This is a genomic window from Acidocella aminolytica 101 = DSM 11237, assembly GCF_900129125.1.
Classification (GTDB): domain Bacteria; phylum Pseudomonadota; class Alphaproteobacteria; order Acetobacterales; family Acetobacteraceae; genus Acidocella; species Acidocella aminolytica.
In genome coordinates, this window is record NZ_FQVJ01000032.1 from 1 (window position 1) to 41,712 (window position 41,712).

Here is a 41,712-nt window from a genome sequence, read left to right on the forward strand (position 1 = left end):
TGGCTCAGCGGGGCAAAGACTGGATCGCCCCCATGCTGTTCGACACAAGCTGCACCCACCTGACCGTGACCGCATGGATCAAGGAAATGTTGCTGCCGGCACTCAGGCCGGAAAGCTTGGTGATCATGGATAATGCGCCTTTCCATAACAAGCCCAAAATAGCCGAAATTCTCGACCAACACGGGCACAAGCTATTGCCGTTGCCCAGATACTCACCAGACTTCAATCCAATCGAGCAGGCTTTCGCGATCCTCAAACGGCAACGGAGCTTCTCAGGAAAATCCCTCGATGAATTAATAACGTCACACTCTTAATGGGAATTACTATAGCCGACGCCCCGCTCATCCTTGCCTTTTGTCCGCGCCCGGTAGGGCGCACAGGCGCGCGGGGTAAAGCCCCAATAGCGCGCAAAGGCATGCAACCGGTCGTTGAAGCGCACCTCGCGCGTCGCCGCGTCATGGCGATCGACCAGCGCCCGTGCGTTATCAAACAGAAGTTCTGCTGGTACCCCGCCGAACCGCAGGAAGGCGCCTTCCATCCCGGCAAACCAGTCAGCCTGACACTGCCGCAGCGACGGACGGATGTGCAACCGCCGAGAATAGCCCAATGTCGCCACGAACAGATACACCCGCACCCGTTCGTCGCCGATCCATACCCTGGTATCGCCAAAGTCGATCTGCAACTGCCGGCCAGGCGCGGTCTCAAACCGTACCGTCGCCCGCCTCTGCGCCTTCAACTCGCGCCGCCATTGCCGGACCCGCAACTCGACCGAGCGCAGGCCAATGATAATGTCATGCTCACTCACCAGCTCCTGGCGGATCACATCCGCGTTGCCGTCGTGGCGGAAAAACCGTTCCCGTAGCCAATCCTCCAACCCGTCAAGGCTCCGCCGTCGTTCAGGTTTGCGGTAGGCGACAGGCCCACCCGCCCGCAGATAACGGCGTACCGTATTCCGTGAGCAGCCAAATTCCTTCGATAAACGCTTGGCACCCCAGCCAAGCCCATGCAGCTGCACCATCGCAGCCACCTCCTCAGGCTGAAGCATCTTGTTCCCCTGCATCGTCATCGACAATGCAGAATTCTCTGAACCGACACTCGTCATCTGTCCCTCCTCTCAAAAAATGAGGGGGGTCAGTTCTACGATTCGTCAGGGGGTCAATTTCTCACTTCGCCCGACAGGCCAGGAAAATCAGCTTTGTCGCGGCATCCTCTGTTGGGAATGCCCCCTTGGTTTTGAGCGTTTTGCGCAATACCCGGTTCAGGGATTCCACGGCATTTGTCGTATAGATGATTTTTCTGATCGCCGCGCTGAAGGCAAAAAACGGGATCACTTCCGCCCATGCCCGGCGCCAGGCTGGGGCGATGGACGGGTATTTCGTGCCCCAGATTGTCTCGAAGGCATCGAGCTGGCGGGCAGCCTCCTCGGCGGAGGGGGCTTCGTAGATCGGGCGCAAATCGGCAGCCACAGCCTTTCGATCTTTCCAGCTGCAGAAATTCATCGAATGGCGGATCAGATGCACCACGCAGGTTTGAACCGTGGTCTGCGGGAACGCCGCGGTGATGGCTTCGGGGAACCCCTTCAATCCGTCCACCACCGCGATCAGAATGTCTTGGACGCCCCGATTACGCAATTCATTCATCACCGAGAGCCAAAATTTGGCCCCCTCGTTGTCGGCGATCCAGAGGCCGAGAACCTCGCGATCCCCCTCCCGGGTAACGCCCAGGGCGATGTAGACAGCCTTGTTCTTGACCATCCGGCTGTCGGCGTCACGGATCTTCACCCGTAGTGCGTCGAAAATGACAATGGGATACATCCGCTCCAACGCCCGGTGCTGCCACTCACGAACCTCATCCAGCACCGCATCGGTGACACGGCTGATCAGGTCCGGGGAGACCCGCAGCCCGTAAAGCTCTTCCAAATGCGCCTGAATATCGCGCACAGACAGGCCAGCGGCGTAAAGCCCGATGATCTTGTCATCCACCCCGTCTATCCGGGTTTGACCCTTCTTCACTAACTCAGGTTCAAAACTGCCATCACGATCCCGGGGGACGGCAAGCGGCACCTCGCCATCAGAGCCCTTCACCCGCTTCGTCGAAACGCCGTTGCGCCGGTTGGGCTGATCAGCCGGCGGTTCCGTACCAACCTCATAACCCAGATGCGCCGTCAATTCCGCGCCCAGCATCCGCTCCATCAAGCGGATCTTCAGCTCCTTCATCAACTCGGCATCACCAAGTAGGTCCTCAGGACGCTTGCAGCCTTTCAGCAACTCGTCCAGCAACTCGTTCGAAATCGTCATCTTCCATGCCCCTCTCAGGAAGCATGGACCAATTCAGCCATACACAGAAGGGCGGACACTCTCGCACGAGGGAGAGCAAGAGCCGACTGAACTTCCTCGACCTGCTGCGCGCCGGCTATGCCGACTATGTCGTCAACGACGCGGCGCTCGCCTATATGCGCGGACGCGCGCTCGCCGGCCCGGTGATCCGCACCCTCGCCGACGCCACGGCGAAAGAGTTCGCCGATCATGGAGCCTGGCAGGCGCATCTGGACCAGCTCGGCATCAGCGCGCTCAAGGTCCATCCCGACCCGGTCTGGATTGCCACCGAAGGTGCGCTCTGGGGTGCCGTCCGGGCCCATGGGTTCCTCAACGACACCGTCATCGTCAGCGACGATGCCGGCCAGTTCGTGGTCGGCAGCCACGCCCTGTGCTGGGTGCACGCCGAACGGCTGGTGCACAGGCTCGATACCTTCACCGACCGGCATCGGGTCGCGCAGGCGCATATCCGCAATCTGATCTGGTGGTTTTACGCCGATCTCAAGGCCTACCGCGCCGATCCCAGTCCGCGGCGACGAAGCGAGCTGCGCGTCCGCTTCGATCGCATCTTCCGAAGACGCACCGGCTTTGCCACTCGCGACCGCCTGCTTGCACGCCTGCACGTCACCAGGCGAAAGATCAGCGGCGGCACCCAGGTGACCCGCGGCCGCGACTGCCGCGACGCTTTCCTCGGCCTCATGCGCACCGCCACCAGGCTCGGCTTCTCATTCTGGGACTATCTCGGCGATCGCCTCCACATCCCTGACCACGCCGCCGTCCCCTATCTCCCGGATCTGCTCAGGGCCCGCGCCCAACAGGCTTGAACAAAATCGCCCGGGATTCTGCCCCGGTTACCAGTCGCGATTGTTACGGGCCAACCGCGACGCGTCCAGGCTGATTACCAGTCCCGCTTTGTTCAAACCTACTTCTGCGATCAACCGCTGGAAAAAAGCGCTCATCACTCGAAGCGCCGGACTTGCCAAGGTCATCATCGATAACCTGCACGCGTTCTCGCGGCCAGCCAAGCAGGATGACCCGCTCGACAAGACGATACTGCAACTCAGTGCATCTCCTGATGCTGCCGGACCTGCCCCGGGGACGATTGCCGTACATATATATAGGCCAGCTTGGCCCGGTGCGCGGTCGTGATCCGTTCTTCAATCGCCAGTGAGGTGCTTAACATCACGCCCCTCCTCGCACGGGCCGGCAGATAACCGCAGGCGCTGGATCAGTTGCGCCATCTGCTGCGCCAACTGTTGTTGTATCGCCGCTGGAAGTTGGCACCACAACCGTGGCACCAGTTCCGGCGGCAGAATCGGTTCCGCTGCATGCTGAGGGTGCAGGCCATCGACCTGGCAGCGCTTCACCACCACAGTCTTCATCCTGACACCGAAGCATAGCTCGGATGCGATTCGCCAACGGCAAAAGGCTCCGCATGGAAATTCGAGCTTGCGGACATATTCTTGAATGTAGAATCGGAGGATCTGCTAAGTCTGTTGCAGCGCGCGGAACAGATCGCTCCCGCCCATCGGTCAGAATGAGCACAACCATAGACGAGCCACGGCGAAAATGGCGCTCAGCCAGCCGTAAACGGGTCCCAAAAAGAGGGTGATGGGGGTCAACAACCGAGGCATGAGTGACTCGCCTATCGAGATCAAAGGCATCATGAGGTATTCGGGGAGCCCACCTACGCAGACGCCATCCTCGACCGCCTCGTCCACAACGCCCACCGCCTCAATCTCACCGGCGACAGCCTGCGCAAAACCCGATCAAAAGCCACCGATAAAAGTTGACGCAGACACAGAGCCAATGCCAGAAAAAAATCCAGCCAGCGAGGCGTCAAACCATGGGCGAGTAAATCTCGGAATCGCTGGGCGACTTCGTCGGAATCCGCACGCATGCAGTAGCTGCCCCCCTGATCTGGATGACGGCGTGGTGAAGCGGGCGATCCAGCTGGGATGTCGCGACCACGGAATCACTAAAAACGGCGCATATTCAACACAGAACCAGGGGGAGCGGTGACCCTAACCTCAGCCAGCGAGGATGGCATCACCCACTCCCATCCGAGCAAGTATGCCCCGAAATCAGAGGGACGAGGATTTATCAGAAGCAATGGACACCTTGCTCGGAATCGGCACCAGTATCCTCTTCGGGGGGGGGACGGTCTTGTAAAGCCGGGGCAATTCAGTCTGACAATGTTGGTTTTATTTATGCGCTAATGTTGCAAACGTTCTGGCGACGCTTGGCTAAGCCCATTATGCCGAGAAAGATACACGGACCTGTTACGGAGGAAGGAGCCACACAAGGAACGCTGATTAACCCCCGACTTGAATGTTTACGCCGCAACCGCGCACCTTTTCTTCGCCCGCCACATACGCAATCATGATACCTTAATGTCGCTATCCTGATGCGTTTGTTGGGATAAATTATTAGAATGGATTGAGTTTTTGAAATGATTTTTAGTGAAAGAGCAAAAGCGCTTAAAATTGGACTTAAGCTAGAACCGTCAAATCTACTATCTCTAATTATTTATGCTATTTTATCATTATATTTTTTTGGATGGCATAGGGGGTGGACAAGCCACTGGCTTGGAAAAAGCCAAGACCCTGTTCAGTTCGCATGGTTTCTCAATTGGTGGCCATTTGCCATAGCTCATGGCTTGAACCCTTTCTTGTCGAGATTCGTATGGTTTCCGGGCGGATTCAATCTTGCTTGGTGTACCTCTGTACCTTTTCTAAGTTTTATTAGCTTACCGATTACTTTGATTAGTGGACCAATATTGTCACTAAATTTATTGACAATTATGGCTCCCGCTCTTTCGGCATGGACAGCATTCCTTTTGGCCCACTACATCAGTCGCGATTGGGCATCTGCATTAGTCGGAGGTTATCTGTTTGGATTCTCCTCCTATGAGCTTGGTCATATGCTTGCGCATTTAAACCTAATTTTCATTTGTTTGATACCGATCGTAATTCTTCTATGCCTTCAGCGTATTAATGATAAGCTAAGCCGTCAGAAATTCATTCTACTGCTTACGATCGTTCTTTTTTTGCAACTTGGCATTTCGAGCGAGATACTTGCCACTCTTTGCACGTTCGGAGCAATTTCTTGGGCCATATTTTTTGCGCTTGCGCCATCGTCTGATCGGCTTAAATTATCGCTTTTGGCGAGTGAAATTATTATCGCTGTCATATTCGTCTGTTTTCTATCAGCGCCATTTTTGTTTTATTTAATAAGTGGATTTGGCTTTTTCCCTCAAACAGGCAGTTCACCTCAGTTTTATTCTACTGATCTTATGAACTACATCATACCAACAAATGTGACCCATTTTGGAAAGACAATATACGCGCCTTTGGCTAACAAGTTTTCTGGGAATACCTTTGAACAAGGTGCATATCTTGGCTTGCCGATTATTTTCATAATCCTGCTGTATTTTCGGGATAACATGTCTCGTCGCTATACGCAGGCGTTATTAATTGTGATCTCTGCACTTGTGATTTTTAGCCTCGGCCCATGGTTACATGTCGGCGGTTTAGAGACACACATTCCAATGCCCTGGATATTAGTTGACCGATTACCTTTGCTGCGCTCAGCCTTACCATCACGCTTTCCAATGTATGTTGCGTTATGCTCATCTATAGTCGTCACCTTATATTTAGCCGATGAGAATTGTGGACGATGGCGGACATGGCGATTTGTACTCGCTGGACTTGCTTGTTTTTGTCTGATTCCAAATCGTGGAGCTTACCCTTGGCAGCCTTGGGAAAAACAACCATTCTTTACACCAAATAATGTTCAACTCACGCTCGGCAAAAATCAGAACGTCCTCATCCTTCCCTATGCCTGGACCGGACCTGGTATGGCTTGGCAACTCGATGCAGGTATGAATTTTACGCAATCGGGTGGGTATATAGGTTCAGTCCCACAACTTGAGCAAAAATGGAATAATATCCTTGCTGATCTTACGAATGGTACTGCTGGCCCTAATTTTGAACAAAACCTCGTAGAATTCTGTAGTTTTCACCATGTACACTATGTCTTAATCGGTCCTGGTACACCCAAGCCATTATTGGTCGCGATTAAATCACTTAACTGGCCGGAACGCCTCAATCATGGGGTTATAATCGTAGATGTCCCGAAGCTTCTGTAGAAACATTATTTGAGTAATGTTAAAATTAACATATCAGGCCGCTGCACAACTCTTGCCCTAGCGGTGAGTTTGGCGAGGTTATGGGCAGTGCAGATCAATGCCCATTCTCTTTTTGCCTTATCGATACTGCGGAGGAGGAGTTGCCGGAAGCCTCTGGCCTGCTTGATGTGTCCAAACACGGGTTCGACGGTGTATTTTCGGATACGGTATCGGCTTTGATGTCCGCCTTTTCGGAGTCTGGCGCGCATGGCCTGAACCAGCTAGCCGCCTTTTTTGCCGCTGCTTGGCTTGCTTGCGCGCCCGGCCGCCACATAGCCGCGAACCGTGCACGCGTTGAGGTCCTCAAGATTGGCCTCCGAACAGAAGCCATTATCGGCGGAGACTTCGTTTGGCATCTCTCCAGCATTTGCCTCGACTGCATCGAGCAGCGCCAACAGGGCGTCCTGATCAGAACCATTGTTGGTGAGGCGAAGCGCCACGATGATCTGGGCGCCAACATCGACAGCAACCTGTGCGTTGTACGCTTGGATGAAACCATCGCGGCTTTTCATGATCCGGCTTTGCGGATCGGTGAAATTGCGCTGCGTCTTGGGCTTTGGTTTGCCTGGCTCGTGTTTTGGAGTTCTGCCTGGTTGTGGTTTAGGGCTGCCGTCAGGGGGGACGGCGGCCGCGGCCGGGCCGTTTCCGCAGCACGGGCTTCAGCTTCAAGCGCGGCCTTGGCGGCACGGATGCGCGCCAGCCGCGCCTGCTTGTCACGCATCCGGTCCGGTGGCTCGTCACCGCGGCGCGTACTGCCAAGGGTGGCATCTTCGGCCGCATCCTCGGTTGCCGCGCGCACCAGCCACGCGTCCACCTCGCGGGTGAGTTCAGCCTCGGCCTCCACCATGCGGGCGTAGCTCATCGCCTTATGCTTGTTGGAGGCGTTGGCTTTGATCTTGGTGCCGTCGACAGCGACATGCTCCAACCCAGCCAGGCCCGCCTTGCGGCAAAACGCCAGGACCTGCACGAACAGGCCAGCCAACGCATCAAGGTAGCGTCGGCGGAATTCGCTGATGGTCCGGAAGTCCGGCTGGTTGAGTGCCGTCACTGCCCGGAAGTCCAGACGCTCCTCGCAACCGCGCGCAATCCGGCGCGACGAATAAACACCGCTGCGATAGGCGTAGAGCAGCAGCGCGACCATCATGGCCGGGTGATAAGGCGGATAGCCCTTCACCTCCGTATAGGCTCTCATGATCGCCGAAAGATCAAGCTCTTCACTGACCAGATCGCGGATCAGATGGGCCGGATGACCCGCAGGGACGAAACACTTTGCTCATGAAACCAGAAAACCATTCCGAACCGCGTCGCGTCGAGCCTGATTCAGCTGTTACAAGGACAAGCTCCTAGAGGGGGCCGGGGTATTGCTGGAGGGGGTCAGGGTATTGCTGCGTCGCAGCGTGATGTTGCGTACATGAAATTTATTTATTTTTTGAGAACGTTCAAAAAAATGTGCTTTCAACTGGAAAGTTATGCTTTTGTGGAGGTTTCTGTGGTGTTTTTGTCCCTATAAGAACAAACAATTATTTGAGGTAAATGTTAACAGCCCATAAAAATGTACGATTTTTAGTAAACAATTATAATTTTTGATTTGTCCGGTTTTGTAACAGAAGCTATACTGCGCTGCACGAGGATTGCGTTTTATAGGCTTTAAAAACGTTCTTCCTGCTACAGGAGGGCAAAGTGGCACTGTATTCAGCCAGAAACCTTAAGGAAAATACTGAAGTTTTAGGAATTCAGAATTGCTTTCAAGGGGGAAGGCTTCCGAAGGTTGGTTCGGAAGAGCAAACTAGCAGAATACCACAAAATAATAAGACAGCATCCCAGGAATTTTTTGTAGGCGAATGCCCGGCAATGCAGGATGTGTTTGTGCGCATTCGGCGTTTTGGGCAAGTTGACGCACCTGTCTTGATCTCTGGCGAGACAGGCACGGGCAAGGAACTTGCTGCCAGGGCTATTCATCAGCGTTCCGCGCGTGCTAACGGGCCGTTTGTAGCGATTAATTGCGCCGCCTTGCCGCCGACTCTGATTGAATCTGAGCTGTTCGGCTATGAAAAAGGCGCGTTTACCGGCGCTGTTTCGCGGAAGCTCGGACTAATAGAACGTGCCGATGGAGGTACGTTGTTTCTGGATGAAATTGGTGATCTGCCGCACGATCTTCAGGCGCATATGCTGCGTTTTTTGCAGGAAAGCCTGATTACCAGGCTAGGCGGGCACAATGCCATCCATGTTAATACGCGCATTATCTCAGCCACGCATGTAAATCTTGAAGCGGCGATTGAAGCTGGCCGATTCAGGGATGATCTTTATTACAGGTTGAATGTTCTGCAGCTGCGAATGCCCGCTTTACGAGAGCGAGGTGATGATCTTTTGCTTCTGGCCTCTTATTTCCTGCGCCGGATCAGCCAGGAATTAGGAATGGAAGGCGGTGAGTTTACGCCAGTTGCCCGGCAGGCCATTTGTTCTCATTGCTGGCCTGGTAATGTCAGGGAGTTGATTGCGGCCATACGCCGGGCTGTTGTGATGAATGCAGGCGGTCCCATCAATCCTGAGGATCTGGCGATTCAGGCGCGGCCAGCTATACGGCATCAAGTGGTGCAGAGTGTCCCCCATGGGTTTCGCCCAGGGTCTGATGAAGAATATGAAGCCTTCATGCAAGCGCTTACGCGTCACCATAATAACGTTACGCGTGCGGCAGCGGAGATGGGGGTTTCACGCGTGACGTTCTACCGTAAGCTGAAGCGCCACGGCGATAAACCTAATCGCGGAGGGCAGAGCGACTGACTGTGTCCTAGAACCAATCGACATTCAGCTCTTCCGGTACGAGCAGCTTTTGTGATTCATAGAGCTCCAGACTCACGGTCTGGAGCTTTTGATGGCGACGAAGTGTTATGAGTTATCTGGGAAGCAGTGGGGTCGGATTAGCTCGTTGATTGCTGGGAAAGCCTCTGACCCCGGCGGGACCGGGGCTGATAATCAATTGTTCGTGAACGCGGTTCTTTGGGCAATCCGCTCCGGCGCGCATTGGCATGACCTGCTGGATCGATACGGAAAATACAAAACCGTACATAAACGCTTCGCCCGATGGGCCAAAGCTGGCGTCTGGGAACGGATTTTTGATGACCTAACAAGTGATCCTGAGAACCAGTACCTCATGCTCGACAGCACCGTGGTCCGCGCCCATCAATAGGCAGCGAACGGAAAAAGGGGGCCAAGAACTCGGCTCTGGGGCGTTCCAGAGGAGGATTGACTACCAGAAACCATACCCTCTCCGACACAGAAGGCAGGCCACTGCGCTTTATCCTTACCGGCGGAGAAGCACATGACACCACAGCCGCCGCTGATCTCTTGGATGGCCAAACTGCCGGCGGTGTCACACAGATAAGGCTTATGATTGCAATGAACTCCGCGAAATGATCGAGGAGGCCAATATAGAGGTTGTCATCCCCTCAAAGCAAAATAGAAAGATCCAAATCCCACACGATGTCAAAGCCTATAAGCTGAGAAATCGCATCGAAATGTTCTTCAATAAGCTCAAACACTTCCGCAGGGTAGCAACCCGTTACGACCGAAGAGCCGTGCATTTCCTAGCAACCGTTTAACTCGCCTCAAGTATGATTTGGATGCACTGAATGTCGATTCGACCTAATACGCGCAGTATGAAGCTGAAATGCGAAGCGCCACCCTCTTTACAGGACGGCGTTTTTTGTGCGCCTTAAAGAAAAACGCTACCAGAACTGAAAAAATCCGACCTCGGCGATTTCTATTTGGCTGTTCCGTTAATGGTGATGGTGCTGATACCGCTTAGTTCATTTTGTGATTTGATTGGCGGCTTTAACTCATCCCACAAAGTAATGGTACGGCTTGTGCTCGACATATTGCCAAGCCCAGGCCCCTGAAACCCGCTGCCCTTAATTGTGGCGATTGCCTGTGTGGGCAGTGGAGTAAGTGTAAGGCTGGCAGTGTCGATAACCGCTGTATTGGCGTTTTGCGCAGCTGCGGGAAGAGGAGAGAAGGCAAGCAAAACGGCAAAAAGCCTAGCCCAACTAGACCGAAGAAATACTGCCGGACGGTGCATCTGATCCTGCTTTAAAAGCTTCCAATCAGCCATTTTTCATCCTTGTCAGGCGGTTGCCGCCAATTCTTACGGATGCCAGCCTACAGCTTCGTGCCTTTTATTTGAAGGCACTGCTCGTATAATACATCCCTGACTGCACATTTGCAAAAGATTGTTGCTGCGTGAGGAACTGACTCATGCCCGTAATGGCGATATCCATTGTCGCGGCAACGCTGATGGCAGTGTTATTGGCTTGATTCGTCGTCAGATTTGAAATGCCGTTCGAACCAAGTTGCGTGTTGATTACGGTTAGTCCATTATTGGCTTTTGTCGCCAGATTCACGGCGCTGCCGGATGACGGGGTAATGGTCTTAGAAGCGCCAGTGGAATCCGTTACCACAACGGAAGGCGCGCTCGACGGTATGGTGACCAGGGGAGAGGAAGACGAAGAGGCTGCCGCAGCCGTTACGTTTGTTTGCGGAATCATGATGCTTTTCACGATGATGCCGTTTACGGCTTCGATCTGCTTAAAAGCAAAATTAATGGATAGGTTGTTGCCGAGGCTGAAACCGCCTCTGATATTGCGCAACTCACCATTGGGAATTTGTTGGCCTGTCAGCCCGAGAGAGGCAATTTCCATGCCCGCCGGTGCCGGAGTGGCCCAGGCGGGGGTTGACAGCAACGGCAGCGCGGCGGCGCTAAACCACCCTAATGCTTTGATGCTGTGCCGGATCATCTGTTTTTTCCCTTCAGGATAAGCAACCTTAGAAGCGTAAGGAGTTCGGCACACTGACTTGTTGCAGCGTGGCCAGATTAACCATGAAGCGGGTAAGATTTAGCGGTGCGCCAGGTTCTTCAGACCAATCCTGCCCGCTGTTAAACCCGGCCCGCGCAAGTTTGACATGATCGAGAATGATAAAGAAGATACCAGACCATTGCTTGCGAAAACTGGAAATTGTTACGGTGCGTAACCCGATGGCGGGGTCCGCCAGGAGAACATGCCCGTCTTGTATACCACGTAAAACAACAAAATGCTTATATCCATGCTCGTCTATCAGGACAATGGCGGGAATCTTAATTTCCGCCAGCTTATAAAGCGGCGCCCGAAAACCGTCTGAAGGGATGCCGCGCCGGCTAAGATAGTCTTTCATGTCGAGCAGAGAAAACCCGGACTCCTCAATGGTTTTCCGATCGCCGTTTAGAAACATATTGGTGAAGACCGAACTTTCGCTGGCTTTGATGTGATATGTGTAAAGCAGGAGCGTTGCCAGTGCGGCGGACCCGCAGGAAAAATCATATTTCTGCTGGATCGTAGTATTGAATTTTCGAGCCTGAAAACTTTGTACGTCAATATTGGCAGCGCCAGCGCCGATTGTCAGGCCGTTCAAGGCTATCTGCCCGGCTCGCGCGGAGACGGGAGCGAGAAACAGAAGTAGCGCAAAACAGCGGGCGGCCGATATGGCAAGTTTCATTTTTAGCTCCTGGCAATGCTCCTAATGAACGGTGATATTCACCGTCATGCTGCTTTGTATTAGGGCATTGTTACCGGTGTTTTGAATGACCGTTGTCAATCCGACGTTATTATTTACAGATCTCGTATTCGAAATCGACCCGGTGATGCTGTTATCAGCGCTGTTTCCCGTATTGGTACCTATGTTAACGGCGCCAACAAAGCCGGATGCGCCACGAAGTTTTGAGAGCTGTGAGGTGGGGAGCGCATCGGTACCAAGGGCGGCAACCAGGGCGTTACTATCGTTTGCGCTGGGACCGTTAGTGGCGCCGGAAGCGAGGGCGGGATACGCAAGAAGAGACAGCACACCGCTTAACGTAAGCTGAAGCACCGCTGTTCGCCAGGTTTTCATGGACGTCTCCTGTCCTAGATAAGGGCATCTCCACGGCAGCATGACATAGTGTAACAGCGCGGCACCCACATGGCGGGTGGAAACGCCATGCAGGTTAACCGCGCTGCCTTCTGAGGCTATTAGAAGCCGGAGAAGCCCGTGCCGCTACCGACATAAGAGCCGAGAGAGACGGAGTTCTGCTGCAGAGCGCCAATGCCGGTGTTCTGCTGAACGGTGTTGATACCGGAGGAACTAGCGTTTGCATAGCTCATTGAGGCGCTTCCAGTGGTAACCAGAGCACCGGAGGACCTATGCCCGTCGCGATCGCCGTGGCTGCCTGCGCCAGTAAGGGTAAGACCACCTACTGAGCCGGAATTACCAGACTGAGCGAAGGTCACGTGCATGTGTGTGTTGGTCCTGGTATCGCTGAGGGCTACGTTGCCTACAGACAAAAGCATGCTGTCGTTAACGGCTGTGCTCCCGGTGGTCGCGGCATTGCCGCCATCTGTTGCAAGAGCGTTACCGGAAATAGGGATCGCGACGTTGGTGTTGGTTCCGCCGTCGCCACCGCCATAGGCCAATGCCATGCCGCCGCTCAGAAGAAATGCCGCTGTGGTCGCAAGGAATAGTGAGCGCATAGTCTTGTTCCTTTCCGTGTTGAAGTTTGGTTCACGATTTTATTTTTCTATGGCCCAAGCATCCTTGGCGGCCACGCAAGCATAGCAGCAAGTGGCGTGCCAAAGTTTTTGAAGGTCTGTGGGTTTCTGTTTTATTCAATCTTAACAATGTATTGTTTGAATTTTTGGCTGCTTCGTGAAGGGCTAGGAATCTCTGTAAACTGTAAACCGTTTACGGAAACCTGTTACGAAAAATTGTAACATATTCAAAATATCAGAGTTTTGATTTTTCTTTGGTACTGGATTGTTATGAGTATTTGCGTTAGAAAGAAGTTGCGTTAGACGGAATTTAGGCAGCCTTAAGTAGAAAACAAAATTGCTTCAACGCAAAGTGCGAATTTGTCTTGTTGTGTATCCGTAATTTAAAAACACAATGATACGGAGCAGTCTGGTGGAAAAAGCATGGCATTCGAGTAAAGCATTTCTTGAACGTTCAGCGGTTTTGCCTTTGCCGCTATTTCTTTGTCTGGCTGCCGGGCAGCAGGCAAAGGCGCAAACGTCGATGAGTGATCTAACGGCCTTGCAAAAATCTATCGCGGCGCAGCAAGCGAAATTACAAGAGCAGGAAGAGGATTTGGCGCGCCAGGTGCTGCAACTGCAAAAGCAACAGCAGCTTCTGAATTCAGAGATGGCAAAGATGCGCGGTATGGGAACGCCCGCCCCTGCTGCGCAACAAGTGGTTCAGGAAGGACCGGTTTCAACGTCCACCCCAGAAGATGCACCCGCGCCCACGGCCACCGCCGGTGCGGAGCAGAAGCAGGCCAAGACGCAGAACCAGGAGGACCAGACCAAGATCATTCTGCAATCGTCAACTGTTCTGTCCAATACGGGTGGCGTTCTAACGCCGAAAGGCCAGTTGGTTATTGATCCGTCTGTGGAATATGATTACTGGACGCAAAATCAGCTCAACCTTAACGGGTTTACAATTATTCCAGGTATTACTTTTGGGAATATTTTTATTTCCCGTGTTGATCAGCGTTACATCATGCCTGCTCTTACCTTGCGTTATGGCGTGACGAACCGGATGGAAATCAATCTCAAGGTTCCGTTTGTACTTGGGTGGGGGAGCACGACTGCACAACAGGCCGGAGCGTCGGCGCTGCCGTTAACAGCCAGCGCCAATGCGGCTGATATTGGGGACATTCAGTTTGGCGCATCTTATCAGTTTAATTCTGGTGATAATGGCTGGCCGATTTTTGTCGGCAACCTGACGTTTAAGACGGCGACAGGGCAGAACCCGTATGAGGTGCCGATTTATAACGCCCAGAATACAAGCGACCAGCTTTTGTATGGCATTCCGAAAAAACTCCCCACCGGCACAGGGTTCTATGCGCTGGAGCCGAGTTTGACGGTGTTTTACGCCACGGCACCCGGCGTGTTGTTCGGCAACCTTCAATATATAAAAAATTTCAGCAACACGTTTACCGTGCCCAACACGACTGGCGGGCCGGGCTCGCGGGTTGATCTTTCTCCGGGGCAGGCGCTGGCCGCGACATTTGGTCTCGGTTTCGCACTGAATGATAAAGCGTCAATGACGCTGAGTTATCAGGAGGAGCATGTTTTCCCCGCTTCTGCGAATGGAAGCCAGCTAGCAGGTTCGTCCTATGATTTTGGGACATTCAATTTTGGGCTGGGTTATAACATCTCAAAGCGGACCAGCCTGAATATCGGGGTGGGGATCGGCGTGGGGCCGTATGCGCCGGCAGCGAAGATATTGGTTGAAGTGCCGATCCGCATGAACCTGTTCTGAGGGCGCCGTGAAGCCACCTCCACGGCGCCAGAGCGTTCAAGCGACGCTGAGTTTTACATCCACGCTTTTGTAGATAGCGTTGGAATAAGGGCAAACGATGTGAGCTTTTTGAACTAGGTCCTCCAGCACGGCTTTCTCCACGCCGGGGGCAGTAATGGTCAAAGCGGCGGTAATACCAAAGCCGCCGCCATCCTCCCGCGGGCCGATGCCGATTTCGGCGGAGACCTTCGAGTCGTCGGGCAGCTTTACACCTTCCTTGCCCGCCGCGAACTTCAGTGCGCCCAAAAAGCAGGCGGAATAGCCAACGGAGAAAAGCTGTTCCGGGTTAGTGCCTGGCCCGTCATCGCCACCCATGCTCTTGGGCACGCTCAAGGTCACATCTACCTTGTTGTCGCTGGACGCCCCCCTACCGGCGCGGCCGCCGGTGGCGTGGCCGTGGGCGGTGTAAAGAACTTCTTTCACGCTCATCCTGGGTCTCCCTTTTTGCGGATACCCAGCATGTGGGCTCATGCGGCCCGCGCGCAAGGCCGGATCAGGTGAGAGTTTGACAGAAAGCGGCGATGCGCTGGCAGGCTTCCTGAAGCCGGGGCAGGGCGGTGGCGGTGGATATGCGGATATGCGGGCTGAGCGCGAAGGCAGAGCCCTGGACCACGCCGACCAACCCGTCCTCCAGCAGCGCCATGGCGAAATCGTTGTCTGATCTGATCAGGCGGCCGTGCGGCGTGGTTTTGTCTAGGCATCCGGCGATGTTGGGAAAGACGTAGAAGGCGCCGTCCGGCTTGTGGCAGGCGACGCCGGGCACTTGGTTCAGCGCCGCCACAACCGTATTGCGCCGCTGCTCATAGGCGGCCACGCGTTCGGCCAGGAAGTCCTGCGGGCCGGTGAGGGCCGCCAGGGACGCCGCCTGCCCGATAGAGGACACGCCCGACGTGGCCGTGGCTTGCACCACCGTGGCGGCCTTGATCATCTCTGCCGGGGCGATGCACCAGCCAATGCGCCAGCCGGTCATGGCGTAGGTCTTGGAAACGCCCGAAAGCGTTATTACCCGGTCCTGCAAATCTGGCGCGACGCCCAGCAGCGTATGGTGCTGGGCGCCGCCAAAGAGCAGATGCTCGTAGATATCGTCGCTCAGCACCCAGACATGTGGATATTGCCGCAGCACATCGGCCAACGCGGCCAACGCGTCCCGGGAGATGGTGGCACCGGAGGGGTTGCTGGGGTAGTTGAGCAGCAGCAGTTTGGTACGCCCGGTAATGGCCTTCGCCAGGGCCTCTGGCTGCAACACAAAGCCCTGCTCCTGCGGGCAGGGCACAAAGACCGGCACGCCGCCCGCGAATTTTACGGTTTGTTCATAGCCAGCCCAGGCCGGGGCCGGGATAATAACCTCGTCCCCCGTGCCGATGAGGGACATTACCATATTAAAAATGCCCTGCTTGCCGCCATTGGTGATCAGCACCTCTTGCGGAGAGACAGGGACCCCATGCTCGCGGGTGAATTTTGCAGCCACGGCCGCACGCAGGGGCTCAATGCCGCCGAGCGGAGGGTATTTGGTTTCGCCGCGCTGGGCGGCCGCATAGGCGGCATCAACCACATGCGTTGGGGTGGGGAAGTCGGGTTCGCCAAGGGAGAGGGAGATCACATCCTTGCCCTCGGCGCGCAACGCGCGGGCGCGCGCGGCCATGGCAAAGGTTGCGGCCAGCTCTGTGCGGCGAATGCGTGTGGCGAATTCTGTCATGAGGGCGGTTTATGCGCCACCCGCTTAGTCGGCAAGCTCAGGCTTCGCGGGGCTTCAGCATGGGGAACCAGCGGCGCCGCTTGGGGGCGTTAGGCTCGTCCTCCACCAGAGGGGTCTGCGCGAGGGCCATCGCCAGCTTCGTCACGCGGTAAGCGGCGTCAGGGTTACGCTTGAAGTAGGCGCGGATGATAGCATCGGCTTCTACGTCCAACGGTTCCTGTGGGCCACCAAGTGCATGGTCCAGAAAGGCGAGAATCGTTTTGTGCTCTTGCAATGTCACGACAGAACTTAATCGACAAAAGATGTGTACTGAGCAAGAGGGGAATACGAGAATTACGCCGAATTCACCCTGGGGGAACTTAGTTTAATGGATTGATAAACAATCATTAAATTCCCGTTTCGGTTGAATTCACGAACGCGTGACATGCCGATGGAACTGAGAACTTCCCGCGATCCGTAATTGTCTTCTCGCGCCACGGCGATCACTTCGGGTAAATGCGCGGTGTCGTGCGCGTAGATCAGCGCGGCAGATGCGGCCTCGCGGGCGAGCCCAAAGCCGCGGGCTTCGGGGTAGAAGGCAAAGCGCAGTGCTACGCCCAGCCCGTCGGCTCTGTTCATTAAAGCGGTGATGCCCAGGAACTTGCCGCGCTTGGCCCGCACGGCCCACATGCCATAGCCATTTTTGCCCCAGCCTTGAATGTCTTGCGCGAGTTCCTCGGCAGTCTGCACGGGCGAACGCACGCCCCCCAACATTAACGCGAAGGCGCGCGGGTCACTTTTCAGCTGGATGAGGTCCGGCAGGTCCCAATAGCCAACCGGCGTCATCCGCAGACGCGCCGTTTCAACCACCCAGGCCCAGGTCACGCTCATGTCGGTTCATGACCTTGTGAAGGGGCCAAAGGGGAGTTGTCTTCCCCTTTGGCGGGCTCCAATGCCAGCAAGCTGCCCAGTGTTACCGCGTCAGCGGCCGATATTTGATGCGGTGCGGCTCGGTGGCCTCCTGGCCCAGGCGGCGGCGCTTGTCTTCCTCGTATGCCTGGAAGTTGCCTTCGAACCATTCCACATGGCTGTCACCCTCAAAGGCCAGGATATGCGTGGCCAGACGGTCGAGAAACCAGCGGTCATGGGAGATGACCACGGCGCAGCCCGCAAATTCCATCAGAGCGTCTTCTAGGGCGCGGAGGGTATCGACGTCCAGATCGTTCGTCGGTTCGTCGAGCAGGATGACGTTGGCTTCGGATTTCAGCATCTTGGCCAGATGCACGCGGTTGCGCTCACCGCCGGAGAGGATGCCGACCTTCTTCTGCTGGTCTGAGCCCTTGAAGTTAAACGCACCCACATAAGCGCGCGAGGCGATGGAGCGCTTGCCGAGATAGATGACATCTGTGCCGCCGGAAATTTCCTCCCAGACATTCTTATTGTCATCCAAGCTGTCTCGGCTCTGGTCCACATAGCCGAGCTTCACGGTCTCGCCGATCTTCAAGGAGCCGGAGTCCGGCTTCTCGGCGCCAGTGATCATTTTGAACAAGGTGGATTTACCCGCCCCGTTGGGGCCGATCACCCCCACAATCCCGCCCGGCGGCAGTTTGAAGTTCAGGTTTTCGATCAGCTCGCGGTCGCCGAAGCCCTTGCAGAGATTTTCTGCCTCGATAACGGTGCCGCCCAGGCGCGGCCCGGGCGGAATGACGATTTCCGCGACTCCGCCTGCCAGTTCCTGGCTCTTCTGCAGCATTTCCTCATAGCGCTGGATACGCGCACGGCTCTTGGTCTGGCGGGCTTTGGCGGAGGCGTTGATCCATTCCCGTTCCTCGGCCAAGGCGCGCTGGCGGGCGGATTCTTCCTTCTCTTCCTGGGCTAGGCGCTTCTGCTTCTGCTCCAGCCAGGAGGAGTAATTGCCCTCATATGGGTAGCCGCGCCCGCGCTCGATTTCCAGGATCCAGTTGGTGACGTTGTCCAGGAAGTAGCGATCATGGGTGATCAGGATGACGGTGCCTGCGTAATTTTCCAGCGTGCGCTCCAGCCAGGCCACAGACTCGGCGTCAAGATGGTTGGTCGGTTCGTCGAGCAGCAGAATATCGGGCTTTTCCAGCAGCAGACGGCACAAAGCCACGCGGCGGCGTTCACCGCCGGAGAGTGGGCCGACATCGGCCTCCGCCGGTGGGCAGCGCAGCGCGTCCAATGCGATTTCGATCTGCCGGTCGAGGTCCCAGCCATCCTTGGCGTCGATAAGCTCTTGCAGCTGCGCTTGCTCAGCCAGCAGATCGTTCATCTTATCGTCCTCCATCGGCTCCATGAAGGCTTCGGAGATCTCGTTAAAGCGCTTCAGCGCGGCGCGGACTTCCTGGAACGCTTCGGCTACGTTCTCACCGACATTCTTGGTGGGGTCCAACTGCGGTTCCTGGGCCAGATAGCCAACTTTCACGCCGTCGGCAGCCCAGGCCTCGCCGCCATATTCCTTCTCGATACCCGCCATAATTTTGAGCAGCGTGGATTTACCGGCGCCGTTTACACCCAGCACACCAATCTTCACGCCAGGGAGGAAGGAGAGGGTGATGCCCTTGAAGACCTCGCGCCCGCCTGGATAGGCTTTGGTGAGGTCTTTCATCACATACACATATTGATAAGCGGCCATCGGCAATCCTGCTAAACTCGTTTGCCCAGGGTATAGTTGCAGGCCGGGGCGGCTTCAACCTGCCGGGCCGGTGGGTTTAGCGCTTCATGGCGTGTGAGATCGCGATATAGGCGATGCCGGTAGTCAGGAAGTTGATGCCCAGCAGCAGCCCGAGCGCAATGGCGGAAATGCCCGGCCAGCCGGAGACAATGATAATGGCCAGCAGAATGGAGGCAAGGCCGGAGATCAGGATGCTGATCCAGCCTTTGGCCGGGCGGGTTTCCAGTGCGAATACCAGTTCTGATGCGCCCTGAAACATGAACATGATGCCCAGGATCAAAGTCAGCGTGACGGCTCCGGTCATGGGGTTGAACAGCAGGAACACCCCCGCCGCGCCGGAAAGTAGCCCGAATAGATTGGCCGCGAAAAACGGCGCCGTGCCATGAATCCAGAACGAGCTTATGAAGATCAGCACCCCGGCGATGAGCAGAATCCAGCCCGTGAGCAGGGTGGCGGCCAGCGTGCTGAATTCCGGAAAGGCGATAGCGGCGATGCCCAGCACCGTTAGCAGCAGTCCCAGCCAGAACAGCCTGGGCGAGATGGCGCGCAGCCTGTCGTGGAAATTGCCGGGTAAGGGGGGTGGGTTCATCTTTAGGCTCCTTTCGGATAATCCGCCTGCTTATGTTTGGAGGCGGAATATTGCGCTGGCAAGCCCTTATGGCGGCGGGCCTTTATTTCGCGGCTATAGCCACGGCCGCCCCCTCCATCATCCCCGCGCTGGAGCGGTTGGCGAGCCGCATGGCCTTGCGGTTTTTGAGTAGCCGCCAGACGCGCACGGCAATAAAATTCCAGCCCATATCCGCCCCCGCCAGAATCATGAACAAGGCGCCGACCAGAATGCTCCAGCCGCTGAGCGTGACGCGGTTGAGGTCGATAATCCTGGGCAGAAGCGCGACATAAAAGACCATGATTTTCGGGTTGCCCAGCGTCACCATCAGCCCGCCGTCAAACAGGTACAGGGGGGCGCAGTTTCATCCTGCACCGCGACGGGGGCGTGCCACATGCGCCAAGCCAGAAACAGAAGATAGGCCGAGCCCGCATATTTGAGGATAATAAAGAAAGTGGCGAAGCTGCGTGCCAAGTGCGGAGAGGCCCAGAAAAGTCACGGTGAGCCAGATAGCCTCGGCAATCCACATCGCCGCCAGAAATGGGAACACATCGCGGAAGCCGTTGGTGAGAATACGCGCGACGAGAGCCGCCACGTTCGGCCCGGTGCTCCGGCCATCACGGCCAGGGCGGCGCAGAAGATCATCATTTCAGACAGGCTCATGTCGCACACTCTCTCTTAAGACGCGGTGGCAGTGATGAGGTGAAGGGTGGCGGGCAAATGTACTCCGCCATCCGGCGTGGTTGTGGTATAGCTCGGCAGTGCGGCGCGTATGGCTTGGCGGGCGGCCTCGCGCTGTTCCGGGCTGGCTTGTTTTTCTTCCAGCAGTGCGCCGGAAGGGCCCATGAAACAGGCCACGCGGGCTTCCTCATCCAGCGAAACGCCATGCAGATTCACCTCAACGGCCCGTACGGTGCCGTTTTGCCATCCGGCTTCCCGCAGGAGGGTGCTTACATAATCCGGCTCGTCAAATGCCAAGGGGCCGGGGGCGTGCGGTATGCGCGGAGCGCCGGGGCCAACGAGCGTTTCTACCAGCTCCAGCGGCTTGCGCCAATGCTCGTTGGCGGAAAGCGGCGCCCAGGCGGTCAGCACCATTCGAGCCCCCGGGGCGGTACTACGGCGCAAATTGGCAAAAGCGGCGATGGGGTCCTCAAAGAACATCACGCCGAAACGTGAGATCAACACGTTGGCGGGGGGAGAAAATTCGTCCGTTTGCGCGTCACCCAGGGTTAAGGTGAGGTTGGCGGTGTTCGCCTGCGTCCCTAAAGCACGTGCGGCCTCCAGCATGGTGTCGGAGATGTCCACGCCCAGAACGTGCCCATTGGGCCCCACGGCCTGGGCGGCGGCCAGGCTGGTGAGCCCCGCGCCGCAGCCAATATCCAAAACGGTTTCGCCGGGCTGCAAGGCGGCGTGTTGGATCAGCAGATCACTCACCGGGGCCAACCGCGCTTCCATGGCGCCGCCGAGGCCGACCCATTTCGGGCCGCCAACCTTGCTCCAATAGGTTTTCTGCTTTTCATTCGCCATCTTGTTGCGCTCCTTTTATTCCTTCGGCGGCGGCATGGGCGCTGGCCCAGGCCCATTGGAAATTATAGCCGCCAAGCCAGCCCGTTACATCCACGGCTTCACCAATGAAATAGAGACCCGGGACGGTTTTACTACCGCAATTTCGGGAATTGAGTCCCGCCGTATCCACGCCGCCTGCCGTGACCTCGGCCTTTGCGAAACCTTCCGTGCCGGTGGGGTGGAAGGCAAAACGGTTCAGTTGGGCGCCCAGCGCGCGCAGGCTTTTATCTGGCAGGTCCGCCAGATTGCCGGAATGTGCCTCGGCGAAATGCGCGGCGAGGCGCGCGGGGAGATGCTCCGCCAGCACGGATTTCAGCCCCGCTTTGGGCCGGGCGCGTTTGGCGGCGAGCAGGGCGTCCTCCAGCCGTGTGCCGGGGCGGAAATCCACGTTGAACCCTTCTCCCGGCGCCAGATGAGAGGAGATTTGCAGCACGGCTGGGCCGGAAAGCCCGCGATGGGTGAACAGCAGGCTCTCCGCGAAGCGGGCTTTGCCGGCCTGGGCCGTAACCGGTGCGGAGACACCCGCCAACGCGCTGATCCATTCGGCCTCGAACGTCAACGGCACCAGGGCCGGGCGCGGTGGGATCACCTGATGCCCGAATTGCCGGGCCAGTCTGTATGCAAAATCCGTCGCGCCGATTTTGGGAATGGATAATCCGCCTGTCGCCACCACGAGGTTTTGGGCGCGGAAGGTGCCTTTGTCCGTCTCCAACCGGAAGTTGCCGTCATGTGCCACCGCTTGGATATTCACCCCGCAGCGGGGCGGCGTGGGCCCCATGCGGGCCAGCAGCAAGTCGACAATTTGCCGCGCCGAGCCGTCGCAGAATAATTGCCCTAGTGTTTTTTCATGCCAAGCGATCCCAGCTTCGCCCACCAGGGCCAGAAAGTCGAAAGGCGTAAAGCCCGCCAGCGCGGATTTACAGAAATGTGGATTCTGGCTAAGGAAATTTTTGGCACTGACCTCCAGATTAGTGAAGTTGCAGCGTCCACCGCCAGAAATGAGAATCTTCTGGCCCACTTCCGGCCCATGTTCCAGCACCGCCACGTGCTGCCCCGCCTGTGCCAGACTGCCCGCACAGAAAAGCCCGGCCGCGCCGCCGCCAATCACCAGCGCATCGTAAATCTCTCGCATAGCAGGCTCTCTAGCCCTTCGCCCTGGCCAGCGCCAGGAACTGCCGCACGACGGGTGAGGTCTCGGCCCGGCGGCTGGCCAGCATCAGTGATGAGTCCAGTGTGATGCCGTCAATCTGCCGCAGTACCACGCCGGGCAGGCCCAGGCTCTTCGCCGGTTCCGGGATCAACCCCAGCCCCAACCCCGCGCCGACGGCGGTGAGCACGGTGATGAAATCGCGCACCGGCGTTAAAAATTCCGGCACAAATCCGCCCGCTTGCCCCAAGGTCTGGAGCCGAGCGAGAAACCCGGCCTCCTCGCCAAAATGCGGCAGGATGAATTTCTGCCCCTTCAGCATATCCGGTGTGAGGGCAGGGGAGCGCGCCAGATGGCTGTGGGCGGGTAAGGCCAGCAGCAGGGCGTCGCGTTTGAGGGGGGTGACCCGCACTTCCACCGGATAATCCGCCCGCGCCCGCAGAAAGCCAAGATCCAGACGCCCAGCGGCGATTTCTTCCAACTGCCGGGGCGTTTCCATCTCGCGCAGATGAATTTCCACCTCCGGCGCGGTTTCATGATAACGTCGCACCAGGGCGGAGGCCGTGCCATCCCATGCGGCAGAGGCCACGAAGCCGATTTCCAGCCGCCCCACCTCACCACGCGCGGCGCGTTTACCGAGGCTCTCTCCGCGTTCCGCCTGGCGCAGAATCGCCCGCGCCTCGGGTAGAAACAACGCCCCCGTTGTGGTTAGGCTCACTTGGCTGCGCTTGCCCCGGTTGAACAGCTTGCCGCCCAGATCCGTCTCCAGCCCCGCGATGAGACGCGACACGCCGGACTGCGCCAGCCCCAGCCGTTCCGCCGCTCGGGCGAAGTGCAATTCCTCGGCCAATACCTCGAAACAATGCAGTTCCCGCAGCTCCATAATTTAATCCGTTTTTAGCATTATAATTGCCTATTTAATGCGATTGTCAGGCGCCCGCCAGCGCGGCACAAATGGGCTACGCCAAGTGTAGGGAGAAAACCATGACCAAGGGCAAGATGTCTTCTTTTGATTGGATGGATGCGCTGCGGCTGGATGCCGAACTGACTGAGGAAGAGCGTGCCATCCGCGACACCGCCCATGCCTACGCTCAGGAAAAGCTGCAGCCGCGCGTGCTGAGTGCCTTCCGGGAAGAGCGGTTCGACCGTAAGATCATGAACGAACTGGGCGAACTGGGCCTGCTTGGCGCCACGCTTTCCACCCATGATTGCGCGGATGTCTCCTATGTTGCCTACGGCCTCATCGCCCGCGAGATTGAACGTGTGGATAGCGGCTACCGCTCCGCTTATTCCGTGCAATCCTCCCTGGTGATGTACCCCATCTACGCGTTTGGCTCTGACGCGCAGAAGGATAAATATTTGCCGAAACTCCGCACCGGTGAATGGGTGGGCTGCTTTGGCCTCACCGAGCCAGATGCGGGTTCTGACCCCGCCTCCATGCGCACCCATGCCAAGAAGGTCGATGGCGGCTATCTCATTTCCGGCTCTAAAACCTGGATCAGCAATTCCCCCATCGCGGATGTGTGCGTAGTCTGGGCGAAGGACGAGGCGGGCGATATTCGCGGCTTCATTATCGAGCGCGGGGCTAAGGGCCTCACCACGCCGAAGATCGAGGGCAAGGTGTCGCTGCGCGCCTCCATCACCGGCATGATCATGATGGATGAAGTGTTCGTGCCGGACGATGCGATGCTGCCCGCTGTGAAGGGGCTGCGCGGTCCGTTCTCCTGCCTTAACAATGCGCGCTACGGCATTGCCTGGGGGGCGTTGGGTGCGGCGGAGTTCTGCTGGCACACGGCGCGGGATTACACGCTGAACCGCAAGATGTTCGGTCGCCCGCTCGCCGCCACGCAGCTTATTCAGAAGAAGCTCGCGGATATGCAGACGGAAATCACCCTTGGCCTGCATACGGTGCTGCGCCTGGGAAGGCTGATGGATGCGGGCGAGGCTTCGCCGGAAATGATCTCCCTGCTCAAGCGCAATAATTGCGGCAAATCCCTGGATGTTGCCCGCCAAGCACGCGACATGCTGGGCGGCAACGGCATTGCCGATGAGTATCATGTGATCCGCCACATGGTGAATCTGGAAACGGTGAACACTTATGAGGGCGCGCATGATGTACATGCCCTCATCCTCGGCCGTGCCCAGACCGGCATCGCCGCGTTCTGATGGGGCCGCTTTTCGGCTATAAGATTCTCGACCTCAGCCGTGTGCTGGCGGGACCCTGGGCGTCGCAGATCTTCGCGGATCTGGGCGCTGAGGTCATCAAGATCGAGCGTCCAGGCAAAGGAGATGACACCCGTTCCTGGGGGCCGCCTTTTGTCGAGGAAAACGGGCTCTCTGCTTATTTCTGCGCTACGAACCGTGGCAAGAAATCTGTCACCATCGATATGGGCAGGCCGGAGGGGCGGGTGCTCGTCAAGCGTTTGGCAGAAAAAGCCGATGTGGTGCTGGAGAATTTCAAATTCGGCGGCTTGGCGAAACTGGGCCTAGGGCCTGAGGATTTACTGAAGGTGAATCCTCGCCTTGTCTATTGCTCCATCACCGGCTTTGGCCAGACCGGGCCGTACCGGGCGCGGGCAGGATATGACTTTCTCATGCAAGGCATGGGCGGTCTGATGAGCGTGACGGGCGAACCTGAAGGTCAGCCGATGAAGGCCGGCGTGGCGGTGGTGGATGTGTTCACCGGCCTCTATGCCTCTAACGCCGTGATGGCCGCGCTGTTGGAACGTGAACGTTCTGGCCAGGGGCAGCATATTGATCTGGCCTTGTTCGATGTGCAGATCGCCGCCATGGCCAATCAGGTTTCGTCTTACCTTGTCTCCGGTGAGCAGCCGCCGCGGCTGGGGAATGCGCATCCCTCTATCGTGCCGTATCAGGTTTTCCCGACGAAGGACGGGCATATCATCCTTGCCATCGGCAACGACGATCAATTCGCGCGCTTTGTAACCTTGGCGGGCGCGCCTGAGCTTTCGCGGGATGAGCGCTTTGCCACCAATCCGGCGCGGGTGCAGCACCGCGATGTTCTGGTGCCGTTGCTGGAAACGCTGCTGGCGGCGCGCACCACCAAAGACTGGACGGAGACGCTGGAGGCTTTCGGGATTCCCGGTGGTCCGATCAATGAGTTCGCCGACATTGATGCCGATCCCCAGGTGCGGGCGCGCGGCATTTTTAAAGACCTCGCGCCGGGCTTGCGAGGTGTGGCGAACCCGATGAGGTTTTCACGTTCCGTGGTGCAGGATGACCGCCCGCCGCCGATGCTAGGAGCGGATACGTCGGAGGTTTTGGCGTCTGTTCTGGCGCTTTCCGCGGATGATCTGGCGACCTTGCGGCGTGACAAGGTGATCTGAGCCTTACCAAAGGCTGCAATATTCCTCGGAGCTTTCCAGGTTCCGGCCCGGTGTCATTGCCGGGCCGATTTCTTTTAGCCAGCCATTGGGAGCGTTATGGCGGGGGGTATCACCGCAATTTATATGCACCCAATCCATGCCCATCCGGCCTGATCTGGTCTGGTAGGTTTTGCCGCAGAGAGACAGCAGGTCGCCATGGCGCATGCCGGATAAAGGGGCGGGAACGCGCCCCGGCGCTGCATCATAGCCCGCAGCGAACACGTTATCTGCCCTGATATCGTAAATCTGCCCATCCGCCGCGCGCAGCAAAATCTTGGTGTGGGAGAGCGCCACGCCATGCCTGTATTCCCGTGCATGAACATAAAAAGGACCGTGGAGAATAACGCCGGTGAGATATGTGCCGTCTCGCGCTCGGCATTGCGCGGCCTCGTCCGCTTTGGCGGCGGTGGCGCCCAACAAGCATGCCAAGCTCAGAGACAAAATAAATCTCGTTATTGTACGGATCATGCTTCCAGCCCTTTCCCGTTACGCAAAAGCCGTTCTGCTTGCGGGGTGAGACCGGTTTCATCATGCAGCACCAATCCGGGCAACAGAACATTCGGTGCGCGGCTGGCTTTGCGGGCCTGAATGAGAATCATCTTGGCCTTTACCCCTTGGCGCGGCCAGAGCGGCAGCAGGGTGATGCCGCCACAGCACGGGCGCAGCAAGGCGGTGGCTTCCGTATAGGCAAAGGCGGGCAATGCGAGGGTGATGCTGCCTTTATCGCGCAGCACGCGCAGTAGTTCCCCTACCCAGCCGGCTAATGTGGAATCTGGCGCGTGGTGCGCCAGTGCCCGCGCTTGGTCCGGTGATGCGGTGTTATGCGTTCCAAACCAGGGCGGATTGGCCATGACGTGTTGGAATGTCTGAGGCGCGAAGGGCAGGGTGGTGGCGTCCCCGTTCACCGCCGCGAGGCCGCTAAACCCGTTGGCTATGAAATTTTCCGTGGCCAGCCGAGCCAGTGCCGCGCCCCGCTCCACCCCTATGCCCCGCACGTCGGGCACGCGCGCGGCAAGGCACAGCAAAGCCGCCCCGGCGCCGGTTCCAGCCTCCAGCACAACATCATTCGCGCGGGCGGGAACCATGGCGGCCATCAGCACCGGCTCGAACCCGCTGCGGTGCCCTTGCCGGAACTGCCGGTATGCCACCTGCCCGTCCAGCAAATGCCCTTCAGTTGTTTCGTTCTCCACCACCGGCTTGACCCTTCCAGAATAGCGCCCGATATGGTGCTATCGTATTTTGCCAGGACAGGTTAGGGCGCAGATTTTGGACGTTGGAACGCCATCGACGATAGATGCTTTGGGGCGGCTCACGGGGTTGCTGGAAGCAGAGCTGAAAGCCACCAACGAGGCCATTGTTGCCCGGATGGATAGTCCTGTTGTGCTTATTCCCCAGCTTGCTGCGCATATTGTTGCGGCGGGCGGTAAGCGTATGCGCCCGCTGCTGACCTTGGCTACCGCCAAGCTGTGCGGCTATCAGGGCACGCGTCAGGTTAAGCTCGCCGCATGTGTTGAGTTTATCCACACCGCCACGCTGCTGCATGACGATGTGGTCGACGAGTCGATGCTCCGCCGGGGGTTTGCCTCCGCTAATGCGGTATTTGGCAACAAGGCCTCCGTGCTGGTGGGGGATTTCCTATTTTCCCGGGCCTTCGAGTTGATGGTGGAGGATGGCTCGCTAGAGGTGCTGCGGATTCTTTCCTCCGCCTCGGCAACGATTGCTGAAGGAGAGGTGCTGCAGCTTACCACGCAGAACGATATCTCGACCACCGAGGATAAATATTTCGACGTGATCCGGGGCAAAACTGCCGCCCTGTTCGCCGCCGCCGCCGAGGTGGGCGGGGTGATTGCCGGGGTTGGCGCGGAAGAGTGCGCCGCGCTGCAGGGCTTTGGCATGGATCTCGGAATGGCCTTCCAATTGGTTGATGACGCGTTGGATTACGCTGCCGATCAAACGCAGCTTGGCAAGACGGTTGGAGATGATTTCCGTGAAGGAAAATTGACCTACCCGGTGATTTTGGCATTGGCCGAAGCAAATGAGCAGGAGCGCGCCTTCTGGGTCCGCACCATTGAGCAAAGTGAACATACCGAGGAAGATCTCGCTACCGCGCTCAAGCTGATCCAAAAATATGACGTTACGGCGCGCACTATCGCCCGGGCGGATCAGTTTATCGATAGTGCGGTGAATATACTCGCCCGCTTCCCGCAAAGTGACGTTCGTTCCGCCCTGGCGGATGTTGCGCGCTACACCACCGCCCGGCGCCACTAATATCTGAAATTTAGAAAAATACGCCACGTCCTGTTGTCGAGATAAATATATCCAATTATATGTGTTGTTATATAATTAAGGAGCGGATATGAGCGGCGATATTTTGAAGGAACGCCCTGTCTTGTTTCTGGGCAGCCGTCTCAAACGTCTTGCGGAGCGGATGCAGAGCGAGGTGGTGGAGATGGCCGCCACGGTTGGGCTGGATATTCAGCCCAGTCAATATTCACTGCTGGCTACGCTGGACCGTTATGGCCCCCAGACAATCGGTGCATTGACTCAGGCGATGCAACTCAGCCAACCCGCCATTACTCGCACGGTGGCCAAGCTGACGGACATGGGGCTGGTGGTGATCGACCGGCTGCATAAGGATCAGCGGCACAAAACCGTCTCCTTGACCGAGGCCGGAACCGCCGCGTTGGCGCGGTCTAAAAGCTTTGTCTGGCCGCGCGTGGAGGCCGCTGTCAAAGAGGTTTTAGGCGGGCTAGAGGGGAATTTTCTTGCGCAGATTGACGCGATTGAGGCGCGCCTAGCGGAAAAACCGCTGGGGCTGCGCGCCCACCCGCAGGCGGGGCTGGTTATCTGGGACTTCACCCCGTCTCTGGCGCCTTTGTTCCGCAGCATCAATGCGCAATGGATCGAAGCCATGTACCAGCTGGAGCCAACGGATCTGGACGTGTTGGACAATCCCCAGGAGCGGATTATTGATAAAGGCGGGGATATTTTGTTCGTGGAAGCCGAGGGGCTGGGGGTGGTTGGTACCTGTGCCCTACAAAAAACCGGCCCGGACCAGTACGAGCTCACTAAAATGGGCGTGCTGGAAAGCGCGCGCGGGCGCAAGGCCGGTGAATTTTTGCTGAAGGCGATGCTGGCGCGGGCCGAGCAGAAGGGCGCGCGGCGGCTTTATCTTTTATCGAACAAAAAATCAGAAGCCGCGATTCATCTCTATGAGAAACTTGGCTTCTGCCATGATGCCGGGATCATGGCAGAGTTTGGGGCGCGTTATGCGCGATGCAACGTGGCGATGATCTACCCCTTGGCTCAGAACGGGGGCTAAGGCCCCCGGCTCCGGTTTATTTCTTGTCAGCGGGCGCGGCGGTGAGCACCGTGGAGATGGTGGAGCGTACGACGCTGACCGTAACGTTAGGCGCGATCTCGACATCGATCTCGTTCGAATCGTCGGTGGTCTTTTTCACTAGCCCGACAATACCGCCCGCGGTCACCACCTTGTCGCCGCGCTTCAGCGCGCTCAGCCGTGCCTTGAGCTGCTTCTGCTGCTTCTGCTGCGGACGGATGAGCAGGAAGTAAAAGACAACGACGATAAGAACGAGCGGCGCATACTGAACGATGGCGGCCATGCCGGCAGAGCCGGAGGCCGCACCGGCGGCGGTTTGCGCGTAGGCGGCGGATATGAACATGGGATCTCCTGGTTGCCGTGAAGTTGCGCGGACCATAGGGTGCGCGCCGATGCAGTCAACAGGGAGAGTGCCAAATGAATGATGACCTTCTGCGCCGGATTGCCGAGGCGTTGGAACGCTTGGCGCCGCCGCCCGCGACTGTGCCGGATTTGAGCCTGGCGGACGCTTTTGTCTGGCTCCCGGAGCAAGGGCGGCTGGCGCCAGTCAGCAAGGTCTCCCGCGTGGCGCTGGCATTACTGAAGGGGGTGGAGAGCCAGAAAGCCCTGCTGCTGGAAAACACGCTGCGCTTCGCCAAAGGGCTGCCCGCCAATAACGCGATGCTGTGGGGCGCGCGTGGCATGGGCAAATCCTCTCTGGTGAAGGCCGCCCATGCCGAGGCCAACCGCGAGCACCCCGGCGCGTTGGCGCTGATCGAGATCCACCGCGAGGATATCGGCACCCTGCCGGAGCTTTTGAACCTGCTGCGCGACGCACCCCGGCGGTCAGTAATTTTGTGCGACGACCTTTCCTTCGAGAAGGGCGATGGCGATTACAAGGCCCTGAAATCCGTGCTGGATGGTGGCATCGAGGGCCGGCCGGACAATGTGCTGTTCTACGCCACCTCCAACCGTCGGCATTTGATGCCGCGCGATATGATCGACAATGAACGCTCCACCGCAATCAACCCTGGTGAGGCGGTGGAGGAAGCGGTTTCACTCTCCGACCGGTTTGGTCTCTGGATTGGCTTTCATAACAGCGATCAGCAGCAATTCTTCGCCATGATCGAGGGGTACGCGGCGGCCTACAGCTTGCCGATCACAACGGAGGAGTTGCGCGCGGCGGCGGTTGAATGGTCGATGACGCGCGGCAGCCGCTCTGGCCGGGTGGCTTGGCAGTTTATTCAGGATATTGCGGGGCGTCTGGGGGTGCGCTTGACCGCGTGAGCCGGAAAGAGGAAAGAAGGGCCAGCCCCGGCGATTCCGGGGCTGCGTATGGAAGGGTGGCCGAGTGGTTTAAGGCAGCGGTCTTGAAAACCGCCGTGCGTGTAAGCGTACCGTGGGTTCGAATCCCACCTCTTCCGCCAGCGGTTTTGAATGTTCCTAGTAAAATAGAGCAACAATCCAAACCACAAAAAACTCTGGCTACACCTATTAGGCTACACCAAACATTCGGCTTAGGACGGATGGCAGCATACAGAGGCGTATATAAAGCCTATATAATAACTATAGTTATAAGTAAGTAATACTGACCTTTTTTTCTTGTTTTTCACGCGCGCGCATAGGCGCAGGGGCTTCCTGGCCTGGAATGAAAAACGGAAATTTGAGGACACCCCCCACCTAATCCGGCTAATTCACCTAATCTTGCCCTCCCCCACTCTAATTGGAGACAAGCATGCCCCGAATGATCAGAAGGCGACACTCAAAGAAATCCGACGCCAATGGACTTATGTTGTTGCTGGCGATGGGGGCTGTTGGGTGGGTAATAAGCTGGATTCAGCACTTATCTGCTCAAGACTGGTTCGGTGTGGAGGTGGTGGTTTCCGTAACTGTCCTTGGGGCCTTAATTGCCATTGCGGTGAAGCTTTTAAGGTATCTGAAAAACAGGAAGCGTTACCATCAAATGCTGCTTGATTTCAGGTGGCACCCCGGCATGACGCCTGTTGAGTTCGAGCGCTGCTGCGCCGACTACCTCTCTTTGAAAGGATGGAGCGCTAAGACGACCAAGGGGTCAGGGGATCAAGGAGTCGACGTTATTGCGCGGAAGGCAGGCCACACCATAGTTCTGCAATGTAAGCTGTACTCGAAGCCGATAGGCAACAAGGCGGTCCAGGAAGCTTTTGCTGCTAAGGCGTATGCCAACGCTGATACGGCTGCGGTGATTAGCAACCAATCATATACAGCCGCCGCACAAGCATTAGCGGGAAAGACGGGGGTGTTATTATTGCATTTTACGGACTTACAAGACCTCGGTCGCCGACTTGGAGATACTGCTTTGTGAGTATTGCAACGCGCAGTCTTCCTTCGGCTCCTCTGGCATAGGGGCGGCCATCATGGTGCAGCAGACACAAAAAACCCCGCCATAAGGCGGGGGCAAGGCAGCCGTGGATGACCTTTCCGAACAATACGCGCGCCTACGCGTGCGCGCCCTCGCGTGCGTGCGGGCGAATTGCGCGGCGGGGAAGCTAGACCTTTGCCATCGCCTCACCCACAGCCAAGAGCAGCGCCTCTTTTTCCTCCCGAGTGCGCGCCTGTCGCATCCCGTCAGCAAGCGCCCTCATCAACACATCAAGTGCGGTGATTGCGTCATAGTGTTTTCGCCTGGCTTCGATCATCTGTTGGCGCAAGCTGGTGGCGCGTTGCTTCGCTGTCATTCGTCGCCCCCAAAACGATCAGGGAACGGGCGCCATTTAACCCATTTGGGGCCGCTCTTACCGCCCTCGGAAACCGCCATGCCCGCCATCCGATGCACGGATCTACCTATCAGCGCGAGCTTACCATCTCGATAAGCCCGCCAGGGGCCATCAGGCACGCCAGCCGCCATCAGGCCGCGACAAATCTCACAAATTGCCCCGGACTTGCTCTCTGCCTCATAGGTGATGCCGCCTACCTCGCACCGCGCGCGTTCAACTAGTGGCCCACCACCAGTTGGCGAGCGTAAAACCGGCGGGAGAAGTTCGATATAAACCGCCCATTCTCGCTCGCCGGTTTTTGCGCTGGCGGGGGTTTGGGCTTGAGCCGGAAAAGTGGAGCCATCCATTATCCGTGTCCCCGTTTTCCGGGCAATTCGGCCAGGGCCTCGCGCGCCGCTTTGGCCGCAAACTCTCCGATTTCATTGAAACAGAGTTGTTGAAGCCGGTCGCGCGCCGGGTTGCTGCCTAGGCTGGCCGCCATCGCCAGATTGCCAACATACGCGATAACCTCGGCCTTTGCGGCCTGCTTTGCCTGCTTGTCGGCTGCCTGCCGTGCAAACAATTCGCTTGCCCGAATGATGCGGACGGCTTCATCGCTGCGAAACGTCGCGTCGGCCCTGGTCGCCCAGCGCATTACGCGCCAGGCTTGCAAGCGACGGATGATCGACGGGGCTATCACTTTCCGCCTCCGCGCCGGGGGTTGTCGATGGTGAATTTTCGGCCCGGTAGCGTGAATTGCTGGAAGGTAGCAGCCGAATCGCCAATGTATCTGGTCACCTGATGGCCATTCTCAATCGTTTTGATCGGGTAAATCTGTCCGCAGTTAGCCAGCTTCTCCGCCTCGGCTCGAACTATCTGTTCGGCGTCCTGCGCCGCACGCTGCGTGCCTGCCAAAAACTCTTGCGCCTGCTTGTAGTTTTTGAGGCTCATCATTCGTCTCCATCGTCAGCAGCGCGGGACTGGGAGCCGTTCATTTCATCCGCAACTTGGGGCAGGTCAGGCAGGCGCTTCCAGCCGCCTGAGTAACCAGGCCGGGTCGCATGGGCCAGGAGCCAAGCTGAGCCATCACTTGCCAAGGCTGTTACGTCAGTTCGGCCGAACCGCTCGTCCTGGTAGCTGGATGAGCTAAGAGCGACAGCGCGCCGCTCGGGCAAATTCTCGGCGCGCTCGATAATTCCGCGCAACCTCGCAATTTCATCGGCTTGTAGGTCGATCATGCTGCGTAGCTGTTTGTTCAAATCACTGAAACCGCGCTCAGCGGACGTGGCGGCCCGCGATTCTTCCTCTTTGAACCGCTCGTCAAAAGCCGAATTGTTGGAATTAAAACGCTTATTCATGGTTAGTCCTTTCAAAGTTTGCTGTTTTTTAGTGAAGTTTTAAGAAGCCCGCGCACCATACGTTCGTGCGCTAGGTCTATGACGCGCCGTTCCTCGCTGCCCGGTGGTGGAAGTTGCGGCTCGTTTTGGATGGCGGCGCGCTCAGCCTGCTCCGTTTCGGCATCTAGGCGGCGCTCGCGGGCCTCGCCGACGGGTGGCTTTTTGCCAATGGCTGCCCAGGGGTCAAACCTTCGCGCGCCGCTCACGGCAACAATTCCCAAGCATCCCTGCGCGGTTTGCCATCCAGCACCGTGCCGGGCGGCAAGCGTGTCACCCAGCCTGACTCTTCCAAAATGGTGATGATGCGCCGCGCCGTGCTGGCATCGGCAATCGCATTCAGGCCACGCTGGTAGATCTCCGCAAGGTGGCGCTTTGGTTTCCCGCTGGCTTGCCACCAGTCCACAAGCCGCCGCGCAAGTTTCAGATCGGGGGCAATACTCGCACCCTCTGAAAGTCTTTTCATTTCACAGGCATAGTATTCCGCCATCGCAATACCATTCGCCATTGAAGCGGCGCTGATTTCCTCTGCCTCGGGGGTGCCGTACAGTTCCAAAATTGCCGCGATGCGTCCGGCATGTTCTGCCATTTTTGAGCCAAATCCACGGATTGTGGAATACACGCCTTCCGGTGCGAGTCCACGTTCTACGTCGTCGTGAAACGCGATCAACATGGCGCGGGCGTCATGGCTTAACACGATAGGTTGAGGGTCCAAGCCGCCAGAACCGTCAAGTATCCTCGGCTTTTTGTCGAGGAAGTGCGAGAGCTTGTCTTTATATTTTGCCAACACGACTGCCGCCTCTTTCGGCGCTTCCCGGTAAAACCGAGTTCCAGCGGTACTTTTGGGGGCTACAAGCAACACTCGCGCTAACAGGCCAATATCGGCAAACGCTGGGTCGCAGGTTAGGGTTTCTGCTACCGCTGGCTGGGCCATTAGGTGCATGCTACAACGCCGCCCAGGAAGAAATGCCGTCCCCGTCAGAACGCGCCGCCTCCTGATTGGCGCACCATCCCATAATGTGTTCAACAAGGCAGCGGTTCTGATTTTCGCGTCGTCGCTCATGGCGTGGCCCCCCAGCATCATGCCGCCTTCGGCACTAAACACGCCGGACCAGGGGCGGGATTCCGCAAGTTGCATGACGATGCCCTCCGACGTGGCATCGGCCATCAGCAACATTGGCGGCGCGGGCGGTTTCGGTTCAGGGCCAACTGCTTCAATAGCGCTTCGTGCAGCAGCCCGGCCGTTTTTTGCAGACTTTTTGGCCTGTTCTACGGTGCTTTTCCACGCCGCATGATCGGCAGCGTAATAATTGGATTCAGCTTCGTAAGCTTCGCGTAGCGCGGCTTCCTTCGCGTAAATTGGCCCAAGAGCGAGATTGTCTACGCTGCTTTTGCGTTCCCCCGATTCCGCGATGGTCAAACACAGAAGCGTCAGCGGGGCGGGGCCGTTAAGAAGGTTTGCGTCGTGATGCGGCGCGATTGCGAAAGCGGCAGCCGCGAGAACACTTTGAGCGGCAATTTCAATCGGTGCGCGCGTTCTGGTTTGGATAGCGTCCGCCACGTCCCGGAGCGCGCCCAGGGCTTCGATGGGAAATTCGGCAGGGGGCGCGCTCTCTCGGAACAAAGGCCGTTTTGCATCAGGCGGCGCTGTGGCGGCTGCAACCGCAGAGGCGGCGACGGCTGCCGGGTCAAACCTCAAGATTTTTCCATCACTCATTGCGCTGCGCCTCCCATCGCGCTCGCGATTGTTGCCTGCACTTCGCGGGCATCCAGACCGGCTGCAATTCCCGCGTGGGCCATTGCTTTTGCAATTTCTGCCGGTGACAGAGCGCCGTTTTGAATGAAACGTGCCAAGCCGTAGGTTTCCGCGTTCAAGTTGGCGTTCCTGCTTCCTGCGGCAGTACCGGCAACGCGCCTCACGGCATTATGCAGGGCAGCCTCCGCATAGCGGCGCTGCACGTCTGCGTTCACGGCATGAATCGGCTTCCAGGCGGGTGGAGGGGCCGGTTTCGGCGTTGGTGTAAGCCAGTCCGGCCAGTCTTCCGGCGGGGCGTCACAGAGCACCGGCAGACCGATTGCAGGCCAATAGATTATTGAGCCACCCTCGGCCCGGACGTCGATGCCGGGGGCTATCTTGGCGGTGGAGCACCGGAGCCCCGGCTGGTGCTTGAAAAACAGGTGAAGCCCACCGGAGCGGGTGCGGTGCGTCCGCGTTGCGGGCAGGCGGTTGCGGTTTGCCGCCCACCATTCAAGGCCGTTATGCTGCCTGTCAATGTCCAGCACGGCAACGTTGCTTGCGTCGCCTGTAGCGATGCCCACCAACACAAAACCAAACTGAACAGCCATGCCTCTGATTTGGTCTGGGTCCGTGGTCGCGGATTTATGCCCGCGCGGGGTGCGGGGGATTTTGTCGGTACCGACCGGGTACACAGCCCAGCCGCGCGCGGCGCACGCGAGCGCATGTTCCAGGGGCGTCATTTCGCGCCCCCCGGAGCAAGCTCTGACAAATCGGCAGCCAGTCGTTCACACTCCGCCGCAGCGGCCAGCAGCGCTGCGCGGCAAGCTGGGTCAGGCTCGCGGCGACGGCGTAACCACTCCGCGCGGCTAAGAAGATGCGCTACGGCCCGGCGAATTTTTTTTGGGGTAATTTTGCTATTCATTCAGGCGATCCATGAAGATCGCGCTTGCATGTCAGCCGGGTGGAAATTATGATGCGGGTGTAGAGCCTGCATCTGATTCCTTTCCCAGCCCCGTGCCGCAAGCGCGGGGTTTGGTTTTTTAGGCGGCATCAGATTTCGGGAGGCTGGCGACAAAAGCTTTTAAACTTTCGTTGGTAACCAGAGTTGCCCGTCCGATTTTCCTCGTTTCAAACGAGCCGGACTTCACCAGTTCCCAAAATTTTGAATGTTTGATACCCAAGGCGTTTTGAACCTCGGCAGGCCGATGCAGTAACTTTTCGATCATAGGTGGCTCCATCCAGTTTGTACGGAGCATTATGGATTTGCGTGTACGCGTCGCCTATCTGTGTGACTTTCACCGCCGCTGTGGGGCAAAAGTCACACTACAATGATGGGTTTTAGTGACGTGTCGGATTTGCTCGAACGTCACCCGCTGGCCGGTCAATGCGTTGGCTATGGCCGCCGATTGTTCGTAAAGGGGTTTTCCAAAAAGTGCGTTAAACATCGCGGAAACATCCGCGCCAGTTTGCAGTCCATCTTTGTTGTGGCGGTCATTTTCTAAGATCAACCGCCGTTCTCCGATCAGCCGTATCTTTTGCTCAAGCACGTCGGCCTTGGCCCTCATCCCGGAAGCGGCGCCGCGCCAGTCAATGCCGCCAGCCATCGGCGGCAACTTTTCGGTATCGTCGGCCTCTTCTCGCAGCATGCGGGCGCGGTTTTTCAACTGCTCAACTTCGCTTTGATAACTTGCCATCGTGGCCGCAGTTTGGGGAGCAATTGAAAAGTGCAGAAGCTGTTTAAAAAGCCATATAAGCGCGATGCCCTGCCGCTCGCTCTCGTCATCGGGGCATGTGCCGCAAATGGTCTCCAACGCCTTTTTGTTTGGTGCATAGACAAACCCTGTGCGCTTTTTTTTCTGCAATTCGTTCCAGAGCGTCCGCAGTTTTTCGTCAGATGCCAGCCGGTCGATCAAATCCCGGCCTCGGACATGCTCAGGGTGCGTTCTGTTTTCGTCAATCCAATTGGCCACCGCCAAAGGTAACCAGGGTGGAAAATCAGAATGGCTCGTGATATCGTCCGACATGATCTTTAATTCCATTTGCGGGGTTAAGATTTTGGCGCGGTGAGGGTCCAGCCTCCCGCGCCTTTTTATGCGCTGGCATGTAAGTGCCTTACGTTGCCGCCCGTGGCCGCTGGGCTGGTACAATGCCGCGCCCAGGCAGCCATGAGTTGGCGCCGCTTTTCAAAGTGATCGCCGCGCAAATATGCTGCCTCGACTTTGTTTTTATTCGTATGAGCCAACGCGGTTTCGGCAATTTCGCGAGGGTAGTTTGTGGTCTCCGCGCACCAATCGCGGAAAGAGCTACGGCAACCATGAACCGTGAAGCCCTCCGCCACGGCTGCTAGGGCTTTGCTTAGGGCCACGTCACTCATGGGCTTGCCGGGGGCGCCACCGGGGAAAATCAGGCCGTCCGGCTTGCTCTGTAGCGGTTGCATGACCTCAAGGATCGCTATCGCGTTATCGCTCAACGGAACGCGGTGTTCCTGCTTCGCCTTCATCCTGGCGGCGGGAACGGTCCAAACTTTGGCGGCAAGATCAATCTCATTCCACCGAGCCCCGCGCGCCTCGCCAGACCTCGCAGCGGTCAAAATGAGAAACCGCAGGCACAAGGCGCTGGTGCTGCTCGCGGCGGTCAGCTGCTCCCATACAGCAGGTATATCGGCCCAAGGCAGTGCTGCATGATGCACCACGGCGCTGACTTTCGTCTTTGCGGGTAGCACTTGATCGAGATACCCAGTCCAACGCGCGGGGTTGTCACCTTTGCGCCAGCCATGCACCCCGGCGTAATCGAGCACTGCCTCTATTCTGCCACGCAGCCGGGAAGCGGTCTCCGGCTTCTCTTGCCATATCGGGCGCAGGATACGCAGCACCTCATCCAAGCCAACACTGCCTACGCTCATATTGCCGATAACCGGGCTGGCGTATGTTTTTAAGGTGCTGGCCCATTGTGCGGCGTGCTTCTCGTTCTTCCACCCCGCGCGATGCGCCTCAATATAAAGCCCGGCAACCGCGTCGAATGTCCGCCCATCCGCGTTCGTGGCCAAGGTTTGACGCTCTCGGCGTTGCTCAAGGGGGTTAATCCCGTCTCGGATTTGATTCCGAAGCTTCCGCGCTGCTTCCCGCGCCTCGGCCAGCGGTACATCACGCAGCGGACCAAGGCTCATCCAATTTGCTTTGTTTGCCAGCTTGTACCGGAAAAGCCAGGATTTCGAGCCATCGGGGCGCACGCGAAGGTAAAGATTGTCGCCATCGCCATATGTGCCGGGCTTTGTCAGGGCGTTTATGCCCAGCGCGGAAAGCCGCTTCGACGGTCCTTTGCCCATCACCCGCGCTCCCGATTAGGTGGATTAGGTGGATTAGGTGGGGGGTAGGTCTGAAAATCCATTTTTAAGGGGTCCGGCACGGGGTGATGAAGCATGATGGCTACACCATAAAATCACATTGCCGCGTACGCAAGCAAATTAAGGCGGAAACAAAGCCAGTAAAAACAAGGGAAAATATGAAGTCTTTGAACGGCAATAAACGGCTATGGATACACGTTAGGCGGACACCTCTTCCGCCAGCGACCCCTGCAACTCTCATCACAGACAAGTAAAAAACTAAGGTTTTCCTTGGATTTTTGCGTCCGTTTTGCTTGAGCCTGCACCGAAATGCGGCAATATGTCGCTTGTATTTGTGGGATTAGTCGCGGATCAAGATTTGTGGGATATGCTCCGAACATTAGAAAAGCGTTCACTCGCCGAAGTGCGGAACACGAATAAGCCCGGCATGTGTCGCCGCCAGGATTGCGACCGGCGAAGTCGTCCATATCGATGCGTCGTTGATCCGCGCGCATGTCAGTTGGGATGCACTTGCGGTCCGCCATGTCGAGGCTGTCGCGCAAGCCGATGACGAGATCCTTCACGAGAGCCAGCAAAGTGGAAAATCCAAGAAGATCTGCATAACGGATCCGGATGCCACAATGGCAACCAGCGGCCGCAATCGGCGGCTCGAACCTGCCTACAAGCAGCATACCGCCGTCGATGATGTCGCCGGCGTGGTGGTTGATGTCGAAGTGACGACGGGCCAGGAGAATGAGGGGATGGTGGTTGCCGAACGTCTCGACGCGGTCACGGCCGCAACGGGACGGCCGATCACCATCGCGACGATGGATGCCGGCTATGCCTACGCCAAAGTTTTCCGTGCGCTGGAGGATCGCAGCATCGAGGGCATTTTACCCGCCAAGGCTGAGCAGATGCCGGGCAAGGTTATTCCGACGCGGCGGTTCAAATTTGACTCCCACCATAATATTGCACGTTGTCCGAGAGGGAAAATCCTGCGCCCGAAGGGCAAGCTCCAGCGCAGCGCATTTCAGCATTTCTACGCCGACGTCAAGGATTGTCGAAACTGTCCGCTACGCGCTCGCTGCGTCAGCCCTTCACGGCATGCCCGCGTTGTCGTATTCAACGTCAACCATCCCTCGTTGCTCAGGGCGCGTCGCAAGCGGCGCGCCTGGGGCAAACGGGAGAACCGGCTGTATCAGCGTCACCGGTGGCGGGTCGAGGGCGTTCATGGCGAAGCCAAGACGTGGCACGGTTTGGCCAGAGCCGTCCGGCGCGGACTCGACAATATGCGCATCCAGGTCTTCCTCACCGCCGCGGCAATCAATCTGAAGCGGCTTGCCGTCGCATTCTTCACCTTGATTCTTTACCGTTTGATCGCGCCTGTCCCCGTAATCGATGCCAACCTGCCGCAACTCGCCTGAGAACCGTCTCGTCGCCGATCCATCGGCCGATGTCCTGCCAATATCGAAAAGCGGACTTCTTCAACGACCCCGTGGTGCATCTGATCCGCCATTCGATGAATTTCTGCAGCTGGAAAGATCGAAAGGCTGTGGCTGCGGATTTGCGCCCGATCTACGAAGCCCCCACCGTCGAGGAGGCTGCCCGCCAGCTCGATGCCTTCGAGACAATCTGGGGCACGAAATACCCGTCCATCGCCCCGGCCTGGCGCCGGGCATGGGCGGAAGTGATCCCGTTTTTTGCCTTCAGCGCGGCGATCAGAAAAATCATCTATACGACAAATGCCGTGGAATCCCTGAACCGGGTGTTGCGCAAAACGCTCAAAACCAAGGGGGCATTCCCAACCGAGGACGCCGCGACAAAGCTGATTTTTCTGGCCATCCGAAATTTCGAAAAAGGCGGGCGTACGGTGAGAGAATGGGTTGCGGCACGCAATCAACTGGCCATAATGTTTGAAGGGCGCTTCAACGCCTGAAATTGTCTGATAACCACATGGGCCACATCGGATACACAGTCTTTCAGACACTCCCCATTGCCCCCGTGCCGCACGGACACTGGAAAACCACGATCTTCACCGGCGTGCTGCGGCTGGACGGTATGACCGCGCCAATGCTGCTTGACGGCCCCATGGATCGTGAAATGTTCCAAGCCTACATTGAGCAGGTCCTCGTCCCCAGCCTGCGCCGCGGTGACATCGTCGTGATGGACAATCTCCCCGCCCATCGCCCGCCAGACGTCCGCGCCGCCATCGAAGCCGCAGGCGCCACCTTACTCTACCTGCCCCCTCCGCTGGCTTTCCACCAGCGCTTCGCACCGGCGAAACCTTGGCCAGCTTCGCCCTACTCGCCAGACCTCAACCCCATCGAAAACGCCTTCTCAAAGCTCAAGGCAATCCTGCGCAAACAAGCCGCAAGAACAATCCCCGCCCTGTGGCAGGCCATCGCCGATGCATTGCCAAGGTTCACACCAGAAGAAGCTCAAAACTTCTTCAAAGCAGCAGGATATGACCCAATCTGAACGGATTCCGCTCTAGCGAGACCTGTGCGCGGGTTGTTGTAGGGCACTGAAACGTATTGTTTTTTTATTTTGCGGTGGCGATTGGCCTATGTCGCCACCGCCCTGGTCGGAGCGGTGGCTGCTTTCATACTTGGGCCGCGAGAATGTTCATGGCACGCTTGAGGTTGTAGGCGATGGCGGTGAGGTGGACTTGGACGGCGGCTTTGGCGAGACCTCGCCATCGCATGCGGCGCGGCCATAGCAGCGCTTCCATGTTCCGAATACCTTCTCGATCCGGCCTCGCACCCGATGGATCGGTTGGTTCCATTCTTTAAGCTTACGCAGCGTTTCCTTTTCATCGCGCCCCCACATGCCGGTAACGACGATCCGCGATATGCCGCCCTTTGCACGCACAGCATCACGGAAGTGATTACCGCGATAGGCGCTGTCGGCAAATACCTCGCCGGGATTGTCGGGCAGCGCTTCGGGGCCTGCTCTGCCATCATTGATATTAGCAGATGTGACCGACACTTCCTCGACCAATGCAGCATCGGCATCTGCCCCAACATACGCCTTGAAGCCATGAACGCTCGGTTTTCCCTTGTGTTTGACCCAGCGTGCATCGTCTTCGGCGGCGGAGGCAATGATCATAGCATCGACCAGCGTACCGGTCTTGACGGTCACTGCCTTTGATTTGAGCCTAATGGTCACACTGTCAAACAGCGGCCGATCACGCTTGTGCGTGACCATCAGCCTACGATATCTGACGAAGGCGGTAAGCTCCGGCGTCGCTTCATTGGAGGAAAACCCGC

At 57.5% G+C, this 41,712-nt stretch carries 48 protein-coding genes, 1 tRNA gene and 7 pseudogenes; 17 read left to right on the forward strand and 39 right to left on the reverse strand.

Translation table 11 applies throughout. From position 1 onward, the window contains the following. Positions 1 to 314: transposase (locus BUB54_RS14895; RefSeq protein WP_073211891.1), on the forward strand; the 314-nt coding region annotated here is incomplete at its 5' end. A gap of 11 nt (positions 315 to 325) precedes the next feature. Here BUB54_RS14895 and istA read toward each other — a convergent pair. After that, positions 326 to 1,102: pseudogene (gene istA, locus BUB54_RS14900) on the reverse strand (IS21 family transposase); the annotation flags it as partial. 70 nt (positions 1,103 to 1,172) lie between these two features. Then, positions 1,173 to 2,297 (reverse strand): annotated as a pseudogene (locus BUB54_RS14905) (IS256 family transposase); the annotation flags it as partial. Positions 2,298 to 2,320: 23 nt separating this feature from the next. Between BUB54_RS14905 and BUB54_RS14910 the strand changes: the two are divergent. Beyond that, the gene (locus BUB54_RS14910) at positions 2,321 to 3,139 is read left to right on the forward strand and encodes a hypothetical protein (protein ID WP_199444767.1); all 819 of its coding nucleotides are present in this window, start codon (positions 2,321 to 2,323) and stop codon (positions 3,137 to 3,139) included. A 333-nt stretch (positions 3,140 to 3,472) separates the two neighbouring features. On the opposite strand, the gene BUB54_RS21600 is transcribed toward BUB54_RS14910, so the two are convergent. Further along, a complete protein-coding gene (locus tag BUB54_RS21600; RefSeq protein WP_048880613.1) occupies positions 3,473 to 3,697 on the reverse strand; it encodes a hypothetical protein in 225 nt (74 codons plus the stop codon). A gap of 40 nt (positions 3,698 to 3,737) precedes the next feature. Next, positions 3,738 to 4,010, reverse strand: a pseudogene (locus BUB54_RS22145) (DUF5372 family protein); the annotation flags it as partial. Here BUB54_RS22145 and BUB54_RS14925 point away from each other — a divergent pair. Both BUB54_RS14925 and BUB54_RS20385 read left to right on the forward strand, forming a co-directional pair. Next, positions 3,980 to 4,108 (forward strand): annotated as a pseudogene (locus BUB54_RS14925) (ATP-binding protein); the annotation flags it as partial. The pseudogenes BUB54_RS22145 and BUB54_RS14925 sit on opposite strands and share 31 nt — an antisense overlap. Before the next feature lie 659 nt (positions 4,109 to 4,767). Continuing rightward, entirely contained in the window at positions 4,768 to 6,465 is a 1,698-nt protein-coding gene (locus BUB54_RS20385) for a glycosyltransferase family protein (RefSeq protein ID WP_139284940.1), read from the forward strand. 5 nt (positions 6,466 to 6,470) lie between these two features. Here BUB54_RS20385 and BUB54_RS22150 read toward each other — a convergent pair whose 3' ends face one another. The 3 genes from BUB54_RS22150 to BUB54_RS22160 are packed head-to-tail and all read right to left on the reverse strand — an operon-like array spanning position 6,471 to position 7,696. Then, positions 6,471 to 6,713 carry a transposase gene (locus BUB54_RS22150; RefSeq protein ID WP_082075818.1) on the reverse strand — a complete coding sequence of 81 codons (243 nt, stop codon included), beginning with the start codon at positions 6,711 to 6,713 and terminating at the stop codon, positions 6,471 to 6,473. Positions 6,714 to 6,725: 12 nt separating this feature from the next. Beyond that, positions 6,726 to 7,016: a transposase gene (locus BUB54_RS22155; protein WP_264797819.1), complete on the reverse strand. Its 291-nt coding sequence runs from the start codon at positions 7,014 to 7,016 to the stop codon at positions 6,726 to 6,728. Next, on the reverse strand, positions 7,013 to 7,696 hold the full coding sequence (locus BUB54_RS22160; RefSeq protein ID WP_408735456.1) for a transposase: 684 nt from the start codon (positions 7,694 to 7,696) through the stop codon (positions 7,013 to 7,015). Before BUB54_RS22160 ends, BUB54_RS22155 begins: the two co-directional genes overlap by 4 nt. A 488-nt stretch (positions 7,697 to 8,184) precedes the next feature. On the opposite strand from BUB54_RS22160, the gene BUB54_RS14935 reads away from it, so the two are divergent. Both BUB54_RS14935 and BUB54_RS20025 read left to right on the forward strand, forming a co-directional pair. Next, positions 8,185 to 9,285: a sigma-54 interaction domain-containing protein gene (locus BUB54_RS14935; RefSeq protein ID WP_241869490.1), complete on the forward strand. Its 1,101-nt coding sequence runs from the start codon at positions 8,185 to 8,187 to the stop codon at positions 9,283 to 9,285. Between the two features lie 91 nt (positions 9,286 to 9,376). Beyond that, positions 9,377 to 10,103, forward strand: a pseudogene (locus BUB54_RS20025) (IS5 family transposase). Positions 10,104 to 10,264: 161 nt separating this feature from the next. Here BUB54_RS20025 and BUB54_RS14950 read toward each other — a convergent pair. The 5 genes from BUB54_RS14950 to BUB54_RS14970 all read right to left on the reverse strand — a co-directional run bounded on the left by BUB54_RS14950 (position 10,265) and on the right by BUB54_RS14970 (position 13,037). Then, complete coding sequence (locus BUB54_RS14950) at positions 10,265 to 10,612, reverse strand: hypothetical protein (RefSeq protein WP_048877478.1); 348 nt, start codon at positions 10,610 to 10,612, stop codon at positions 10,265 to 10,267. Between the two features lie 64 nt (positions 10,613 to 10,676). Continuing rightward, positions 10,677 to 11,294 (reverse strand): hypothetical protein, encoded by a 618-nt coding sequence (locus BUB54_RS14955; protein ID WP_048877479.1) that lies wholly within the window; start codon positions 11,292 to 11,294, stop codon positions 10,677 to 10,679. Positions 11,295 to 11,322: 28 nt separating this feature from the next. Continuing rightward, positions 11,323 to 12,030: a C39 family peptidase gene (locus BUB54_RS14960; RefSeq protein WP_048877480.1), complete on the reverse strand. Its 708-nt coding sequence runs from the start codon at positions 12,028 to 12,030 to the stop codon at positions 11,323 to 11,325. Between the two features lie 21 nt (positions 12,031 to 12,051). After that, positions 12,052 to 12,420 (reverse strand): hypothetical protein, encoded by a 369-nt coding sequence (locus tag BUB54_RS14965; protein ID WP_048877481.1) that lies wholly within the window; start codon positions 12,418 to 12,420, stop codon positions 12,052 to 12,054. A gap of 119 nt (positions 12,421 to 12,539) precedes the next feature. Then, entirely contained in the window at positions 12,540 to 13,037 is a 498-nt protein-coding gene (locus BUB54_RS14970; RefSeq protein WP_048877482.1) for a hypothetical protein, read from the reverse strand. A 430-nt stretch (positions 13,038 to 13,467) separates the two neighbouring features. Between BUB54_RS14970 and BUB54_RS14975 the strand changes: the two genes are divergently transcribed. Then, positions 13,468 to 14,826, forward strand: coding sequence for a transporter (locus tag BUB54_RS14975; protein ID WP_052948284.1), 1,359 nt, complete (start codon positions 13,468 to 13,470; stop codon positions 14,824 to 14,826). 36 nt (positions 14,827 to 14,862) lie between these two features. On the opposite strand, the gene BUB54_RS14980 is transcribed toward BUB54_RS14975, so the two are convergent. The 11 genes from BUB54_RS14980 to BUB54_RS15025 all read right to left on the reverse strand — a co-directional run bounded on the left by BUB54_RS14980 (position 14,863) and on the right by BUB54_RS15025 (position 23,435). Continuing rightward, positions 14,863 to 15,294, reverse strand: a complete 432-nt coding sequence (locus tag BUB54_RS14980) for an organic hydroperoxide resistance protein (protein ID WP_048877483.1) — start codon at positions 15,292 to 15,294, stop codon at positions 14,863 to 14,865. Positions 15,295 to 15,358: 64 nt separating this feature from the next. Further along, the gene (locus BUB54_RS14985) at positions 15,359 to 16,561 is read right to left on the reverse strand and encodes a pyridoxal phosphate-dependent aminotransferase (protein ID WP_048877484.1); all 1,203 of its coding nucleotides are present in this window, start codon (positions 16,559 to 16,561) and stop codon (positions 15,359 to 15,361) included. Between the two features lie 37 nt (positions 16,562 to 16,598). Beyond that, positions 16,599 to 16,841, reverse strand: a complete 243-nt coding sequence (locus BUB54_RS14990; RefSeq protein ID WP_048877485.1) for a DUF2076 domain-containing protein — start codon at positions 16,839 to 16,841, stop codon at positions 16,599 to 16,601. A 53-nt stretch (positions 16,842 to 16,894) separates the two neighbouring features. Continuing rightward, complete coding sequence (locus BUB54_RS14995) at positions 16,895 to 17,431, reverse strand: GNAT family N-acetyltransferase (protein WP_048877486.1); 537 nt, start codon at positions 17,429 to 17,431, stop codon at positions 16,895 to 16,897. An 82-nt stretch (positions 17,432 to 17,513) separates the two neighbouring features. Continuing rightward, entirely contained in the window at positions 17,514 to 19,193 is a 1,680-nt protein-coding gene (gene ettA, locus BUB54_RS15000) for an energy-dependent translational throttle protein EttA (protein ID WP_048877487.1), read from the reverse strand. 76 nt (positions 19,194 to 19,269) lie between these two features. Further along, positions 19,270 to 19,821, reverse strand: coding sequence for an HdeD family acid-resistance protein (locus tag BUB54_RS15005; protein WP_048877488.1), 552 nt, complete (start codon positions 19,819 to 19,821; stop codon positions 19,270 to 19,272). Between the two features lie 82 nt (positions 19,822 to 19,903). Then, positions 19,904 to 20,191 carry a LysE family translocator gene (locus BUB54_RS21220; protein ID WP_456303983.1) on the reverse strand — a complete coding sequence of 96 codons (288 nt, stop codon included), beginning with the start codon at positions 20,189 to 20,191 and terminating at the stop codon, positions 19,904 to 19,906. Positions 20,192 to 20,203: 12 nt separating this feature from the next. Beyond that, the gene (locus BUB54_RS21225; protein WP_199444649.1) at positions 20,204 to 20,434 is read right to left on the reverse strand and encodes a hypothetical protein; all 231 of its coding nucleotides are present in this window, start codon (positions 20,432 to 20,434) and stop codon (positions 20,204 to 20,206) included. Positions 20,435 to 20,517: 83 nt separating this feature from the next. Beyond that, positions 20,518 to 21,366 carry a class I SAM-dependent methyltransferase gene (locus tag BUB54_RS20395; RefSeq protein ID WP_048877489.1) on the reverse strand — a complete coding sequence of 283 codons (849 nt, stop codon included), beginning with the start codon at positions 21,364 to 21,366 and terminating at the stop codon, positions 20,518 to 20,520. Continuing rightward, entirely contained in the window at positions 21,356 to 22,537 is a 1,182-nt protein-coding gene (locus tag BUB54_RS15020) for a BaiN/RdsA family NAD(P)/FAD-dependent oxidoreductase (protein ID WP_048877490.1), read from the reverse strand. The genes BUB54_RS20395 and BUB54_RS15020 overlap by 11 nt, the downstream gene beginning before the upstream one ends. Before the next feature lie 10 nt (positions 22,538 to 22,547). Then, positions 22,548 to 23,435 (reverse strand): LysR family transcriptional regulator, encoded by an 888-nt coding sequence (locus BUB54_RS15025; RefSeq protein ID WP_048877491.1) that lies wholly within the window; start codon positions 23,433 to 23,435, stop codon positions 22,548 to 22,550. A gap of 101 nt (positions 23,436 to 23,536) precedes the next feature. Here BUB54_RS15025 and BUB54_RS15030 point away from each other — a divergent pair, with 101 nt between their 5' ends. After that, positions 23,537 to 24,718: an acyl-CoA dehydrogenase gene (locus tag BUB54_RS15030; RefSeq protein ID WP_048877492.1), complete on the forward strand. Its 1,182-nt coding sequence runs from the start codon at positions 23,537 to 23,539 to the stop codon at positions 24,716 to 24,718. After that, positions 24,718 to 25,899, forward strand: a complete 1,182-nt coding sequence (locus tag BUB54_RS15035; RefSeq protein WP_082075565.1) for a CaiB/BaiF CoA transferase family protein — start codon at positions 24,718 to 24,720, stop codon at positions 25,897 to 25,899. Before BUB54_RS15030 ends, BUB54_RS15035 begins: the two co-directional genes overlap by 1 nt. A 3-nt stretch (positions 25,900 to 25,902) precedes the next feature. Here the strand turns inward: BUB54_RS15035 and BUB54_RS15040 are convergent, their stop codons facing one another. Together BUB54_RS15040 and BUB54_RS15045 are read right to left on the reverse strand one after the other, a co-directional pair. Continuing rightward, complete coding sequence (locus BUB54_RS15040) at positions 25,903 to 26,406, reverse strand: hypothetical protein (RefSeq protein WP_073211897.1); 504 nt, start codon at positions 26,404 to 26,406, stop codon at positions 25,903 to 25,905. Then, positions 26,403 to 27,131: a tRNA1(Val) (adenine(37)-N6)-methyltransferase gene (locus BUB54_RS15045; RefSeq protein WP_048877495.1), complete on the reverse strand. Its 729-nt coding sequence runs from the start codon at positions 27,129 to 27,131 to the stop codon at positions 26,403 to 26,405. The genes BUB54_RS15040 and BUB54_RS15045 overlap by 4 nt, the downstream gene beginning before the upstream one ends. Positions 27,132 to 27,177: 46 nt before the next feature. Between BUB54_RS15045 and BUB54_RS15050 the strand changes: the two genes are divergently transcribed. Beyond that, a complete protein-coding gene (locus BUB54_RS15050) occupies positions 27,178 to 28,206 on the forward strand; it encodes a polyprenyl synthetase family protein (RefSeq protein WP_175556526.1) in 1,029 nt (342 codons plus the stop codon). Between the two features lie 88 nt (positions 28,207 to 28,294). Further along, complete coding sequence (locus tag BUB54_RS15055) at positions 28,295 to 29,260, forward strand: bifunctional helix-turn-helix transcriptional regulator/GNAT family N-acetyltransferase (protein ID WP_048877497.1); 966 nt, start codon at positions 28,295 to 28,297, stop codon at positions 29,258 to 29,260. 16 nt (positions 29,261 to 29,276) lie between these two features. Here BUB54_RS15055 and yajC read toward each other — a convergent pair whose 3' ends face one another. Continuing rightward, a complete protein-coding gene (gene yajC, locus BUB54_RS15060) occupies positions 29,277 to 29,621 on the reverse strand; it encodes a preprotein translocase subunit YajC (RefSeq protein ID WP_048877498.1) in 345 nt (114 codons plus the stop codon). A gap of 74 nt (positions 29,622 to 29,695) precedes the next feature. On the opposite strand from yajC, the gene BUB54_RS15065 reads away from it, so the two are divergent. From BUB54_RS15065 to BUB54_RS15075, 3 genes are all read left to right on the forward strand, one after another. Then, positions 29,696 to 30,544, forward strand: a complete 849-nt coding sequence (locus tag BUB54_RS15065; protein WP_048877499.1) for an ATP-binding protein — start codon at positions 29,696 to 29,698, stop codon at positions 30,542 to 30,544. A gap of 50 nt (positions 30,545 to 30,594) precedes the next feature. Next, positions 30,595 to 30,684: transfer RNA gene (locus tag BUB54_RS15070), tRNA-Ser, on the forward strand. 362 nt (positions 30,685 to 31,046) lie between these two features. Then, positions 31,047 to 31,598, forward strand: coding sequence for a restriction endonuclease (locus BUB54_RS15075; protein ID WP_217652515.1), 552 nt, complete (start codon positions 31,047 to 31,049; stop codon positions 31,596 to 31,598). Between the two features lie 184 nt (positions 31,599 to 31,782). Here BUB54_RS15075 and BUB54_RS15080 read toward each other — a convergent pair whose 3' ends face one another. From BUB54_RS15080 to BUB54_RS15130, 12 genes are all read right to left on the reverse strand, one after another. Continuing rightward, positions 31,783 to 31,971 carry a hypothetical protein gene (locus BUB54_RS15080; protein ID WP_048877500.1) on the reverse strand — a complete coding sequence of 63 codons (189 nt, stop codon included), beginning with the start codon at positions 31,969 to 31,971 and terminating at the stop codon, positions 31,783 to 31,785. Beyond that, positions 31,968 to 32,357 (reverse strand): hypothetical protein, encoded by a 390-nt coding sequence (locus BUB54_RS15085; protein WP_048877501.1) that lies wholly within the window; start codon positions 32,355 to 32,357, stop codon positions 31,968 to 31,970. Before BUB54_RS15085 ends, BUB54_RS15080 begins: the two co-directional genes overlap by 4 nt. After that, positions 32,357 to 32,644, reverse strand: a complete 288-nt coding sequence (locus BUB54_RS15090; RefSeq protein ID WP_048877502.1) for a hypothetical protein — start codon at positions 32,642 to 32,644, stop codon at positions 32,357 to 32,359. Before BUB54_RS15090 ends, BUB54_RS15085 begins: the two co-directional genes overlap by 1 nt. 41 nt (positions 32,645 to 32,685) lie before the next feature. Further along, on the reverse strand, positions 32,686 to 32,943 hold the full coding sequence (locus BUB54_RS15095; protein ID WP_139284942.1) for a hypothetical protein: 258 nt from the start codon (positions 32,941 to 32,943) through the stop codon (positions 32,686 to 32,688). Next, positions 32,940 to 33,347: a hypothetical protein gene (locus tag BUB54_RS15100; RefSeq protein WP_048877504.1), complete on the reverse strand. Its 408-nt coding sequence runs from the start codon at positions 33,345 to 33,347 to the stop codon at positions 32,940 to 32,942. Before BUB54_RS15100 ends, BUB54_RS15095 begins: the two co-directional genes overlap by 4 nt. A gap of 11 nt (positions 33,348 to 33,358) precedes the next feature. Further along, positions 33,359 to 33,592, reverse strand: coding sequence for a hypothetical protein (locus tag BUB54_RS15105; protein WP_048877505.1), 234 nt, complete (start codon positions 33,590 to 33,592; stop codon positions 33,359 to 33,361). Next, the gene (locus BUB54_RS15110) at positions 33,589 to 35,100 is read right to left on the reverse strand and encodes a YfjI family protein (protein WP_048877506.1); all 1,512 of its coding nucleotides are present in this window, start codon (positions 35,098 to 35,100) and stop codon (positions 33,589 to 33,591) included. The genes BUB54_RS15105 and BUB54_RS15110 overlap by 4 nt, the downstream gene beginning before the upstream one ends. Then, on the reverse strand, positions 35,097 to 35,861 hold the full coding sequence (locus BUB54_RS15115; protein ID WP_048877507.1) for a bifunctional DNA primase/polymerase: 765 nt from the start codon (positions 35,859 to 35,861) through the stop codon (positions 35,097 to 35,099). Before BUB54_RS15115 ends, BUB54_RS15110 begins: the two co-directional genes overlap by 4 nt. Beyond that, positions 35,858 to 36,043: a hypothetical protein gene (locus BUB54_RS20400; RefSeq protein WP_139284943.1), complete on the reverse strand. Its 186-nt coding sequence runs from the start codon at positions 36,041 to 36,043 to the stop codon at positions 35,858 to 35,860. The genes BUB54_RS15115 and BUB54_RS20400 overlap by 4 nt, the downstream gene beginning before the upstream one ends. Before the next feature lie 118 nt (positions 36,044 to 36,161). Continuing rightward, positions 36,162 to 36,347, reverse strand: a complete 186-nt coding sequence (locus BUB54_RS15120) for a MerR family transcriptional regulator (RefSeq protein ID WP_048877508.1) — start codon at positions 36,345 to 36,347, stop codon at positions 36,162 to 36,164. A gap of 69 nt (positions 36,348 to 36,416) precedes the next feature. Beyond that, complete coding sequence (locus tag BUB54_RS15125) at positions 36,417 to 37,160, reverse strand: hypothetical protein (protein WP_048877509.1); 744 nt, start codon at positions 37,158 to 37,160, stop codon at positions 36,417 to 36,419. Between the two features lie 50 nt (positions 37,161 to 37,210). Further along, positions 37,211 to 38,446 (reverse strand): tyrosine-type recombinase/integrase, encoded by a 1,236-nt coding sequence (locus tag BUB54_RS15130; RefSeq protein ID WP_048877510.1) that lies wholly within the window; start codon positions 38,444 to 38,446, stop codon positions 37,211 to 37,213. Between the two features lie 431 nt (positions 38,447 to 38,877). Between BUB54_RS15130 and BUB54_RS15135 the strand changes: the two are divergent. The 3 genes and pseudogenes from BUB54_RS15135 to BUB54_RS15145 all read left to right on the forward strand — a co-directional run. Then, positions 38,878 to 39,819 (forward strand): annotated as a pseudogene (locus tag BUB54_RS15135) (transposase); the annotation flags it as partial. 77 nt (positions 39,820 to 39,896) lie between these two features. Then, entirely contained in the window at positions 39,897 to 40,379 is a 483-nt protein-coding gene (locus tag BUB54_RS15140; RefSeq protein WP_244890795.1) for a transposase, read from the forward strand. A 59-nt stretch (positions 40,380 to 40,438) separates the two neighbouring features. Further along, positions 40,439 to 40,921 (forward strand): annotated as a pseudogene (locus BUB54_RS15145) (transposase); the annotation flags it as partial. Positions 40,922 to 41,068: 147 nt separating this feature from the next. On the opposite strand, the gene BUB54_RS20935 reads toward BUB54_RS15145, so the two are convergent. Then, positions 41,069 to 41,712 (reverse strand): transposase (locus BUB54_RS20935; RefSeq protein ID WP_244890796.1); only part of this gene is annotated, 644 nt, incomplete at its 5' end.

Excerpts from the sequence above, each read along its gene's own strand:
- BUB54_RS14910 (WP_199444767.1), top strand. The coding sequence starts at position 2,321 with ATGGACCAATTCAGCCATACACAGAAGGGCGGACACTCTCGCACGAGG.
- BUB54_RS21600 (WP_048880613.1), bottom strand. The coding sequence starts at position 3,697 with ATGAAGACTGTGGTGGTGAAGCGCTGCCAGGTCGATGGCCTGCACCCT.
- BUB54_RS20385 (WP_139284940.1), top strand. The coding sequence starts at position 4,768 with ATGATTTTTAGTGAAAGAGCAAAAGCGCTTAAAATTGGACTTAAGCTA.
- BUB54_RS22150 (WP_082075818.1), bottom strand. The coding sequence starts at position 6,713 with ATGCGCGCCAGACTCCGAAAAGGCGGACATCAAAGCCGATACCGTATC.
- BUB54_RS22155 (WP_264797819.1), bottom strand. The coding sequence starts at position 7,016 with ATGAAAAGCCGCGATGGTTTCATCCAAGCGTACAACGCACAGGTTGCT.
- BUB54_RS22160 (WP_408735456.1), bottom strand. The coding sequence starts at position 7,696 with ATGAGAGCCTATACGGAGGTGAAGGGCTATCCGCCTTATCACCCGGCC.
- BUB54_RS14950 (WP_048877478.1), bottom strand. The coding sequence starts at position 10,612 with ATGGCTGATTGGAAGCTTTTAAAGCAGGATCAGATGCACCGTCCGGCA.
- BUB54_RS14955 (WP_048877479.1), bottom strand. The coding sequence starts at position 11,294 with ATGATCCGGCACAGCATCAAAGCATTAGGGTGGTTTAGCGCCGCCGCG.
- BUB54_RS14960 (WP_048877480.1), bottom strand. The coding sequence starts at position 12,030 with ATGAAACTTGCCATATCGGCCGCCCGCTGTTTTGCGCTACTTCTGTTT.
- BUB54_RS14965 (WP_048877481.1), bottom strand. The coding sequence starts at position 12,420 with ATGAAAACCTGGCGAACAGCGGTGCTTCAGCTTACGTTAAGCGGTGTG.
- BUB54_RS14970 (WP_048877482.1), bottom strand. The coding sequence starts at position 13,037 with ATGCGCTCACTATTCCTTGCGACCACAGCGGCATTTCTTCTGAGCGGC.
- BUB54_RS14980 (WP_048877483.1), bottom strand. The coding sequence starts at position 15,294 with ATGAGCGTGAAAGAAGTTCTTTACACCGCCCACGGCCACGCCACCGGC.
- BUB54_RS14985 (WP_048877484.1), bottom strand. The coding sequence starts at position 16,561 with ATGACAGAATTCGCCACACGCATTCGCCGCACAGAGCTGGCCGCAACC.
- BUB54_RS14995 (WP_048877486.1), bottom strand. The coding sequence starts at position 17,431 with ATGAGCGTGACCTGGGCCTGGGTGGTTGAAACGGCGCGTCTGCGGATG.
- ettA (WP_048877487.1), bottom strand. The coding sequence starts at position 19,193 with ATGGCCGCTTATCAATATGTGTATGTGATGAAAGACCTCACCAAAGCC.
- BUB54_RS15005 (WP_048877488.1), bottom strand. The coding sequence starts at position 19,821 with ATGAACCCACCCCCCTTACCCGGCAATTTCCACGACAGGCTGCGCGCC.
- BUB54_RS20395 (WP_048877489.1), bottom strand. The coding sequence starts at position 21,366 with ATGGCGAATGAAAAGCAGAAAACCTATTGGAGCAAGGTTGGCGGCCCG.
- BUB54_RS15020 (WP_048877490.1), bottom strand. The coding sequence starts at position 22,537 with ATGCGAGAGATTTACGATGCGCTGGTGATTGGCGGCGGCGCGGCCGGG.
- BUB54_RS15025 (WP_048877491.1), bottom strand. The coding sequence starts at position 23,435 with ATGGAGCTGCGGGAACTGCATTGTTTCGAGGTATTGGCCGAGGAATTG.
- BUB54_RS15030 (WP_048877492.1), top strand. The coding sequence starts at position 23,537 with ATGACCAAGGGCAAGATGTCTTCTTTTGATTGGATGGATGCGCTGCGG.
- BUB54_RS15035 (WP_082075565.1), top strand. The coding sequence starts at position 24,718 with ATGGGGCCGCTTTTCGGCTATAAGATTCTCGACCTCAGCCGTGTGCTG.
- BUB54_RS15040 (WP_073211897.1), bottom strand. The coding sequence starts at position 26,406 with ATGATCCGTACAATAACGAGATTTATTTTGTCTCTGAGCTTGGCATGC.
- BUB54_RS15055 (WP_048877497.1), top strand. The coding sequence starts at position 28,295 with ATGAGCGGCGATATTTTGAAGGAACGCCCTGTCTTGTTTCTGGGCAGC.
- yajC (WP_048877498.1), bottom strand. The coding sequence starts at position 29,621 with ATGTTCATATCCGCCGCCTACGCGCAAACCGCCGCCGGTGCGGCCTCC.
- BUB54_RS15065 (WP_048877499.1), top strand. The coding sequence starts at position 29,696 with ATGAATGATGACCTTCTGCGCCGGATTGCCGAGGCGTTGGAACGCTTG.
- BUB54_RS15075 (WP_217652515.1), top strand. The coding sequence starts at position 31,047 with ATGTTGTTGCTGGCGATGGGGGCTGTTGGGTGGGTAATAAGCTGGATT.
- BUB54_RS15080 (WP_048877500.1), bottom strand. The coding sequence starts at position 31,971 with ATGACAGCGAAGCAACGCGCCACCAGCTTGCGCCAACAGATGATCGAA.
- BUB54_RS15085 (WP_048877501.1), bottom strand. The coding sequence starts at position 32,357 with ATGGATGGCTCCACTTTTCCGGCTCAAGCCCAAACCCCCGCCAGCGCA.
- BUB54_RS15090 (WP_048877502.1), bottom strand. The coding sequence starts at position 32,644 with ATGCGCTGGGCGACCAGGGCCGACGCGACGTTTCGCAGCGATGAAGCC.
- BUB54_RS15095 (WP_139284942.1), bottom strand. The coding sequence starts at position 32,943 with ATGATGAGCCTCAAAAACTACAAGCAGGCGCAAGAGTTTTTGGCAGGC.
- BUB54_RS15100 (WP_048877504.1), bottom strand. The coding sequence starts at position 33,347 with ATGAATAAGCGTTTTAATTCCAACAATTCGGCTTTTGACGAGCGGTTC.
- BUB54_RS15110 (WP_048877506.1), bottom strand. The coding sequence starts at position 35,100 with ATGAGTGATGGAAAAATCTTGAGGTTTGACCCGGCAGCCGTCGCCGCC.
- BUB54_RS15115 (WP_048877507.1), bottom strand. The coding sequence starts at position 35,861 with ATGACGCCCCTGGAACATGCGCTCGCGTGCGCCGCGCGCGGCTGGGCT.
- BUB54_RS20400 (WP_139284943.1), bottom strand. The coding sequence starts at position 36,043 with ATGAATAGCAAAATTACCCCAAAAAAAATTCGCCGGGCCGTAGCGCAT.
- BUB54_RS15120 (WP_048877508.1), bottom strand. The coding sequence starts at position 36,347 with ATGATCGAAAAGTTACTGCATCGGCCTGCCGAGGTTCAAAACGCCTTG.
- BUB54_RS15125 (WP_048877509.1), bottom strand. The coding sequence starts at position 37,160 with ATGGAATTAAAGATCATGTCGGACGATATCACGAGCCATTCTGATTTT.
- BUB54_RS15130 (WP_048877510.1), bottom strand. The coding sequence starts at position 38,446 with ATGGGCAAAGGACCGTCGAAGCGGCTTTCCGCGCTGGGCATAAACGCC.
- BUB54_RS15140 (WP_244890795.1), top strand. The coding sequence starts at position 39,897 with ATGTCCTGCCAATATCGAAAAGCGGACTTCTTCAACGACCCCGTGGTG.